Here is a 57,671-nt window from a genome sequence, read left to right as displayed (position 1 = left end):
GTTTGCTAAATTACTGAAGCACAAATGAAAACGGCCTGGACAGAGCCAGGCCGTGAATAATTGTAAAGCCTATTACTTGAGAACGGCCAACGCTGCTGCGTAGTTAGGCTCTTCGGCGATTTCTTTCACCAGCTCGCTGTGCAGCACGTTGTCGTTTTCGTCCAGCACCACCACGGCACGGGCAGTCAGGCCTTTGAGTGGGCCATCGGCAATCGCTACGCCGTAGTTTTCGATGAACTCGGCACCCCGCAGGGTGGACAGGTTCTGCACGTTTTCCAGGCCTTCGGCGCCGCAGAAGCGGGCCTGGGCGAACGGCAGGTCAGCCGAGATGCACAGCACCACGGTGTTGGCCACGTCATTGGCCTGGGCGTTGAAGGTACGCACCGAGGTCGCGCAGGTCGGGGTGTCGACGCTTGGGAAAATGTTCAGCACTTTACGTTTGCCGGCGAAGTCCGCCAGGGTCACGTCCGACAGATTGCCGGCAACCAGGGAAAAGGCTGGTGCCTTGGCACCGGCTTGTGGCAGTTGGCCGTTGACCTGGACTGGGTTGCCTTTGAGAGTGACTTGAGCCATGAACAGTATCCTTATTAATGCAGTGGTTATGAACAATCGTCTGGTGTTGCGAGGAGCCAAAGTTAACCACGAATGTGCCAGTGAGCCTACCCCAGCAAGCTGTCAGACAATTCATCGCAATGACCGCGAAACACACCCCTGGAACTGGCGCGAACTGCGGCCGCTTTGAACATTTCATCCCTGAAATGCCAGCTGCAGACCTCACGGATCGTCAACGCCCAAGACTCGACTTCAGCTGTTGAGGCTTCACCGCACATTCCCCGCTTAATCCAATGAATCCAATGAATTTTATTGAAAAACTTTAAGTGAACTGCGACACATATCGAAATATTTAATGACGACGAGCGGTCGTTACCGTGTTTAATGCTAACCAAGCCTGACTCGTCCTACGGCTCTCCAGAATAAATACTACAAAGCAATCGACCATCAATCGAGCCAACAGGGATATGAAGGAACGATGTCAAAGGGAATTTCAAGCAGCGTCCTGCTGCTGGCCGTCACACTGCTGCCTGCTGCTGGTGCGCTGGCCGACAACGCCGAGACCGCCAACAAGAGCAACAACCCGCTGAGCCTGGCGCCCGGCGCCAACCTTCAGGACTACTACACCCCGCAACTCTTCGACAGCAACGCCCACACCAACGATGCCTTGTTGCGCGGCACCTTGCCGATGGCCGCCAATGACTTCATCGCAGTCCCGCAGTTGCTGCGCGCGACCCTGCCCATCAGCACCCGCCCCGATCCACACAGTGGCTACAGCACCGGCATCGGTGATCTGAACCTGTTCGACATTTTCCTGCTCAAGACCGAAGGCGTGCAGTTGGGCATCGGCCCGCAGATCACCGCGCCGACCGCCGAACAGGATGAGTTGGGCACCGGCAAATGGCAGGCTGGCCTGGCCGCCGTGGCCATCGATGCGACGCCCCGTGGCCTGCTGGGCGCACTGGTGCAGTATCAAAGCTCGTTCGCTGGTGACCACGACCGGGCACACGTCGAAACCGCCACCTTGCAGCCTTTTCTCATGCACAACCTGGAAAAAGGCTGGTACCTGCGCTCCACGGGCACCTGGACCTTCGACCTGAAGAACAACACCCATTACATCCCCATCGGTTTTGGTGCGGGCAAGGCCTGGAAATCCGGCAGCAACATCATCAACGCCTTCGTTGAACCGCAATGGACGGTCGAGCGCAAGGGTGATGGCCTGCCGCAGTTCACGCTGTTTGCCGGCATCAACGTGACCTTCGGCAAATAACCGCGCGACCCACAGGACAGTGCCATGACTTTTGCAAAACCGACCCGTCTGTTGCTCGCTGGCGTCTCGCTGCTGCTCAGCGCCAGCGCCTGGGCCGATTTCACGGCCAGCCCCGAAGAGGCCCGCGGGATCGCCAAGGAGGCCTACCTCTACGGCTTCCCGGTGGTGGAGATGTACAAGACCCTGTACACCCAGGCCGTGGACAAGACAGGGGCGAATTTCAAGGCACCGTTCAACCGTATCGGCAACACCGCCAAGGTGTTCACGCCCAAGGACACTGCGTTTGTCACGCCCAACTCGGACACCCCCTACTCCTTCGTGTGGATGGACCTGCGCGCCGAACCGCTGGTCCTGACTTTGCCGCAGATAGCCGAGGAGCGTTATTACTCGGTGCAACTGATCGACCTCTTCACGCACAACTTCGCGTACCTGGGCACCCGCAGCACCGGTAACAAAGGCGGACACTTCATGGTGGTCGGGCCGGATTGGAAAGGCCAGCAACCGCTCAACATCGATCGCGTGGTGCGCAGCGAAAGCAACATCGCCTACGCCCTCTATCGCACCCAACTGTTCGATGACAAAGACCTGGAAAAGGTCCGGAAAATCCAGGGCAACTACAAGGTCCAGACCCTGAGCCAATACCTCAAGCAACCGGCACCGGCGACCCCGGCGAAGATCAGTTGGCCGAAACCGACCGCCAGCATGACCGACAGCCCGGAGCTGTTTCGCTACCTGAATTTCATGCTGGCCTTCGCCCCGGCCCAGGACTCCGAGAAAGACCTGCTCGCGCGTTTCGCCAGGATCGGCATCGTTGCCGGCCAGCCGTTTGACCTCAAGGCCCTCAGTGTCGAACAACGCAAGGCCCTGGACGATGGCATCAGTGACGCCAAGGCCGAGTTCGCCGCCTTCAAGAAAGACCAGGTGGACACCCATCAGGTCGTCAGCGGCGACTTTTTCGGCACCCGCGACCACCTGGACAACAACTACCTGTACCGCTACGCGGGCGCCAACATGGGCATCTTCGGCAACTCCGCCGATGAAGCGGCGTATATCGGTTACTTCGTCGACAGCGGCGGCAAACCGGCCAACGGCGCCAAGCACAGCTACACCCTGCACTTTGCCAAGGACCAATTGCCGCCGGCGGATGCCTTCTGGTCGCTGACCATGTACGACGGCAAGAGCAAGCTGCTGGTAGCCAACCACCAGCAACGCTACCTGATCAATTCACGCATGCTGCCCAACCTCAAGCGCGATGCCGATGGCGGCTTGACCCTCTACGTGCAGCACTCGGTGCCCCTCAAGGAGCAGCGCAGCAACTGGTTGCCAGCACCCCACGGCCCGTTCTATGCGGTATTGCGCTTGTACCTGCCCAAGCCCGAAGTCGCCAATGGCCAGTGGAAGCAGCCAGCACTGACACCGATCAACTGATCAAGCCGGCCCAGCCGAATTACCTTCTGCAAGGAGCACACCGATGGGTTTTACCTCCAAACTGGGTCGCTTGGGCGTCTTCACCCTGGCGTTGACACCTGTTCTCGCCGCTGCCGACAACGCCCGGGACTGGCAGAACCTGCCGACCGACCTGAACATGGTCTTCGGCTATTACAACCGAATCGACAGCAACACCCCGATCGACACCGCGTTGCCGCTAGACGGCCTGTCGGTCAATGCCGACCTGTACATCGCCCGATTTGCCCGCTCGTTCGCCATTGACGGGCGCAACAGCGCGATCCAGGTCCTGCAGCCTTACGCCGACATCTGCGCCTCGTTCGACAACGCCGAGTTCTTCAAGGGGACCAAGCGCAACGGCGGCATGGCCGACACCCAGGTAGTGCTGGTGCACAATATCTTCGGCGGCCCGGCGCTGACCCAGGAGGAGTTTGCCAACTGGACCCCGGAAACCTTCCTCACCGGCGCACTCTGGGTCACCGCCCCCACGGGCGACTATGACAAGAACCGGGTGATCAACATCGGCGCCAACCGCTGGGCCTTCAAGCCGGAAATTGCCTTTGGCACGCCAATCGGCCCGACCTGGCTGGAGCTCAACACCTACGTCTCGCTGTACGGCGACAACGATGACTACCACGGCGACGGCACGCTCGAACAAAAGGCCCTATACGCCATTGAAGGACACTACAGCTACACCTTCAACCGCGCGCTGTGGGCATCGCTGGATGCCACCTACAACCGCGGCGGCGAAACCCGGATCAACGGTGACTGGCAGGACAACAAGCAAGAGAACGGCATCCTCGGCGCCAGCCTGGGTTTCATGCTCTCGCCGCAGTTCGGCGGCCTGATCGCCTATTCCGACACCGTCGCCGAACGCAGCGGTTCGCCGGACGTCAACACCTGGACCTTGCGTCTTCAGTACGCCTGGTAAGAGAAAGCTGAGCGATGGGATCTTCAAGAATACGTCCGGGTCCAGTCGTTGGCCATTCACCCGGATGATCTTATTAATGGTAGTTGAAACTTGGGTCTATCGTTTATCCCGGTTATGCCAACGTTCATGTTTTAACCCGTCTACGCAAAGGACCGTCCCATGACAGCGCTTAATGACATCAACGCCCTGCAAGCCAGTATTGCCGAGGCGGTACTTGGCCAGGATCAGGTCATCCGCCAGATCATGCTCGGTCTCTTGGCCAACGGCCACCTGCTGCTCGAAAGCTTGCCTGGGCTGGCCAAGACCCGCACCGTCAAGGCGCTGGCCAAGCACCTGGATGCGAAGATGAGCCGGATCCAGTTCACCCCTGACCTGCTGCCCTCCGACATTACCGGCGCCGAGGTGCTGCACCAGGTCGACGGGCAGAACCAGATCCAGTTCCAGCCAGGCCCGTTGTTCGGCAACCTGATCCTGGCGGACGAAATCAACCGGGCCCCGGCCAAGGTCCAGGCGGCGCTGCTGGAAGCCATGGAGGAACGCCAGATCACCGTGGCCGGCAACAGCCACGTGCTGCCCGAGCTGTTTATCGTGGTCGCGACCCAGAATCCGATCGAACAGGAAGGCACCTACCCGCTGCCCGAAGCGCAGATGGACCGGTTCCTGATGAAAGTGCTGCTGGACTACCCGAGCGCGGACAACGAAAGCCAGGTCCTGCGCCTGCTGCGTGAAGAGGAGCAGGCCCTGGGCGCCAAGACCGCGGCGCCAGCAGGATTTTCCCTGAGCCAGGAGGTGATCTTCGCCGCGCGCCGTGAAGTCAGCGCGGTCAGTGTGGCGCCGGCCATCGATCGCTACCTGATCGATTTGATCAATGCCACCCGCCACCCGGCCGACTACGACGCCGACCTCGGCCGCTGGATCGCCATCGGCGCCAGCCCGCGTGGCGGCATTGGCCTGGATCGCTGCGCACGCGCGGATGCCTGGCTGCAAGGCCAGGACTTCGTCACCCCGGACAATGTGCGCGCCGTGGTCCATCCGGTGCTGCGCCATCGCCTGCAATTGAGCTACGACGCCGTGGCCGATGGCGTGACGGCCGATCAGGTGCTCGACCGCCTGCTCGACAAAGTCGCGGTCCCGGCTTGAGGTGATGCCCATGAACACTCAGGAACTGGATGGCCTGGTGTACGTGTCGCTGGCGCAATTGATGGCGCTGCAGTACCAGGCCGCCGACTTGAGTTTCCTCGCGCGCCAGCCCCAGGGCAGTATCCTGGCGGGCAACCACGCCTCGCGTCTGCGCGGGCGTGGCCTGAACTTCGACGAACTGCGCCGCTACCAGCCCGGCGATGACCTGCGGCACCTGGACTGGCGCGCCTCCCTGCGGACCGGCAAACCGGTAGTGCGCACCTTCACCGAAGAGCGTGATCGCCCGGCGCTGATCCTGGTCGACCAGCGCATGTCGATGTTCTTTGGCTCCCAGCGCAGCTTCAAGTCGGCCCTGGCCGCCGAGCTCGGCGCGCTGGCGGCCTGGATGGTCTTCAATGCCGGCGACCGGGTCGGCGGTCTGGTGTTCAACGATCAGCGGATCGACAGCATTGGCCCGTTGCGCAGCCGCAAACGGGTCGAGGCGCTGTGCAATCGCATCGCCCAGCAGAATCAGGAACTCAGCGCCCACAACCCCGATCGCGAAGGCGAGGACCAACTGGACAAGGTCTTGCAGCACTGCCTGGCCGTGGCCGGACACGATCACCTGATCTGCATCATCAGTGACTTTGCCGGCGCCGGTCCGCGCACCCTGCAACTGATGCGCCAGCTCAGCGCCCACAACGATGTGATCGCCATGCAGGTCTATGACCCACTGGCACTGAATCTGCCAAAAAACGGCCACCTGCTGGTGACCCAAGGTCAGTTGCAGGTGGAGCTGGCGGTGGCCCAGCGGCAGGTCCATCAGCCCCTGGGGGACTTCCTCAGCGGCCGGCTCAAGGATGTCGCCAGCCTGCTGCGCCGCAGCCAGGTGCCCTTGATGATGTTCAGCACCGCCCAGGCAGCCCATGAACAATTGCGCGCCGAGCTGGGCAAGCTCGGAGGCCGGCCATGACTGCGCACGTCCCCAGCATCGAGCAACTCACTGAATTGGGCCTGCCAGCGCCGGTCAGCTATCTGCCGCAAACCTGGGGTTGGTGGCTACTGCTCGGCCTGCTGCTGGTGGGATTGCTGGCGTGGGCCGGCCGGCGCTACTGGTTATGGCGCCGGGACCGCTATCGACGTGAAGCCCTCGCACGCCTGGCGGAACTGCAACGCAGCAGTGACCCACTGGCCGCCCTGCGCGAATTGCCGGAGCTGCTCAAGCGCGTAGCGCTGTCGATGCCTTCCCGGGGCTCCAACGACTGCAATGCAAATACTAATGTGGGAGCGAGCTTGCTCGCGAAAGCGGCCGCTCAGTCGACATCCAGGGTGAATAGTCGGGCGCCTTCGCGAGCAAGCTCGCTCCCACAGGTTGCGGCTCTGGGCGGTGAGGATTGGCAAGCATTTCTGGTGCGAAACAGCGCGCAGCCGTTACCCGCCGATTTCAGCCAGCAACTGGCAACGCTGGCCTACGCCCCGGATACAGTCCTGCTGGCGTTGCCGGCAGCGCAGCGAATTCAGCTGTTCAGCACCTGCAAACACTGGGTGGAGCATCATCATGTGGCAGCTTGATTACCCCTGGTTGTTGCTGCTGCTCCCGCTCTGCTGGCTGGGTTATCGCTACCTGCCCGACTACCGCGAAGCGCGCAGTGCCGTGCGGGTGCCGTTTTTCGCCGCCATGAGCCGCGCCGTCGGCCAGGCGCCGAGCCAGGCCGGCAGCCGCAGCAATCGCTGGCAACTGGCCCTGAACCTGCTGGTCTGGACCTTGCTGGTGGTGGCCGTGGCGCGCCCGGTGCTGGTGGAAAAACCTATCGAACGCCAGCAACCGGTGCGCGACCTGATGCTCGCCATCGACATTTCCCAGTCCATGGAAACCACCGACTACAGCGATACCAATGGCCAGAAAATCGATCGCCTGGCAGCCGTCAAGGAAGTGGTCCACGGCTTCATCGACCGCCGCAAGGACGACCGCCTGGGCCTCATCGTGTTCGGCAGCGGCGCCTACCCGCAAGCACCGCTGACCCTGGACCATGCCAGCCTGGCGCTGTTGCTCGATGACACCGGCATCGGCATGGCCGGGCCCAATACCGCGATCGGCGACGCCATTGGCCTGGCGTTGAAGATGCTCGACCAAGCCCACGAACAGGAAAAAGTCCTGATCCTGCTGACCGATGGCAATGACACCAGCAGTGCGATCACCCCGGACCACGCCGCCAGCATGGCCGCGGCCAAGGGCGTGGTGATTCACACCATCGGCATCGGCGACCCCAACGCCGACGGCGAAGCCAAGGTCAACCTGCAAGGCCTGCAGCAGATCGCCACGGCCACCGGCGGGCGGTTCTTCCGCGCCGAAGACCGCCAAGCCCTGGATCAGGTCTACAGCACCCTCGACCAGATCACTCCCCATCAGGTGCACCACTTCAGTCACCAGCCCAAGCGCGACCTGTTCTGGATTCCCCTGGGGGCTGCCATCGCCTTCGCCCGGTCCATCTGGTCTGCGCCACCTTGGTGCTGGGTGCCATCGCTGCAGCCGGCCCGACCTGGGAGCGCGATCGCCCGGACTTCCTGGAAAACCGCGCGCCGCTGATCATCGCCCTCGACCTGTCGCCCTCGATGGACGCCAGCGATGTCCAGCCGACTCGCCTGGAAGCGGCCAAACACAAGCTGCATGACCTGGTCCAGCGCCGCAGCGGCGCGCGCACCGGGCTGATTGCCTACGCCGGCAGCGCCCACCTGGTGCTCCCACCGACCGATGACCCGGCGTTGCTCGACAGCTTCATCCAGGCCCTGGGCAGCGAGTTGCTGAACAAACCGGGCAAGGATGTCGCCGGCGTGATCGAACAGGCCAAGCGCTTGCTGGTGGCGGAAAAAGCCCCAGGCACCCTACTGCTGATCACCGACGGCGCCGACACCAGCCAACTGGGCAATCTCGACAAGCTGCTGGACAACAGTCAGTTGCAGGTACTGGTGCTGGCAGTGGGCAGTACCGATGGCGGGATCATCACCGACGCCAACGGCCAGCCCCGCACCGACAGCAATGGCCGCCCGACCCTGGGCAGTTTCGATCAGGCCGCCCTCAAGCAACTGGCCGCTGCCACCGATGCCCCGTTGGGCAGCCTGACCCTCAACGACGACGACCTGGACTGGATCGAGTTGCATGCCCAGCAACATTTCCAGAATGCCAGCGCCGAACAGCGTGAACTGCACTGGAAAGACGCCGGCTACTGGTTGTGCTGGCCGCTGTTGCTGCTGGCCTTTTTCAGCGTGCGCCGGGGCTGGAGCCTGAACTGGGCGGCGGCACTTCTGCTGGGCCTGGGCTTGGGTTTGCAGGCGCCAGAGAGCCAGGCCAACGCCCTCACCGACGCGTTTTTCACCCGCGACCAGCAAGGCCGCTGGGCCTTCGAGCACCAGCACTTTCCCGCTGCCGCCCAGTTGTTCCAGGACCCGTACTGGAAGGGAATCGCCGCCTACAACGCCGCCGACTATGACCTGGCACTGGCCAGTTTCGCCCGTCTCGACACGCCCCAGGCGTACTTTTACCTGGGCAACATCTATGTGCGGCGCTTCAAGTTCGACCAGGCGATTGCCGCCTACACCCAGGCATTGAAGCTACAGCCACAGTTCCCCGAGGCCACGGCCAACCTGGCGCTGGCCATCGCCCTGGAAAAAGACACCGACAGCGCGCAGCAGAACACCCCGGAGGTCAAGCCCGACGAAGTCAAATACGACAAGCCCAAGGGCAAGGGCCAGAGCAAATCGCTAGAGACCCAGCAGGCGACTTCCGATGAGCTGTGGCTGCAGAACCTGACCACCTCGCCGGCCAAGTTCCTCAAGCAAAAGTTCAGCCTCCAGGATCAGGCGGGCAAGCCATGAGCAGCAGACTCGCGAAGTGTTTCACCGCCAGCGGCGCCCTGCTGCTGTGCCTGTTGACCGGCCGTGTGCTGGCGGCTGAACCCGAACTGCGGGTGCAGGCTCAACTGCAGCCTGACGCCGCGGTGATGGTGGGCGGCGTCGTGCAATTGCAGATCGATGTGCTGACCGACAGCTGGTTCACCAGCGCCCCGACCCTGCCGGAGCTGAAGCTGCCGGGCGCGTTGGTGAGGCCGCCCAACGGCGAAGCCCAGCACACCACGCAGACCCTGGAGGGTAAAACCTTCTTCGGCATGCGCTACCTGTACCTGATCACCCCGAACCAGGCCCAGGGCTTCGACATCCCGGCATTGACCGTACAGGCCACGCCCGGCCAGGCCAGCCAGCCACTGAGCGCGCAAAGCCAACCCCTGCACTTCATCGCCCAGCAGCCTCCCGGGTTCAAGCCCGGCGAAGCGGTGTTGGTGGCCCAGGGCGTGCGCTTGACCCAGGTACTCCAGCAGTCATCGCCGACACTCAAGGTCGGCGACACCCTCACCCGCCAACTGACCCTGCAGGCCGACGGTGCATTGGCGATGGCCCTGCCGGCACCGCCCCTGAGCGAGGTCGACGGCCTCAAGCGCTATCCCAAGACTGCGCAGGTCAGCAACCTCGACGATGGCCGCGGCCACATCAGCGGCGGCCAGCGCATCGACAGTGTCGCCTATCAGGTGCAACGCCCGGGACACTACAGCCTGCCGGCCATCCAGATGCACTGGTGGGACGCCAGCACCCAACAGGCACGTAGCGCCGAAGTACCGGCAGTGACCTTCGAGGCTGCGGCCAACGCCAGCTATCGGCCAGTGTTTTCGATTACCCAGGACCTCAAGCAACTGGGGCAACAGGGCCGCTTCCACCTCTCGCGGTACTGGCTGATGCTGGTAGCGCTGCTGGCGATACTGGCCACCGCCGGTTACCTGTTGCAGCCCTGGTGCTTGCGGGCCTGGCGCGGCCTTCAAGCACGTCGCAACGCACGCCATGCCGCCTGGCTGGCTTCTGCCGACTACGCCTGGAAGCAGATCCCCGAACAACTCGACGGCCAGCCGCCGCATTTGAGCGCGCTGTACCTCTGGGCCCGGCGCAGCCGCCTGGGCCTGGGGATCGGCGGCCTGGGCAACAACGTGCAGGCGCTGTTGCGTGGGCGGTATGGGCGCCAGCCGGCGGAAAACCAGGCATTGCCGCAACTCAAGCAATCCTTGGCTACGCTGCATGATCAGGCGGTAACTGCCAACGCGACGCACTCATCGGCCTTGCGCCCCTTGAACCCCGGTCACGATAAGGACTTTTCATGACGAATCACGCAGCCCCCCGCCAACGTCACGCCTTCAAGCTCCTGCTGAGCCTGGCCCTGAGCCTGCCGCTCCTGGCACTGGCGGCCGAGCCGCTGCCCTCCTGGAACGATGGCCCGTCGAAAAAAAGCATCATCGAATTTGTCCAGGCCGTGACCACTGAAGGCTCCAAGGACTACGTCAAGCCCGCGGAGCGCATCGCCGTGTTCGACAACGACGGTACGCTGTGGAGCGAACAGCCGATGTACTTCCAGGTGCTGTTCGCCCTGGAGGAAGTCAAGCGCATGGCGCCCCAGCATCCGCAATGGAAAACCGAGCAGCCGTTCAAGGCTGTCCTCGAGAACGACCACCAGGCCCTGGCCGCCAGCGGCATGGATGGCCTGATGAAGATCATCGGCGCGACCCATACCGGGATCACCACCGCCGCCTTCATGGATAACGCCAAGACCTGGCTGAGCCAGGCCCGCCATCCGAAGACCGGCAAGCCCTACACCGAGATGATTTTCCAGCCGATGCTGGAGATGCTCGACTACCTGCGCAGCCAGGACTTCAAGACTTACATCGTGTCCGGCGGTGAAGTCGAGTTCATGCGTGCCTTCGCCGAGCAGGTCTACGGCATTCCACCGGAGCAAGTGATCGGCACCACCTTTGCCACGCAGTTCCAGCTCAATGGCAACGACGCTTCGATCCTGCGCCTGCCCAAGCTGGCCCACAACGACGATGGCCCGGGTAAACCGGAAAGCATCCAGCAGGTCATCGGGCGCCAGCCGATTCTCGCCTTCGGCAACTCCGACGGTGACCTGCAAATGCTCCAGTGGACGGCTGCCGGCCCCGGTAAAAGGTTCATGGGCCTGGTCCACCATACCGATGCAAAGCGTGAATGGGCCTACGACCGGCAGTCGAACATCGGTCGCCTGGACAAGGCCCTGGATGAAGCCAACAAACGCGGCTGGAGTGTCGTCGACATGAGCACCGAATGGAACCGGATCTATCCGTTCGACACCGGCACAACTGAGCAAAAGAAGTAAAAGACGTAGGCAGGATCGCAGTAAACGTTCGTCGTACTCCAACACGACTCCAGTAAGCACAAGGAGCAAGTCAGATGACTCGCATACAAAAGTGGCTGCCGAAATTCGCCCTGGTGGCGACTTCGGTCATGGCCATCTCGGCGACCGCCGTGGCGGCAGAAAAACCCAACATTCTGGTGATTTTCGGCGATGACATCGGCCAGACCAACATCAGCGCCTATTCCATGGGCGTGGTGGGTTACAAGACGCCGAACATCGACCGGATTGCCAAAGAAGGCATGATGTTCACCGACTACTATGCGGAGAACAGCTGCACCGCCGGGCGCTCATCGTTCATCACCGGCCAGACGCCATTGCGTACCGGCCTGTCGAAAGTCGGTGCCCCGGGCGCCAGCGTTGGCCTGCAGGCCCGCGATATCACCATCGCCCAGGCGCTGAAATCCCAGGGTTATGCCACCGGCCAGTTCGGCAAGAACCACCTGGGCGACAAGGACGAGTACCTGCCGACCAACCACGGTTTCGACGAGTTCTTCGGCAACCTGTATCACCTCAACGCCGAAGAGGAGCCAGAGCGCCCTTACTGGCCGAAGGATGATGCCGAGTTCGTCAAGGCCAACTCCCCGCGTGGCGTGATCCACAGCTTCGCCGACGGCAAGATCGAGGACACCGGCGCGCTGACCACCAAGCGCATGGAAACCATCGACGACGAAACCACCGCCGCCGCCCAGGCGTTCATCGAGAAACAGGCCAAGGCGGACAAACCGTTCTTCGTCTGGATGAACACTACCCGCATGCACTTGTTCACCCACGTGCGTGAGTCGATGAAGGGCCAGAGCGGCATGCCCGGCAACGACTATGCCGATGGCATGATCGAGCACGACGGCGACGTCGGCAAACTGCTGAAAACCCTCGATGACCTGAAAATCACCGACAACACCATCGTCGTCTACACCACCGACAACGGCCCGAACCAGTTCTCCTGGCCGGACGCGGCGACCACGCCGTTCCGCAACGAGAAGAACTCCAACTGGGAAGGCGCCTATCGCGTACCGGCGATGATCCGCTGGCCGGGCAAGGTCAAGGCTGGCGAAGTGTCCAACGAGATGTTCTCGGGCCTGGACTGGTTCCCAACCCTGCTGGCTGCCGCTGGCGATACCGGGGTCAAGGACAAGCTGCTCAAGGGCTGGGCGCCAGTCGCCGGTGGCAACAGCTTCAAGGTGCACCTGGACGGTTTCAACCAACTGCCGTACGTAACCGGCCAGCAACCCAAGGGCGAGCGTAAGGAGTTCTACTACTTCAACGACGACGGCGTACTGGTGTCGATGCGTTTCGGCAACTGGAAAGCAGTGTTCTGTGAACAACGTGCACCCGGCGGCTTCAAGGTCTGGAGCGAGCCATTCGTGTGCCTGCGTGTACCAAAAATCTTCAACCTGCGCATGGACCCGTACGAGCGTGCTGACGTGGTATCGGATCAGTATTACGACTGGACCACCAAAAACGTCTACCTGGTAGCCCAGGCGGTGACCAAGTCTGCGCACTTCCTGCAGACGTTCATCGAGTACCCACCTAGCCAGAAACCGGCGAGCTTCAGCGTCGACCAGATCCGCGCTGCGGTAGATGCAAAAATTGCTGAAAAAATGAAAGCTGCACAGTAATACCTGCTGCACCGCCGTTCACCTTCACCGGTGAACGGCGTTTTTTCTTTTCCCCTGTGGGAGCGAGCGCCCGCTTGCGGCTTGCTCGCGATGGCCTTCACCATCCTTGGTGCCAGTGCTCTGGGTCCACCACATTTTTCAAGTTCTGTACAAGGCAACCAGCAATGTCCTCACGAGTCGCCAGCAAGTCGACGGCCATTCCCGCCCCACACGCCAGTGCCCCGGCGTTGTTGATCCCGGCCCTGCTGCTATTGGTCTCGGGCGCTGCCGCGCTGGTATACCAGGTGCTGTGGATCAAGCAGTTGTCGCTGGTGGTCGGGGTCGAGGTCTACGCCATCACCACCGGCATCAGCGCATTTTTCGCCGGACTGGCCCTGGGCGGCTGGCTGTTCGGGCGCCTGGCCGACCGCCTGCAACGGCCGGTGCTGCTGTACGCCGGGCTGGAGGTGCTGGTGGCGCTGCTGGGTGTCGGTGCCACGGTGGGCATGAGCCTGGCGGCCAGCCCATTCAGTTGGCTGGCCGAGCACATCGGACTGGCAGCCTGGGTGCTGCCGTTTGCCCTGGTGGGGATTCCCGCCGTGTTGATGGGCGGCACCCTGCCGGTGCTGGTGCGCGCGCTGGCCGCCGACCCACAGCAACTGGGCAAGGCCGGCGGCCAGTTGTATGCAGCGAATACCGCCGGGGCCATCGTCGGGACCCTGCTGACCGCCTTCGTCCTGATCGCGGCCCTCGGCGTGCGCGGCAGCGCCATTGCCGCGGCCATGCTCAACCTGCTGGCCGCCGCCGGCGCGCTGTTGTGGTTTCAACGCCAACCGCTGACGGCCATCGCGGCGCCCGTGGAACGCCCACCCCAGGCCGCACCCGCGCGCCTGGCACTGTGGCTGTACTCGATCGCCGGTGGCGTGGCGCTGGGCTACGAGGTGGTCTGGTCGCAAGCGATCGTGCAATTCATGAGCACCCGCACCTATGCCTTCGCCGTGGTCCTGGCGACCTACCTGTGCGGATTGTTCCTGGGCAGCGCGTGGATGGCCCGGCGCGTGGCGCGGGTACGCGATCCATGGGGCCTGTTCGGCTTGTTGATTGCCGGTGCGGGGCTGCTGGCACTGCTCGAAGTAGCCCTGCTGGGACGTTGGCTGGTGCTGGCGCAAACCCAGGCCGAATCAGCGGTGCTGGCCCTGGGCGCCAGTGAGTTGGTGGCCATGAGTAGCCGTTTTGCCGTGGCGGCCCTGAGTATCGTATTCCTCCCGACCTTGCTCCTGGGTGCCGCGTTCCCCCTGGCCTTGCGCCTGTGTGTGGGCCAGGACCGGGTGGGCCGGGATGTCGGTGCAGTGGTGGCGTTCAATACCCTGGGCGGCATCGTCGGGGTGATGCTCTGCGGTTTTGTGCTGATACCGCTGCTCGGTCTGGTGCGCACCCTGGGCCTGCTGGCACTGGTCGCTGCGGCCGTCGGTTACCTGGCTGTCAGCCGTGGCAGCGCAGTACACAAAGGCACCCGCCAGGGCGTGGTGACTGTCGGAGTGCTGGCGCTGGGGGTCGCGCTGCTGACCCCGGTGGACAAGCTTGCGAGCCTGCTGCCAGGAGCGCGCAACGGCGAATTGGTGTTCTATGAGGAAGGTCGTGGCGGTACCGTCGCCGTGGTCACCCAGGGCAAGGGCCAGCGCGCGTTCCAGCGCCTGTACATTCAAGGCGTATCGAACACCGGCGATGCCATGCCGTCGCTGCGCTACATGCGGATCCAGGCCCTGCTGCCGCTGCTGATCCACAAGGGCGAGCCACGTTCGGCCCTGGTCATCGGCTTTGGCACCGGCATCACCGCCGGCGCCTTGCTGCAGTACCCGGGCCTGGAACGGCGGGTGGTCGCCGAGCTGCTGCCATCGGTGGTCAAGGCCGCGCCGTTGTTCAAAGGCAACTTCAACGCCGCCGCCGACCCGGCGCTGCAGGTGCGCCTGCGCGACGGTCGCCAGGAACTGCTGCGCAGCGAACAGACCTATGACCTGATCACCCTGGAGCCGCCACCGCCCTCTGCGGCCGGCGTGGTCAACCTGTACTCGCGGGACTTCTATCAACTGGCTGCCAGCCGCCTGGAAAAGAACGGCCTGGTGGCCCAGTGGCTGCCATTGCCAACCCAGAACATCGACGACTCGCGGGCGTTGGTACAGAGCTTCCTCGACGTGTTTCCTTACGCCAACGTGTGGACCAGCGAGTTCCATGAAATGCTCCTGGTGGGCTCGCTCGACCCCATCGAGCTGGATGCGGCGCGGATCACTCAACGCTATGCCCAGGCAACCGTGCGCAGCACCTTGCAGGATGTCGGGGTGAGTTCGGCCGCGGCGCTGTTGGCCACCTGGGTCACCGATCGCCAGGGCCTGCAGCAGTTCGCCGGCCAGGCCCTGCCCGTCACCGACGACCAGCCGCGCATCGAGTACGCACCGTGGGTGCGCGCCAAGGAAATCAGCCGGGTACTCCCCGCCTTGCTCGACCTGCGGCGCCCGCCGGAACTGCGCAATGCCGACGCCACGTTCATCGAACGCATGAATGCCCACCAGCAGCGCCTGATGCAGTTCTACCGCGCCAGCCTGCACGCCTACGATGGCGATCGTGAAGCCTGGGCCAGGGATATTCGTGAGGTGATGCAAGGGGATGCCGCCAACCCGTATTTGCGCTGGTTTGTCGGCCAGTGATATGGAGGTATATCCGTTGCTTGGGTAATGGCGGCTAATGGTTCCGCCCTTACGGCGGGTCACTTGGAAAAGCCCCAAGTAACCAAGGGCTCTTACCCCTGACGTACGGCCCCTCGCTTAGGCTCGGGGTACCTTCGCTACGGTATCCATCCGGGGGCATCGCCTCCGGTTTGCTGCGCTGCACCTCCTCTCGATGTATGCGGCTTCGCCGCACGGCGCTACGCGCCTCCCCCCAGATGGACACCTTCGCTCAGCCTTCCAATGGGGCGGGTGGATCAAGATCAAAAGCAAGAGCACGGCGACCTGACAGTCGGCCTGAGTGGTAAGGGCGGGCGAGGCGGCCTAGCGGCCGGCCTGCTTTTCCTGACGGCGATATCTCTGTGGGATATCCCCTGTGGGATAGCCTGCTAGCGATGGGGCCAGAACATTCAATATCGATGGTGCCTGACCCACCGCTATCGCTGGCAGGCCGCAAGCGGGCGCCGGCTCCCACAAGTTGGCTGTGGCGCATGCAAAGTCCGCGAGCACCCCAGAACCACTGTGGGAGCGGGCTTGCCCGCGATGGGGCCGGCACAGCCAACATTTATGGCCTTGACACCCCACCATCCCGAGTCGGCCCGCTCCCATCCAGGCGCTTACTTGGCCTTGAGTTTGATGTACGACTGGCCCAGGTCGTGGGCCCAGCCATCGACCACGTTCTTCACGTCGTTGGCGGTCATCACTTGCGAGTCGTTTTCCAGCGGTCTGCCGGTGCCCTTGCGGACTACCTGGGCGATCACCTTGTTGGTGCTGCCGTCGAGGAACACCGCTTCGGTGGCCAGGTCGGTTTCCTGATCGCGAATACCGGTCGCGGTGCTGACCGCCGCTGCCACCAGGGCAATCGGGATCACCTCGTAGGCTTTCAGGCCTTCGGTCTGGCTGCTGACAGCGGTGATCGCCGCACGCACGACTACCACACCCGGGCCCGGGCCGTTGGCCAATGGCAGGTTTTTACCCAGCTCGCGCTTGAGCGCCTGGTCGTAGTAGCTGGTAATGCCTGACAGCGTGCTTTGCGGGATTTTCACCGTCGGCTTGGGCTGCGGATAGAACTGGGTGGGTTCGACATAGACACTGGTGTACTTATTGATATCGAGCTTGGGGTCGACCCAACGCAACACGTCTACGCCCGACGGCGACTTGGCCTCCTTGAGCTGGCTGTAGTCCTTGAGAAACCCGGAATAGTCTTCCGGCTTGGTGATCGTGCTGGAACAGCCCACTACCCCAAGGGAGGCAATGCACAGCGTACTCATCATGAGGGCAAGCTTCATTCGGTAACTCCTGTCAAAGGGACGACAACGGTACTGTCAAACGGACTTACAGGTATAGCCAAAAGTTAAGACGATTGCTGTGACAGGCTCTGAAAATTCACAAACAACTGTAGGATCGATCACAAGCGCTATTTGACAGACGCACCCCATGCAGCAAAGCTGCACGACAGCACTAAAAGCCTGCCTTTATGGCCAGCGCCTCTGGACTACGGAAGTCGTAATGCCCAAGCATAAGAAAAACCCGATTACACCTGACCCTGATTCGCCACCGACCCTGATTTCCCGCTACCTGTTTCCCGCCACTGCCGGCCTGTTGCTGCTGGTCATGGCGGGCCTCGGCTGGTTCCTGTTCGCCAGCAAACCGACGCCAGCGCCCTATGTAGCGCCGAGCGTGGCCGTGGCCCCGACGCCGCCAGTCGCTGCGCCCCTGCCGCCGGCCCGCATGGTCGACGAGCAGCAATGCCAGGCTTGCCACACCGAGCAGGTCAAGGACTGGCAAGGCTCCCATCACCAATTGGCGATGCAGGTCGCCGACGAGCAGACCGTGCTGGCCAACTTCAAGGACAGCACCTTCAAGGGCGAGAACGAGACGACCCGGTTCTTTCGCAAGGACGCTGGCTTCTGGGTCAATACCCCGGGCGCCGACGGCAAGAACGCCGACTTCAAGGTGGCCTACACCTTCGGTATCGCGCCGCTGCAGCAGTACCTGATCGAAGTCGGTGAAGGCCGCCTGCAAGCCTTGGGCGTGGCCTGGGATACCGAGAAGAACCGCTGGTTTCACCTGTATCCGGGCCAGGGCGTGAGCTTCAAGAATCCGCTGCACTGGAGTAAACCCAGCCAGAACGCCAACTTTATGTGTGTGGAGTGCCACACCACCGGGTACCAACGCAATTTCGACGCCGCGAGCAATTCCTTTGCCAGCCAGTGGAACAGCCTGGGTGTCGGATGCCAGGCGTGCCACGGCCCGGCCTCCAATCACCTTGAATGGGCAGGAAAAAAGGGCGATCTGATCCATGCCGGGTTTGCCGTCGACCTCAAGGACAAGAACGCCACCACCGAGATCGAGACCTGCGCCCGCTGTCACTCCCGGCGTGCGCCCCTGGGCGATGGCTTCACCGTCGGCAAACGGTTGATGGACGACTACCTGCCCAGCGTACTGACCCGCGAACTGTACGCGCTGGATGGCAAGATCAAGGATGAAGTGTTCGAACACGGCTCGTTCCTGCAGAGCAAGATGTTCGACAAGGGCGTGCGCTGCAGCAACTGCCACAACCCCCACAGCAACGAGCTCAAGGCGCCGGGCAATGGCGTCTGCCTGCAATGCCACAACACGGCCGGCAAGACCACGCTCCCAGGCGTCGACGGCAAGGGCCTGCAAGCCAAGAACTATGACTCCCCCGAACACCATCGCCATGCCGCAGGCCAGCCAGGCTCGCAGTGCGTGGATTGCCACATGCCGGGCAAGTTCTACATGGGCAACGACTTTCGCCATGACCACAGCTTCAGCATCCCTAATCCCGAGCGCGCGAAAAAGCTCGGCACCCCGGATGCCTGCCTGACCTGCCATCAGGGCAAGGCCGGGGACAAGGTCACAGAGCAGTTCAAACTGTGGAACGCCAACCCGGCGGCCCAGGCTGCGCGTTATGACGAAAGCCTGTGGCTGATCCGCAACGGCCAGCCGGGCGCCGCCCAAGCGCTGTACGAGCAATTGCAGCGCAGCAACCTGCCCGCCATCCAGCGCGCCACCCTGTTGGCCGAACTGGTGCTGTACCCAAGCGAACAGGCGCTGAAGCTGGCGACCAAAGACCTGGGCAACAGCGATCCACAGGTGCGTGAAAGCGCGATACGCGCGGTCAGCGGTTTCCTTCCGGCCCCTGAGCGCGTGCCGCTGTATACGCCACTGCTCAGTGACCCGGTCAAGGCCGTGCGCATCGCCGCCGCCCGTGACCTGCTGGCGGCCGGCAACCAATTGGGGGCCGCCCAGCCGCGCTGGAAGGCAGCCATCGACGAGTACGAAAAGGTCCAGTTGAGCCTGCTCGAACGCGCCGAAGCCAACCTCAATCTGGCCATGCTCTATCAGGCCAGTGGACGGACTGCCGAAGTCGAGCCGATGTTACGTACGGCGATCCAGCGCGACGGCGATTTCTTCCCGGCGCTGGTGACCCTGGTGCAATGGCTGGAATCGCGTGGTCGGGCGCAGGAAGCCCAGGCACTGTTGGCCCAAGGCCTGAAGGCGCATCCGGACTCGGCGCTGCTCCAGCACACCCAGGGCCTGGCCCTGATCCGAGCCGGCAACACCGCGCAAGCCATGTCAGCCTTGCGCAACGCCGCCCGCCTGGAGCCGCTGAACGCACAGTACGGCTATGTGCTGGCCGTGGCCTTGTACGACGGTGGCAAGATCGACGAAGCCTGCGCGCAACTGGAGCAACTGATCAAACAACAACCGGCCAACCGCAACGCCCGGTTGTCACTGATCCAGTACTACCTGGACAACGGCCAGGAGCCCAAGGCCCAGGTCTTGTTGCAAGGCTGGAAGAAGCTCAACCCGGGAGACCCGGCGCTGAAATGACCTGCAGAATCTGCGTGTATCCATAGCACGCTGTGGGAGCCTGCTAGTGATGGGGCCGGTTCATTCGACATCTATAGTGCCTGACCCATCGCTATCGCGGGCAAGCCGCAAGCGGGCGCCCGCTCCCACAGTGATTTTGGCTGTTCACAGATTCTGTATACACCACATCAAACCTGTGGGAGCGGGCTTGCCCGCGATGAGGCCGGCACATTCAATATCCATGGCGCCTGACATACCGCCATCGCGAGCAAGCTCGCTCCTACAGGTGTCAACCCTGGATCATTGAGGTGAGCTCAGGCCTCACCCGCCAGGCGTCGGCGAAACAAGGGCCGCGGCTCGATTGCCGAGCGGCCATACGTCACGCTCATGCCCGCCAGTCCCTTGAGGGCGTCCTCGGCGCATTTGTCTTCGCGCACGGCAAACGCATCAAATCCGCACTGGCGCATGTGGCTTAACTGGTCACGCAGCACATCGCCAATCGCCCGCAGCTCCCCGGCCCAGCCCAGGCGTGTGCGCAGCAGGTAGGCCTGGCTGTAGGCGCGACCGTCGCGAAAGTTGGGGAACTCCAGGGCAATCATCGGCAACCGGTTGAGCCAGGGCGCGAGGCTTTCGACTTCGTCGTCCGGGCCCAGCCACACCGCGTCGAACACCGGGTGATGCTCGATGCGGCGTTTGAGCCACAGCGCCAGGGGCAATATCAGTGGGCCACAGGGCAAATCGCCGCTCGGGTCCTTGATCAAGGTCCAGCGATCGTCCGGCTCGTGCGTTGCCAACCCGTCCCGCAGCCGCAGCAGGTTGTTCATGCCGCCCCCTCCTGCTGCGCATACACCTGTTCCTTGAACGGCTCCAGGCCGATGCGCTGCACAGTGTCGACAAACAGCTCCTCTGGTTCGCGATAACGGACGAAGGTGGCAACGATCTGCTCGATCACCCCGGGCACCTCGGCAGCGCTGAACGAAGGCCCCATGACTTTGCCCAGTGCACTGTGCTTGCCCTGGGAGCCACCGAGGGTGACCTGGTACCACTCGCTGCCGCTCTTATCGACCCCCAGGATGCCAATGTTGCCGATATGGTGATGGCCGCAGGCATTCATGCACCCGGAAATGTTCAGACTGATGTTCCCCAGGTCATGCAGGTAATCCAGATCCTCGAAGCGCGCTTGAATCCCTTGGGCGATGGGGATCGACTTGGCATTGGCCAGCGCACAGAAGTCGCCGCCCGGGCAGGCGATGATGTCGCTCAGCAGCCCGACATTGGCAGTGCCCAGCCCGGCCTCGCTGGCCAGGCACCACAAGGCGTAGAGATCACGCTTGGGCACATCCGGCAGGACGATGTTCTGTTCGTGGGCAATGCGGATCTCGGCGAAGCCAAACCGCTCGGACCACTCCGCGACAGCGTCCATCTGCTGGTCGCTGACATCACCCGGCGGCGCGCTGATCCCGGGTTTGGTCGACAGCACCACGCTGGCGTAGCCGGCGATTTTATGCGGCTGCACGTTGCGCGAGACCCAGCGGGCGAAGGCCGAATTTTCGGCCAGGCGCGTGCCGAAATCCAGATCGGTGTCGGCCAGTTGAACGTAGTTCGGTGCGACGAACGCGCTGGCGACACGCTGGTACTCCGCCTCGGTGAGTTGTGCCGGACCGTCCTTGAGGTACTGCCACTCCTCTTCCACTTCCCGGGCAAAGGCCTCGATCCCCAGGGCCTTGACCAGGATTTTGATTCGCGCCTTGTACTTGTTGTCGCGCCGCCCGTGACGGTTGTAGACCCGCAACACCGCTTCGACATAGGACAACAGGTGTTGCCAGGGCAAGCCCTCGCGAATCTGCAGGCCGAGGATCGGCGTACGCCCCAGGCCGCCGCCGACGATCACCCGCAGCAGCATCTGCCCCGACTCGTCAGGGTAAAGATAGAGGCCGATGTCGTGCATCATGATCGCTGCGCGATCCTCCTCCGCGGAGCAGATGGCGATCTTGAACTTGCGTGGCAGGAACAGGAATTCCGGGTTGATGGTCGACCACTGCCGCAGGATTTCGGCCAGCGGTCGAGGGTCGATCAACTCGTCGGCCGCCACGCCGGCAAAGGCTTCGGTGGTGATGTTGCGCACACAGTTGCCCGAGGTCTGGATCGCGTGCATCTCGACCTCGGCCAGACGCTGGAGGATGTCCGGCACCTGGGCCAGTTCGATCCAGTTGAACTGCAGGTTCTGCCGGGTAGTGAAGTGCCCGTAGCCGCGGTCGTAATCCCGGGCAATGCTGGCCAACGTGCGCATCTGCCGGGCACTCAAGGTGCCGTAGGGAATGGCGACCCGCAGCATGTAGGCATGCTTTTGCAGGTACAGGCCGTTTTGCAGGCGCAATGGCAAGAACTCTTCCTCGCTCAAGGCACCGGCCATGAACCGCTGCACCTGATCGCGAAACTGCGCGACCCGCTCTAACACCAAGGCCCGGTCGTAGTCATCGTATTGATACATGTCGCTACCTCATCAGGATTGACCCTCGCCCCGGGGGTTTGGCGGGGTTCTTGTGTGAGGAGGACTATGGGACAACAGCTCAGCGCGTTACAGATTCAGCTAAAAACTAAAAAACCATATCAGCTCGCGGCAGATCACCGCAGACACGGGGAAAATCTGCTCCGCATTAATGCAGTTTTTCTGAGCCTGTTTTGTTTCTTCACGGTTTCCTACAGTTCGCACCATGCCAGACCGGGTGGCCTGGCAAGACTTTGCAACCGTGGAAGCAATGACCATGAGCACAGCAACAATCGGACAGGCCTATAACTACAAGGTCGTCCGCCAATTCGTCGTGGCAACCGTCGTATGGGGCGTTATCGGGATGGCGATGGGCGTGTGGATCGCCTCGCAACTGGTGTGGCCGGAGGCGAACCTCGATTTGCCCTGGACCACCTTCGGGCGCTTGCGTCCGCTGCACACCAGCCTGGTGATTTTCGGCTTTGCCGGCAGCGCGCAATTCGCCGCCAGCTACTACGCGGTGCAGCGCACCTGCCAGGTGCGACTGTACAGCGACAAGCTCGCAGCCTTCACCTTCTGGGGCTGGCAATCGGTGATCGTCAGCATGCTGGTGACCCTGCCGCTGGGCTATACCACCACCAAGGAATACGCCGAGATCGAGTTTACCGGCGCGGTATGGATGACCGTGGTCTGGGTGGCCTACGCCATCGTGTTCTTCACCACCGTGGTGCAGCGCAAGACCAAGCACATCTACGTCGGCAACTGGTTCTTCGGCGCCTTTATCGTGGTGATCGCCATGCTGCATGTGGTCAATCACCTGTCGATCCCGGTGGACTGGTTCAAGTCCTACCCGGTGTATTCCGGTGCGACCGATGCCATGGTCCAGTGGTGGTACGGGCACAACGCGGTGGGCTTCTTCCTGACCACCGGCTTCCTGGGCATGATGTATTACTTCGTGCCGAAACAGGTCGGTCGCCCGGTGTATTCCTATCGGCTGTCGATCGTGCACTTCTGGGCCTTGATCACCCTGTATATCTGGGCCGGCCCGCACCACCTGCACTACACCGCGCTGCCCGACTGGGCGCAATCGCTGGGGATGGCCATGTCGCTGATCCTGCTGGCACCGAGCTGGGGCGGCATGATCAACGGCATGATGACCCTCTCCGGCGCCTGGCATAAGCTACGCACCGACCCGATCCTGCGCTTCCTGGTGTTGTCGCTGGCGTTCTACGGGATGTCGACCTTCGAAGGCCCGATGATGGCGATCAAGACGGTCAATGCCCTGTCCCACTACACCGACTGGACCATCGGCCACGTGCATGCCGGCGCTCTGGGCTGGGTAGCGATGATCACCTTCGGCGCCACCTATCACATGGTCCCGAAAATCTTCGGCCGTGAGCAGATGCACAGCATTGGCCTGATCAACGCGCACTTCTGGCTGGCGACCATCGGCACCGTGCTGTACATCGCCTCGATGTGGGTCAACGGCATCACCCAGGGCCTGATGTGGCGCGCGATCAACGACGACGGCACCCTCACCTACTCTTTCGTCGAGGCGCTGCAGGCCAGCCATCCGGGCTTCATCGTGCGGTTTGTCGGCGGGGTGTTCTTCTTGAGCGGCATGTTGCTGATGGCCTACAACACCTGGCGTACCGTGCGGGTGGCCGACGTGCGGATGGCCGAACGCGAAGCGCAGATTGCCTAGGAGGTCACCATGACCGAACTACTGCTCAACAGCCTGGGCGTGGCGTTCCTGTGGTTCGCCATCGAATACTGCCTGCGCCACCAGACCGCCAGGAGCCTGGACGAAGCCAGCCTGATCCCCTTTGCCGACGACCCTGAAGTGGCACGGCGGGTCGAACTGGCCACCGGCAAGAAAGTCAACGCCGTGGCGCCTGAGATGGCGAAACCGGGCTGGGGCAACATCGACCTCTAAGCCCTGGGCCATGTGGGAGCGGGCTTGCCCGCGAAAGCAGTGTGTCAGTCGATGATGATAGTGGCTGTACCGACGCCTTCGCGGGCAAGCCCGCTCCCACAGGAACAGCTCGTTAGCCGCGTTCGCGGGGGATCAGGCTCTGCAACTGCTGGGCCAGGAAGTTTGCGTCAAAGGTGAAGGTGTCGGGGTCTTTCAGGCCATTGGTCTTGCGCCACTGCCAGCCGCTCGAGGGCGGCTGGCACACCAGTGACACGCTGCCGTAGCGGGCCGCGGTCAAGCCCATCACCGCCAGGGAGATCAGGCCTGCCGCGCCCATCACCTCGGGCACGAACTCCACTGGCTTGCCGGCAATCAGGATGCTCAGCTTCTCGGTGTTGAAGGTCGAGCTTTCCACCGGCACGCTCGCGCCAAACGCCACATAGGCCTCACGACTGACCTCCAACAGGTCCGGTGCCTTGACCGGCGCCAGCCACTGCTCGATCTGGTCGAACAACTCAGCAATGCGCGTGGTCCACACGGCCGACTGGTTTTCAAACAGCTGCTTCTTGTGCGCTTCGCTTTCTGCGTAGTGGCGAAGCATCTCACCCAGTTGCTGTACGTCGTCCATTGCGCTGTTCCTTGGATAAACCGGTGTTACGGACATTGAGCATGGCAGATGTGCGCGGCGGGCGTACGACTAACCGCCGGACGAGCGATTGCAGCGCCAGCCAATCGCGGGCACTGTAGGCGCCAGCACATCAACCATCCAGGGGAGCACCGCATGCGTACCATAGGCCTGATCGGCGGCATGAGCTGGGAGTCCAGCGCCGAATATTATCGTCTGATCAACCAGCAGGTGCGTGACCGCCTCGGCCCACTGCGCTCCGCCCGCCTGCTGATGTACAGCGTCGACTTCGGGCCGGTCGAACAGGCCCAGCATGCTGGACGCTGGGACGACGCGGCGCAGATCCTGGTGGACGCCGCCCGCCGCTTGCAAGCCGGCGGTGCCGAGTGTGTGGTGCTCTGTACCAACACCATGCACAAGGTGGCCGGGCAGATCCAGGACGCAATCAGCGTGCCCTTCCTGCACATTGCCGACCCGGCCGGGCAAGCGGCAGAGGCTGCCGGTCACCTGAGCGTCGGCCTGCTGGGTACCGCCTTCACCATGGAACAGGACTTTCTCAAGGAGCGGCTCACGGCCCGCGGGCTGCAGGTGCTGGTGCCGGACGCGGCGGACCGCCAGGCGGTGCACCGGATCATCTACGACGAACTGTGCGTGGGGGTCATTAGCGAGGAGTCCCGCGCCACCTACCAGCGGGTGATCCAGACCCTGGCCGAGCGCGGCGCCCAGGCGATCATCCTCGGTTGCACGGAAATCAGCCTGCTGATCAAACCCGAGCACAGCGCCCTGCCCTTGCTCGACACCACCGAGTTGCACGCCCGTGCAGCGGTGGCCTTCGCCCTCGGCGACTGACTCACGCCGACTCGGGGCCATGGCGCAAGCGCGCCATGGCCAGGGCGTCCACCAGCACGCCATCGCGCACCGCATACTGGCGCAGCAGCCCTTCGGTCTCAAAGCCGAACTTGCGGTACAAGCCGATCGCCGCCTGGTTATCGGCATACACCGTCAATTCCACGCGCTGCACATTCATCCAGTTATCCGCCAGGTCCAGCACCGTCGCCAGCAAGCGGCTGCCCAGGCCCTGGCCTTGCCAGGCTTGCGCGACGCCCACGCCAATGTTGGCGCAGTGGCTGCGGCGGATTCGGGAAAACTGCTCCAGGCCGATATTGCCGATCACCTGTCCCTGATGCAGGGCCACCAGTTGCACCACCCGCTCGTTGTCGGGAGCCAGGCGCTTGCGCCAGACCTCGGTCGATTGAAACGGCATCTGCAGGACCTGACGGGCAACCGCCGGGTCGTTGTACAGCGCGGTGATACCTTGAATGTGGGCTTCGCAAAAACGCTCGATGGTGACGCTGGAATCGCTGCTGGACACGGTTATCTTCCTTGAAAGTGGCAGGCCGTCGAGTCTAAACCGGCCAGCGCCTTGCTGACGACCGGCATTTCACCTGGGGTCTAAGAGGCCTGGGTTTTTACAGCCAATTGGTCGTTGGCCGGTGCCGGCGAGCGGCCTATCCTGCATGGGTGTCCATGGGACTGGAACGAGGGTCTGTGACATGTCCAAGCCAATGCTCGAAAAGTTTGCGCCGGGCTGCAGCGATGAACGGGGTCGACAGTTGCAGCAGATCGTCGACACCCTGCGCCAGGCCCCCGGCAACGACCGCTACCTGGCAGACCGCTGCCCCGATGACGACAGTCGCTGGAGCCAGAGTGCCCACTGGCAATCCGAGGCGGCCATGCAGGCGCACTTCGACGGGCCTCAGGTGCAGGGAATCATCGGGCAGTTGGATAGCCGCCTGGCCAATTCCCTGGACTTTAGTGGGTTTGCTCTGGTTTGAGTTTTGCGGCTGCTGCGCAGCCGAACGCCGCCTCGCGGGCTCGGTAGCTGCTACAAAGACAAGGCATAAAAAAAAGCCCCGGCTCTTGCGAGACGGGGCTTTCTTATTTGGCGCTCAATCAGGCAGTGGCAGGCACTGCCGCTTGACCGCTCAACGCCAGGTCCAGCAGTTCACGGTTGGCTACCGCGTACATGGCGTAGTCGGTGCCGCTGGCGGCACGGATTTCCACCAGCATGGCACGCCAACGGTCGATCATCCCTTCGTGTTGCTCCATCCACAGGGCCAGGCGTGTTTCCACGTCCAGGCTACCGTCGCCCTGCTGCAGGACGGAGATGGTGATCGCCCGCTGTTGCCAGTCGACATCATCACGGAAAGCTTCACGGGCCAGTGCCTGCCAGTTGTTTTCCACCGGCAGGGCGCTGATCTGTTGCAGGTACCAGGTGATGTCCAGTGCACTGCCCACGGCGAAGTAGGCCTTGGCCACGTCCGCTGCGTTCTGCCCTGTGACATCCGAGGCCTCGATGATCGGCAGCAAGGTGTACAGGTGGGTGGTGCCTGCAACCATGCGCGCCAGCAACTCCGGCACGCCAGCATCGACGTACGCGGTGTAGCGGGTCTGCCAGCCTTCGCGAGTCGGGCCTTCCAGCAGTTCGTCGAGCTTGAGGCCCAGGGCTGCCAGGTGCGGACCGAAATGCGCGACGTCACGCGCCGCGTTCTGCTCGTTGCGACGGGTACGCAGGAACCAGCGTGTGGCACGACGGCCCAGGCGCATCAGTTCATCCATCAGTTCCAGTTGCACGTCGGCGCTGACTTGGTAGTCCAGCGCTTCAATCTGGCGGAACCAGTGCGGGAGGTGGAAAATGTCGCGCACGATCACATAGGCGCCGGCCACGTTCGCCGGGCTCATGCCGGTCGACTCTTTGAGTCGCTGCACGAAGGTGATGCCCATGTGGTTGACCAGGTCGTTGGCGATCTGGGTGCTGACAATCTCGCGCTTCAGACGGTGACGACGCATGGCTTCGGAGAACTTGCTCACCAGGGTCGGCGGGAAAGCGGTTTCCATGTCGCGGGTCAGGTAGTCGTCATCCGGCACCAGGGAGCCCAACAGCTGCTCCTTGAGGTCGATCTTGCTGTAGGAGATCAGCACCGACAACTCGGCACGGGTCAGGCCATGGCCTGCCGCAACGCGCTCGTTGATGGCGTCTTCCGACGGCAGGAACTCGATGGCGCGATCCAGCTTGCCACGGCCTTCCAGATCGTTCATCAGGCGCTTGTATTCGGCAATCCGCGGCAAGGCGCGACGGGCTGCCAGGGACAGGGCCTGGGTCTGCTTGTAGTTGTTGCCCAACACCAGGCCACCGACTTCGTCGGTCATGCTCGCCAGCAACTGGTTGCGTTGCTTGTCGGTCATGTCGCCGGCCTGCACCACTTCGTTGAGCAGGATCTTGATGTTCACTTCGTGGTCGGAGCAGTCCACGCCACCGGCGTTGTCGATGAAGTCGGTGTTGGAGCCGCCGCCATTGAGGCCGAACTCGACACGACCCAGTTGGGTCATGCCCAGGTTACCGCCCTCGCCCACGACCTTGCAGCGCAGTTCGTTGCCGTTGACCCGCAGTGCATCGTTGGCCTTGTCGCCGACATCGGCGTGGCTTTCGCTGCTGGCCTTGACGTAAGTCCCGATGCCGCCGTTCCACAACAGATCCACCGGTGCCTTGAGCAAGGCATTGAGCAGTTCGGTCGGGGTCAGCTTGTCGGCTTGAATGTCGAAGCGCTCTTTCATCTGCGGGGAAATCGCGATGCTTTTTGCGCTACGGGAGAAGATCCCGCCGCCTTCGGACATGATGCTGGTGTCGTAGTCCGACCAGGCCGAACGCGGCAGGTCGAACAGGCGCTGACGTTCAGCGAAGCTGTTGGCAGGCGTAGGGTTCGGGTCGATGAAGATGTGCAGGTGGTTGAACGCCGCCACCAGTTGCAGGGTCTCGGACATCAACAGGCCGTTACCGAACACGTCGCCGGCCATGTCGCCGACACCGACCACGGTGATGCTGTCTTTCTGTACATTGATGCCGCGCTCGCGGAAGTGACGCTGCACGCCAACCCACGCGCCCTTGGCGGTAATCCCCATTTTCTTGTGGTCGTAACCGGCGGAGCCGCCGGAAGCAAACGCATCACCCAGCCAGAAGCCGTAGTCGATGGCGATACCGTTGGCGATGTCGGAGAAGGTCGCAGTGCCCTTGTCCGCAGCCACCACCAGGTACGGGTCATCGTCGTCATGACGCACGACGTTGGCCGGCGGCACCAGGGCGCCGTCCTTCAGGTTGTCGGTGATGTCCAACAGGCCCGAAATGAAGATGCGGTAGCAGGCGATGCCCTCGGCCGCAATTTCGTCACGGCTGCCACCCAGTGGCAGGCGACGCGGCAGAAAGCCGCCCTTGGCCCCGACGGGCACGATGACCGAGTTCTTCACTTGCTGGGCTTTTACCAGGCCCAGGACCTCGGTGCGGAAGTCTTCTTCACGGTCCGACCAGCGCAGGCCGCCACGCGCCACAGTACCGAAGCGCAGGTGCACGCCTTCGACGCGCGGCGAGTACACGAAGATTTCGAACTTCGGTACCGGCTTTGGCAGCTCTGGAATCTGGTGCGGGTTGAACTTGAAGCTGAAGTACGACTTGTTATGGCCGTTGGCGTCAGTCTGGTAGAAGTTGGTACGCAGGGTGGCCTTGATCAGGTCCAGGTAGCGCCGCAGGATACGGTCTTCGTTGAGCACCTGGACGTCGTCCAGGGCGCTGAGGATCGCGTGTTCCAGGCGTTGCTGCTTGTCTTCCAGATCGTCGCCCGAGAGCTTGCGCGCCAGGTAGAAACGGGTCTTGAACAACCGGGTCAGCTCACGAGCGATGTCGGTGTGGTTGTTCAGGGTGCTGGCGATGTAACCCAGGTCGAAGCCCAGGCGGATCTGCTTCATGTAACGCGCATAGGCACGCAGCAGCGCCACGTCGCGCCACGGCAGGCCGGCCGTCAGCACCAGGCGGTTGAAGGCATCGTTCTCGGCATCGCCACGCACGATGTGCACGAACGCGTCCTGCAACGTGTCGTTGAGCTGCTGGATGTCCAGTTCCAGGCCTTCGGCAGCGGTGAAGGCGAAGTCGTGGATCCAGAACTCGCGACCACCGTTGTGGCGCAGGCGGTACGGGAACTCACCCAGCACGCGCAGGCCGAGGTTTTCCAGGATCGGCAGGACGTCGGACAGGGCCAGCGGGGTGTCGGCGTGATACAGCTTGCAGTGCAGCTCGCGCTGGCCGGAGACCTGGCCCAGCGGCTGGTAGAAGCTCATCACCAGCGGATTTTTTTCGTTCAGGCTGAGCAGGTGCTGCATGTCGACCACGGCCGAGTGCGCGGCAAAACGCTCGCGGTAGCCGGCCGGGAAGCCTTTCGGGAAGTCGGCCAGCACGTTGGTGCCGTGAGCTTCGCCGAAGCTTTCCACGACCAGGCTGGCGTAGTCGTCCTGCCAGCTGCGGCAGGCCTGCACCACTTCTTTTTCCAGCAGCAGCGGGTCGATGTCCAGGCGGTTCTTCGGGTCAACCCGCAGAATCAGTTGCACACGGGCCAGCACGGACTCGGAGAAGAAGGTCCAGAACTCGCAATCGCTGGCTTTCAGGCGATCCATCAGCACTTGCTGGATCTTCTGCCGCACTTCAGTGGAGTAGATGTCGCGCGGCACGTAGGCCAGGCAGTAGCAGAAGCGACCGTAAGGGTCTTTGCGCAGGAATACGCGGATCTTGTTGCGTTCCTGGATCTGCACGATCGACATCACGGTGCTGAACAGCTCGTCCACCGGGGTCTGGAACAGGTCGTCGCGAGGCAGTACTTCCAGCACCTGGGCCAGTTCCTTGCCCAGGTGGGCCTTGGCCTGGAAGCCAGAGCGCTGCTCGATGATCTCGACCTTGCGGCGGATGTAAGGGATCACCCGTACGCTTTCGCCATACACCGAGGAGGTGTACAGGCCCATGAAGCGGCATTCCTTGATGACGTTGCCATCGGCATCGATCTGGCGGATCGACACGTAGTCAGGGTACGCAGGACGGTGCACCCGGCTTGGGTGGGCGGCCTTGGCGAACGACAGCGGGGTCGCTTCGCGCAGGTAGTTCACGGCGTAGTCTTCGATGCGCAGGTCTTCGGCGGTGAGGCCGGCGCGCAGCAGCTTGGTCAGGCCGAGGAAGGAGTCCTGGTCATATTCGATGTGACCGCCGTCCTGGTCTTCGCGAACCACGAACTCTTCGTAGCCGAGGAAGGTGAAGTGGTTGCCCACCAGCCATTCGAGGAAGCTCTTGATCTCGCCCTTCTCGTCAGCGGCGATGGCGAACTGGCTGGTGTCGACGCCGTCGATCAGCTCCTGGACCTTGGCTTTCATCGGCTCGAAATCGGCGACCGCCACGCGGACCTCGCCGAGCACCTGCTCCAATTCCTTGCTCAGGACATTGAGCTCGGCGGCGTTGGCGCAACGGTCGATTTCCAGGTACATCAGCGATTCTTGCTGGATGCCTTCGCCCTGGGTGCCTTTTGGCAGGATTTCCAGCAACTCGCCCTTGGCCCCGCGACGCACGCTCAGCACGGTGGTCTGTAGGGTATGGATGCTGTAGCCGCGACGGTTCAGCTCGGTACGCACCGAGTCCACCAGGAATGGCAGGTCGTGGTGCAGCACTTCGACCGCGGTGTGGGTCGACTGCCAGCCATGGCGTTCGTAATCTGGGTTGTAGACGCGCACTTGCGGCTGCGCGTGATCAAAGCGCTCAAGCAGGCGCCAGGCGGAAAGTGTGCAGCCGGCGAGGTCGGACAACCGGCGCTGGGTCAGTTCATCAAGAGAAATAATGCCGAAGAATTGTTCAGCGAACAGCGCCACTTGTGGCAGTGCCTGTTCACTGATGTGCTGCGCCAGTGCCGCTTGCAGTTGGTGCTGGAAGTCGGCTTTGCTGGCTGCGGTGAAGAACGCCATCTGTGGTACTCCGCTTGGGCTTGTTATTGATGGAAGCGTCGCGTGCAAAACCCCTGTTCGGGGCAACCTGTCACCCGGTTCCTGATTCTCGGGCAGAGGAAACAGGGCGACAGGTGGGTGAAGCTGGACGAGACACTCAGGTCACATTCACCTTCCAAGGATGGGCATCTGCAAAAACGACTGCCGGGCAACCCGGCAATGTCTTTACAGGTGTCCATCCGTTGCGCAGCTTAACGAGTGCGGCAAGGCCCGTGCTTGCGATGCTGCGACATATTCGGTCATCGGTACGCAGCCCCGCGGCGGGGCCTCGAACAACACTAGCAGGCGTGGCGGAAAATGGCGGTTTTATCCCAGGAATTACGGGGTTTGCGTATTGGAAATGACTGGATCCTGAGATTTGTTCACGGCAGGTTTCCTGACATTTGAGTCAGGGCGGCGATCAATCTTGCACCTCATAAACCGCCTGAAACCGGCTGACCGTCGCGCAGTCATAGCAGGTGGTCTGCAGAATCACCTTGTCCATCCAGACATCGATGTTGCAGGAGTCGCACTCGCGGCAGAACAGTTGTGCGGATGGTTGCCCTGCTTCGTAGCCGGTTTGGCTGGCAAAAAATCGCGGGAGCAATTGTTCGCGCCAGTACACACCGGGGGACGTGGCAAAACCGGCGCCGCTGTCCTTGAGGACCACGTCGTAAAACAAGCGATGCAGTGCCGATTTGGCTACGCGCGAATCACGATAGGAGGGTCGCCGCCAGCCTTCGGCCAGGGCATGTTGGGCGGTGCCCAGCATATAGCCGGGAATGGTATTGGCGGCGTGGGTGCGGCCTTTGGAGTTGCCCGTGGCAAAAAAGTGCGCGGCATTTTTGACTGCCAGTTTGGCGAAGTAGTAAATCTCGCTCACGGAGAAGTCCTGCAAGAGCTGACCTATTACCGCTTCACCACGACTGGCGGCGGAAAACACCAGGTCAACTTCCTCGGCCAACACCCGGATATAACTTAACGACTCTTCTCGGGCCAGACTGAACATCAGGCTATACAACTCACTCTTCCACGCGATTGGAATAAAACCGGACAACTCCTGGTACAGCGCTCCATACAGTTCGTCACACGGGCAACGCACACCGGTTTCAAGGGCGACATTGGGCAACCAGCGCACTGCACAGAACCGCCGGATCTGGTAGCCGGCCATAGGATCGAATGCCTGGATGTCCGAGTCGGCGTCTACTCGCAGCACGCCTGCCTGATAAAGGTTTTTCAACAACTCTTCAGCGGTCGCTGCACTAGGGGCCAGGCTCTCGTTGCGGTTCGCCCCTTCCAGCGGAGCGATGCTGTCGTTGCCTGGCTTGAGTCCTTCGAGCAACGCCAGCAGAGTGAGTTTCTGCATGAAGCCCAGGCTGGCATAGGCCAGCGGTGCAACGCCCGGCGTATAACGGCTGAGCAGTTCCTCGCGGTTGCGCGCAGCCTCGGTGGCGATCTCCTGCTGCCGGACTTCGTAGCAAGCAGTACAGGTGCAATGGCTATGACGCCGGTACTGGCCGGCCGGGACTAGACGGTGTTCACAACTGACACACTTGAACGCTGGCCTGAGAGACGCCGGGGTGCCCTTGGCGTATCTCTTCGCCCACATCGGCAGGTCGCAGTAGGGGCACTTCAGTTGTTTATCGAGCAGCGGCGGCAATACCGTCAGTAAACTTCTGACCGCCACCGGGATTCTGTACTCGGCAATCAGCTCGCTGGTTTTCTCTCCGGCCAGATATCGCTGGTAAAGCTGCTCTATTTCCTCTTCGGACAGATGCTTTACCTCGCCCAACAACTCGAAATACGGTTTCATTCAAAGCTTTCCCCTTCAATAAATTTACCCTGCACTCCCTTGCTCTGAAGGCACAAACGTAAGGGACATAGCGTGCTGCAAACAAGCAATAACTGCGCAACTTGTTATTATTCCTACGCCCTCCTTTACCCCTACAACAACAGCGGAAAGTTCAATCACACAATAGATATTTAACTTAAGGAAAACGCCTACAGGCTGCACTTGGGCGACCCAGCCAGCGTCCGACTTCAAGCATCACCAACACAAAACTAGCGAAGCAAAAAATGCCCGGGGCTGGCAAAATCCCCCTTTGCCTGCCAACACCGCGCCCCGCGCCAGGACTGCTCACATGCAACTGACCACCGCCCACCTGATCGCCAACCCGTGCGATGACGAAGAAGACAACCTGGCCATGCTGTGCTGCCACAGCGATCAGGGCGACATGTTCCTGATGACCCGCTACCCGGACGAAGACGAGCTGGAAATCACCCTCGATGGCGAGCCCTCGACCCTGGACGGCGTCAAGGTCACTCTCAGCCCTACCCGCCTGCTGATCGAAATCGCCGCGGCCGACGCCGATGCCCTGAACGGTGACGATCACCTGGAAATCCTCCACAGCACCGCCGCATCTGACCTGGCCGAAGTTGAAGAAACCCTGCAGAACATCCTCAAGGGCACCGGCACCTACTTGAGCGAGCTGTAACGGCCAGCTGATTTCTTGACAAGAAATCAGCGCACGGGCATTGTCTGACAACCTGACCTACGAGCCACACTCCTCATGCTTCAGCTACAGCGCCCCGACTCTCTGGTTGAACGAGTGGTCAATGCGATCCGCGAAGAAATCGAATCCGGTCGCCTGACCGCCGAATCGCGCCTGCCTACCGAACAGCAACTGACCGAACAACTGAATGTCAGTCGCTCGGTGGTGCGTGAGGCCGTGGCTCAGCTCAAGGCCGATGGCATCCTGATCAGTCGCCGCGGGCTGGGCTCGTACATTTCCCAGAACCCCAACGGCACAGTGTTCCGTTTTCCTAGCCAGAAAGGCCGCAAGCCCGACCTGGTGCAACTGTTCGAAATGCGCCTGTGGACCGAAACCCAGGCCGCCTCCATCGCCGCCCAGCGCCGCGACGACGCGGACCTGTTGCGCATGCGCAGCGCCTTGGAGGAAATGCACGACAAGCGCAGCGACTTTGCTGCAGCGGCCCTGGCCGACGTCGAGTTCCACCGGGCTATCGCCGATGCCAGCAAGAACGACTACTTCGTGGCCTTCCACGATTTCCTGCGTGGCCAACTGGCCGAAGCCCGACGCAGGGCGTGGGAAAACTCTGCAGCACACTCAGTAGGCGGCTCGGCCGATGCCGGACGCGAACACCAAGCCCTATACGAAGCCATCGCCGCTGGCGACCGCACCCAGGCGGCCGCCTGTGCCGAAGCGCACCTGCGCGCAGCGGCCAAGCGCCTGAAGATCGACCTGCCCAGCATCGACTGAATACCGGCAACACCGAGGACGCCACGACTGGCGTCTTTTTTACCGAATACTTTGTCTGACAACCTGATAAGCAGACTCTCTGCCAGCAATCCAAGGTGACACCTGCATGATTTATGACTATTGCATCATCGGCGGCGGCATCGTCGGCCTCGCCACCGCCATGGCGCTGCTCGAACGCCAGCCCGGCGCCTCGTTGCTGATCCTGGAAAAGGAAGCGGTGCTGGCGCAACACCAGACCGGGCACAACAGTGGCGTGATCCACGCCGGCATCTACTACGCCCCCGGCAGCCTCAAGGCCGACCTGTGCAAGCGTGGCGCCGAGGCGACCAAGGCGTTCTGCATCGAGCACCAGATCAAGTTCGACGTCTGCGGCAAGTTGTTGGTGGCCTCGACGCCGCTGGAAGTCAGCCGCATGCATGCCCTGTATGAGCGCTCGAAACAGAACGGCCTGAAAGTCGAGCAACTGGATGCGGCCGAACTGCGCCGCCGCGAGCCAAACATCGTCGGCCTGGGCGGACTGTTTCTCGATGCCACCGGGATTGTCGACTACCGCCAGGTGTGCCAGGCCATGGCTCGGGTGATTGAGGCCGCGGGCGGTGAAATCCGTCTGCAGACCAGCGTTACCGCGATTAGCGAAAGCGCCGACAGCGTCACCGTCAGCAGCCTCGACCAGGTCTGGCAGGCCCGGCAACTGGTGGCGTGCGCCGGCTTGCAATCCGACCGCCTGGCAAAGCTGGCCGGGGTCAAGATTGACCATCAGATCATTCCGTTCCGTGGTGAGTACTACCGCCTGCCAGCGTCCAGAAATGAGATCGTCAACCACCTGATCTACCCGATTCCCGACCCGGAGCTGCCGTTCCTCGGCGTGCACCTGACGCGGATGATCGATGGCAGTGTCACGGTCGGCCCCAACGCCGTACTGGGCCTGGGCCGGGAGAACTATCGCAAGTTCTCGATCAACTGGCGCGACGTCGCCGAGTACGCGAGCTTTCCGGGCTTCTGGAAAACCATCTGGAACAACCTCGGCTCCGGCACCACGGAAATGAAGAACTCGTTGTTCAAGCGCGGCTACCTGGAACAGTGCCGCAAATACTGCCCGTCGCTGGAAGTCGACGACTTGCTGCCCTATGAGGCCGGGATCCGCGCCCAGGCGGTCATGCGCGACGGCACCCTGGTGCATGACTTCCTGTTCGCCGAGACGCCGCGCATGGTCCACGTGTGCAACGCCCCTTCGCCGGCCGCGACCTCGGCCATTCCCATCGGCCAGATGATCGCAGAGAAAATCCTCAAGAATCGCTGAACCCCGCTGCACGGGTGGCTTCACCCACTAAAAAATAACTACAAAGACCCACAAGGAAATCACCGATGTCGGTACATCAAGCGGCCCCGACCGCCCCGGAAACTCCGCTGCAAAAGCAAAAACGCCTGCGCAAGGTGGCTGCCGCGACAATCTTCGGCTCGATGCTGGAGTGGTACGACTTCTACCTGTACGCCACCATGGCGGCGATCGTCTTCTCGAAAATCTTCTTTGACCCGAGCAACCCCGCAGTCGCCTCGCTGCTGGCCTTCTCGACCTTTGCCATTGGCTTTATCGCCCGTCCGTTCGGCGGCATTCTGTTTGGCTACCTGGGCGACCGTTTCGGCCGCAAGCAAGTACTGGTCATCACCTTCTGCATGATGGGCGTGTGCACCACCCTGATCGGGCTGATTCCCAGCTATGCCGCGATTGGCATCTGGGCGCCGATCATCCTGGTGCTGGTGCGGATCATCCAGGGCCTGGGCGCGGGTGCCGAACTGTCTGGCGCCGCGGTCACTTCCTACGAACACGCCAGCGAAGGCAAGCGCGGCAGCCAGGGCGCCTGGCCGGCCTTGGGCCTGAACCTGGGCTTGCTCCTGTCGTCGCTGACCGTCTACGTGCTGACCATGAATGGCAACGAATTCCTGCTGTCCGGCGGCTGGCGGATTCCGTTCATCTGCAGCATCGTCCTGGTGGGTGTAGGCCTGTGGGTGCGTCGCAGCATTCCGGAAACCCCGCAGTTCAAGGAACTCGACGCCACCGTTGCCAAGGAACAGGTTTCGCCGCTCAAGTTGCTGTTCAGAAATGACATGAAGGGCCTGGTGGTGGTGTTGTTCGTAGCGATTGGCTACAACGCCCTGAGCTACATCTTCAAGACCTTTTCCCTGGCTTACCTGACCCAGTTCAAAGGTGTCGAAGCCCACGTCACCTCGTTGTCGGTGACCATTGCCAGCCTGGTGGCGATCGTTGCCGTGCCGTGCTTCGGCTGGCTCTGCGACAAGTGGAGCAGCAAAAAAGTGCTAATGCTCGGCGGTGTGCTCTCGGCGCTGTTCGCCTATCCGTTCCTGACCCTGCTCAACACTGGCGAGCCGCTGATGATCTACCTGGCCATTGCTATCGGCACCGGGATCCTCGCGCCCATGATGTTCGCGCCCCAGGGCTCGTTCCTCAGCCGGCAGTTCCCGACCCAGACTCGTTCTTCGGGGTTTGGCACCGGCCGTGAAATCGGTACCGCGATCGCCGGTGGCCTGGCGCCTTTGGGTGGGCTGGCGTTGGTGGCTAACTCGGCGACCCACTCTACCGATGGCGTGGCGGTGATTTTGCTGATTTCCGGGGTACTGGTGGTGGTGTTTGCGCTGTTTGACCAGGGGCGTAAGCATTCCAGCTTCAAGAACTGATTACGGGTTGGGGTCGCGCGCATGGGGGTATATCCGCTTCTGCGGTGAGGGCTGATCAGGCCCGCTCCCACAGGCTTGGTGGGTGTATGCAACATCCTCAGCCCCCAACACCATTGTAGGAGCGAGCGCCCGCTTGCGGCTTGCTCGCGATGATCTCGAGAGCGCCGGGTTCATCCTGGATGCCTGCGTTCTCGTTGACGACCATCGCGAGCAAGCCGCAAGCGGGCGCCCGCTCCTACAATGGATGTGCCCACTGGAAAAACCTGGCCGCCGTGCTTTTGATCTTGATGCACAGCCCGAACGTCAGTGGCAAGAACGCTAGGTTACTTGCGCCCACCTACTTATTTGCAGATTTTTCCCCGGTGCCGTTAGTCGCCAGGGGCCCGGATAGATTAAAGTAGCAGCCCCCGCCCGGGCGCTCTTGATGCTGTGTACCCCGGGCCTCTTCCAGGAACACTCGACGATGGAACACCGTGAAGCGCTGCTGGCGCTGCGAACCTTTCTTTCCACGCAGATTCTCGGCCAGGAAAAACTCATCGAGCGTTTGCTCATCGCCTTGCTCGCCGACGGCCATATGCTGGTCGAGGGCGCACCGGGCCTGGCCAAGACCAAGGCCATCAAAGAGCTAGCCGAAGGGATCGAAGCCCAGTTCCATCGCATCCAGTTCACCCCCGACCTGTTGCCCGCCGACATCACTGGCACCGAAATCTATCGCCCGGAAACCGGCAGCTTCGTGTTCCAGCAAGGGCCGATCTTCCACAACCTGGTGCTGGCCGACGAGATCAATCGGGCTCCAGCCAAGGTGCAGTCGGCGCTGTTGGAGGCCATGGCTGAGCGCCAGGTCAGTGTCGGGCGCAGCACTTACGAACTGTCACCGCTGTTCCTGGTGATGGCCACGCAGAACCCGATCGAGCAGGAAGGCACCTACCCGCTGCCCGAAGCCCAGCTCGACCGCTTCCTGATGCACGTAAAAATCGGCTTCCCGGACGCCGCCGTCGAGCGGCGGATCCTGCAACAGGCACGCGGTGAAGCGCTCAATGGCGAAACCAAACCCGAACGCCGAGTCAGCCAGCAAGCGATTTTTGCCGCGCGCAAGGAAATCCTCGGCTTGTACATGGCCGACGCCGTGGAGGAGTACCTGGTCCAACTGGTGATGGCCACCCGCACACCGGGCAAGTTCGACCCGGAAATGGCCGAATGGATTGCCTACGGCGCCAGCCCGCGGGGCTCGATTGCCCTCGACCGCTGCGCCCGGGCCCACGCCTGGCTGGCCGGTCGTGACTTCGTCAGCCCCGAGGACATCCAGGCGGTACTGTTCGACGTGTTGCGCCACCGCATCATTTTGTCCTTCGAAGCCGAAGCCGCCGGTATCGACCAGGACCGCGTGGTCCAGCGGATTCTCGACGTCGTAGCCGTCGCTTGACCCCGATGAGCACCCCCGCAGCGCCCGAGCCGGGCATCCGTGTCAGCCTCTCGGAGCTGATCGAGATGCGCCATCGCGTGCGCGAAGTCCAGCTGTTTTCCACGCCAAGCCAGCGCAGCCCGCTGATCGGCCTGCACCACTCCAAGCTACGCGGGCGTGGCGTCGACTTCGACCAGGTGCGGGTCTACCAGGCTGGCGACGACGTGCGCACCATCGACTGGCGCGTCACCGCACGCACCCAGGAACCCCACACCAAGCTGTTTCACGAAGAACGCGAACGCCCGATCTTCATCATGGTCGAGCAAAGCCGGCGCTTGTTTTTCGGTTCCGGGCTGATGTTCAAGTCAGTCCTCGCCGCCCAGGCCGCGAGCCTGATCGGCTGGGCCGCGCTCGGCCACAACGACCGGGTGGGCGGACTGGTCTATGGCGACAACGAACACTACGAGATCAAGCCACGACGCAGCAAACAGAGCCTGCTGCAATTGCTCAACCGCCTGGTGCGAGTCAATCAGAGCCTGAGCACCGAAGGTGAACCGCCCAGCGACGACCTCGGCATGGCCCTGCGTCGCGCCCGGGAAGTGTTGCGCCCCGGCAGCCTGGTGATCGTGATCTGCGACGAGCGCGCCCTGACCGAGGGCGCCGAACAACAGCTGAGCCTGCTGTCACGCCACTGCGACCTGTTGCTGCTGCCGCTGTCCGACCCCTTGGACCACGCCCTCCCCGCCGCCGGCCTGTTGCGCTTTGCCGAGCGCGGCGCGCAACTGGAGCTCGACACCCTGAACGTCGAACTGCGCCAGAGCTATCGCGCCCAGGCCGAAGCGCGGATCGCCCGCTGGGAGTTGCTGGCGCAAAAACTGCGGGTGCTGCTGATGCCCCTGAGCACCCAGAGCGAAATGGTCGAGCAACTGCGCGAATACCTCAACCCGCAACGCCCGGGGAAAAGCCAATGAGCAGCCTCGAGCAACTGCAGCCGCTGATGACTCCGCCGCCGATCCCGTTCTGGCCACCTGCCCCGGGCTGGTGGCTGCTGCTCCTGCTGTTGCCAGCGCTCGGCTTTGGCCTGTGGCAGTTGCGCCGGTTGCTGCCGGTCAAGCGCAACCTGGTGCGCGCCGACCAACCTCTGGACCCACTGCGGGTCGCGGCGCTGGCCGAGCTGGCGCAGATGCCCAAGCCCTACGACGGCGCACCGGCCGGGGCCTGGCTGCAACAACTCAACGGGTTGCTCAAGCGCCTGTGCCGCAACGACTATCCCTACAGCCAGAGCCACACCCTCAACGGCCGCAAATGGCTGGCGTTCCTCGATAACCGTTGCCCCGCTGCCGGCCTCACCCGCTGGATGATCCTGGTCGAAGGCGCCTACAAGCCGGAATGCAAACTCGATGACAAGGCCATCGCCGGCCTGACCCAGGCCATCGACACCTGGATCCGCAAACATGTTTGAGTTCGCCTGGCCGTGGATTTTCGCCTTGCTGCCGCTGCCGTGGCTGATGCGCGTGCTGCTGCCGGTGGCCGACAGTGGCGAGCCGGCGCTCAAGGTCAGCTTCCTCAGTGACCTTGAAGGCCTGGCGCGCCGTCGCGCCCGAGCCAACCTGCCGGCCTGGCGCCAGCAGGCACCGTTCATACTCCTGTGGTTGCTGCTGCTGGTAGCCGCTGCCCGCCCGCAATGGCTGGGTGAGCCGTTGCCAATCGCCGCCAGTGGCCGCGATTTGCTGGTGGCCGTCGATGTGTCCGGCTCGATGGACTTTCCCGACATGCAGTGGCAAGGCGAAGACGTCAGCCGCCTGGAATTGGTCCAACACCTGCTGGGCGACTTTCTCGAGCAGCGCGATGGTGACCGGGTCGGCCTGATCCTGTTCGGCAGCCAGGCCTACCTGCAGGCCCCGCTGACGTTCGACCGCCGCACCGTGCGGGTCTGGCTCGACGAGGCGCGGATCGGCATCGCCGGCAAGAACACCGCCATTGGCGACGCCATCGGCCTGGCCCTCAAGCGCCTGCGCCAGCGTCCGGCGCAAAGCCGGGTGCTGATCCTGGTCACCGACGGCGCCAACAATGGCGGCGAAATCGATCCCTTGACAGCCGCGCGCCTGGCAGCCGAAGAAGGCGTGAAGATCTACCCTATCGGCATCGGCGCCGACCCGGAACAAACCGGGACCCTGGGCCTGCTCGGCCTCAACCCGAGCCTGGACCTTGACGAGCCGGCGCTCAAGGCAATGGCCGAGGCCACCGGCGGGCGCTACTTCCGCGCCCGCGACGGTGCCGAGCTGGAGGCGATCAAGCAGACCCTCGACGAACTGGAACCGGTGATCCAGCAACCCACCCAGGCCCGCCCCGCCCAGGCGTTGTACAGCTGGCCATTGGCGGCGGCGTTGCTGATGAGCATGCTGCTGGCGATTCGCGAACGCTGGCCGCACAACCCACTGCAACGCCTGTTGAATTCATCGCACTTTCTGCAACAGCACCCGGACTGGCGCCAACGGCTCAAACGCCTGCGTCTGCGGAGGCGTCGATGATCGACCTCTGGCCCCATTGGTTCCGTCCCTGGTGGTTACTGCTGCTGCCGCTGCTGGGCTGGTTGCTGTGGCAACTCTGGCACCGGCAAAAACGTGCCGGGCGCTGGCAGATGATCCTGCCGCCGGCCTTTCACGCCGCGCTGCTCAAGGGTGGCAGTGGCCGTGAGAGCAAGACCCCGTGGATCGTCCTCGGCCTGGCGTGGCTGCTGGCCGTGCTGGCGCTGCTCGGTCCGAGCTGGGACCGGGTCGAACAGTCCGCGCAAAAACCTGCCGACCCGCTGGTGGTATTGCTCGAACTGACCCCGCAAATGCTCGCCACCGACGTCACGCCGACGCGCCTCGAGCAAGCGCGGCGCAAACTACTCGACCTGCTGCAGAGCCGCAGCGATGCGCAAACCGCAATCGTCGTGTATTCCGGCAGCGCCCACACCCTGGTGCCGCTGTCGGATGACCTGGCCACCAGCCGTAACCTGCTCGAAGCCCTCAAGCCCTCGATCATGCCGCAAGTCGGCCAGCGCGCCGACCTCGCCGTGGCCAAGGCACTGACCTTGCTGGAGCGTGGCGCCCTGGGCCAGGGACGAATCCTGTTGATCGGCTCGTCTCTAAGCGAACAGGAGCGCCAGGGTATTCGCCAGGCCCTGCGCGGGCAGGCCCCGCAGTGGTTGATGCTGGGCATCGGCACGCCCCAGGGTGCACCTGTCACCGCCGAGGATGGCAGCTTCCTCAAGGACGCCCAGGGCGCGATCCTGGTGCCACGCCTGGACAGCCCGAGTTTAAAAGCCTTTGCCAATGAGCTGGGCGGCCGCTATCGCCAGGCGCGGGTGGATGACAGTGACCTGCGCGGCCTGGGCCTGTTTGACGCACCCCACAGCCTGCGTGAAGACGGCCAGACCTTGCGCCTCGACACTTGGGCCGACCAGGGCTATTGGCTGTTACTGCCGCTGTTGCTGCTCGCCGCCTGCGCCGGGCGCAGGGGCTGGCTGTTGTGCCTGCCGCTGTTGTTCATGCTGCCGCAGCCAAGCCAGGCCTTCGAGTTCAACGACCTGTGGTTGCGCCCTGATCAACAGGGCCTGCACCTGCTCCGGCAGAAGCAGCCGCTGGCCGCCGCCGAGCATTTCCAGGACCCGCAATGGCAAGGGGTGGCGCTGTACGAGGCCGGCCAGTATGCCGCGGCCGCCGAACGGTTCGCCCAGGGCAGCGACGCCCGGGCCCACTACAATCGCGGCAACGCCCTGGCCAAGAGCGGTGAACTGGAAGCTGCGCTGGATGCCTACGAGCAAGCCCTGGAGCAACAACCGGAACTGCGCCCGGCACAAACCAACAAAGCCCTGGTCGAGGCGCTGATCAAGCAGAACGCCACGCCGCCTGCCACCGCGCCAGAACCGACCAGTGAGGAAACCCCGCCAGCCGGTGCACAAACACCGCCGCCGGGGACTGCGACACCGCCTTCCAGCAGCGCAGAACAGCCCGCCGAGACCCCGAGCGAGCCAGCCGAACCCGTGGTGGAGAATCCACCCGAGCCGCAACCCGACCCCGACCACCCACCCCAGCCAGGTGATAATGAAGTGCCGGGCAGTGAACTGGGCGACGAGCGAACCACCACCCCACCGCTGAGCAGCGCCGATAACGACTTCAATGGCGAACACCGCGAAGCGCTGGAACAATGGCTGCGTAAAATCCCCGATGAACCGGGAGAACTGCTCAGACGCAAGTTCTGGTACGAACAGCAACAACATCAAGATCAGGGAACAACTCGATGAACCGCTGCACCGCACTCTTACTCGGCCTGCTGTTCTGCACCCTGCAAACCCAGGCGGCGGGCCTGGTCGCCAGCGTCGACCGCAACCAACTGAGTTCCGGGGAAACGGTAGAGCTGACCCTGGAATCCAACGATGTCACGCTTTTCGGCAAACCCGACCTGAGTGCCCTGGAGGCGCAGTTCGAAGTACGCGGCACCCGTCAGGTCAACCAGTTGACCAGCCTCAACGGCGAAAATCACGCCACCACCCGCTGGATCATCACCCTGCTGCCCAAGCTCACCGGCAGCGTGGTAATTGCGCCGTTGCAACTGGGGGAATTCACCAGCGAGCCGACTGAGCTGACCGTAGTGCAAAGCCAGACCCAGGACACCCCGAGCAAACTGGCTCCGGTGTTCGTCGAGGCCAGCCTGGATCAAGACAGCGTCTACGTGCAGGCCCAAGCCATCCTGACCCTGCGCATCTACCACTCGGTGTCGCTGTACGACGACAGCAATATCACGCCGCTGCAAATTCCCGATGCGCGCGTCGAACCGCTGGGCGAGTCGCGCACCTACGAAAAAGTCATCAATGACCTGCGCCATGGGGTGATTGAACAGCGCTATGCCATTTACCCGCAGCACAGCGGTGTCCTGAGCATCCCGCCGCAGATATTCAGCGCCACCCTGGTGGACGCCCAGCCGAGCCAGGACTCCGCGGCCCAGGGGCCGAAATCCGGCAAGTTGCTGCGCGTCAGCTCCGCCGAGACCACCCTGACCGTCAAGGTCAAGCCCGCCGAATATCCGCCGGACACCCCATGGCTACCGGCTCGAAGCCTGAGCCTGGGGGAACACTGGAACCCGGAACCGGACCGCAGCCAGGTCGGCGACTCGCTGACCCGCAGCCTGACGCTCAAGGCCGAAGGCTTGGCCAGTTCGCAACTGCCGCCCTTGCCGGCGACTGACGTCAGCGGCCTGCGCCGCTACCCCGACCAACCGCAACTGAGCAATCAGCAGAGCGACCGTGGCCTGATCGGTAGCCGCGAGGACCGCGAAGCCCTGGTTCCCACCCGCAGTGGCAACATCGAGTTGCCGGGCGTCGAGGTGGTGTGGTGGAACACCGACGAAGACCGCCTGGAACGCAGCAGCCTGCCGGCGCGAACCCTGCACATCCAGAACAACCCGAACTTGATGGTCGACACCCCGGCCGGCAACGCGCCGGCCCAGCCCACCGCCGACAGCGAAGCGCTGTGGTACTGGAAGCTCGCCACGCTGATCCTGTCCTGCACCACCCTGCTCGGCTTCGGCCTGTGGTGGCGCGCGCGCTGGCAACCGGCGATCCTGCGCGCCGCCCAGACCGGGCCGAGCCCACGCACCCTGCTCGATGACCTCAAGCGCGCCAGCCAGGCCAACGACCCCCAGGCCACCCGCCAGGCGCTGGACGCCTGGGCGCGCCAGCAACCGGAAACCCTGGCTGACATGGCGGCGCGCTTCGTACCGCTGTCCGACGCCCTCGACGGCCTCAACGGAGCGCTCTACAGCGAAACCGGACAACACTGGCAAGGCGAAGACCTGTGGCGCGCGATCCGCGCCATCCCCACCGCCGAACGGGTCCAGGACCCGGTGGGCGACAGTGGCTTGCCGCCGCTTTATCCTAAGTAATTTTCGATACCTGCAGGGGCAAGGCTTGAAGGTGATCACGTCCCAAAGAACGTTATCGCCAGCAAGCGTTGCCCCTACACAGTCCACCTCTTTCAGAATGAGCGGAGTTTGCCTTGCGTCTGTTTCACACCTCCGACTGGCACCTTGGGCAAAACCTGCATGGACAGGAACGCGACTACGAACACGGTTGTTTCCTCGACTGGCTGCTGCGTCAACTGGGGCAGGAAAAGCCCGACGTGCTGCTGATCGCTGGCGATATCTTCGACACGGTCAACCCACCGGTCAAAGCCCAGGAACGCCTGTACGACTTCATCGTCAGTGCCCACGAACAACAGCCCGCGCTGAGCATCGTGATGATCGCCGGCAACCACGATTCCGGCTCCCGGATCGAACTGCCCGCACCGCTGATGCGCCGCCTGCGCACCCACGCCCTGGGCCGAGTGCTGTGGCTCGATGATGGGCAACTGGATGCCGAACGGTTGCTGATCCCGCTGCCCGACGCCTCGGGCGAGATCGCCGGCTGGTGCCTGGCACTGCCATTTCTGCGCCCGGCCGAAGTCACCGGCGCCCACCTGGGCGACAACTACCTGCGCGGCATCGGCCAGGTGCATGAGTGGCTGATCGCAGCCGCCAACGCCAAGCGCCAGCCGGGCCAGGCACTGATCGCCATCAGTCATGCGCACATGGCCGGCGGCTCGGTGTCCGAGGACTCCGAACGCAGCCTGATCATCGGCAACGCCGAAGCCCTGCCCGCCAGCCTGTTTGGCCCGAGCATCAGCTACGTTGCCCTCGGCCACCTGCACAAGCCGCAGAAGGTCAACGGCGAGGAGCGCATTCGCTACTGCGGTTCGCCCATCCCCTTGTCGTTTTCCGAAATTGGCTACCAGCACCAGATCCTCGACGTGCGTCTTGACGGCTCGACCCTGGTCAGCGTCGAGCCGCGCCTGATTCCGCGGGCAGTCAATCTGCAACGCATGGGCCCGGCACCGTTGGCCGAGATCCTCGGCCAACTGGCAGCACTGCCCGACATCGACCTGCTGGCCGATGTCCAGCGCCAGCCCTGGCTGGAGGTACGGGTACGCCTTGACGAGCCGCAACCGGACCTGCGCCAACAGGTGGAAAGCGCCCTGCAAGGCAAAGCCGTGCGCCTGGTGCGGATCGCCGCCGAATACGCCGGCAGCGGCGCTGGGGGCGGCAGCGATGAGGGCGACACCTTGATCGAACTGGACCAACTGACGCCCCAGGAGCTGTTCAGTCGCGCCTGGCTGGATAATTACGGCAGCGCCGTCGACGAACAGACCCTCAGCGATTTTGCGCAACTGCTGCAAGACGTTCAGCAGGAGAGCGAACAGCCATGAAGATCCTCGCCATCCGCCTGAAGAACCTGGCCTCGCTGGCCGGGCCGTTCGAGATCGACTTCAGCGCCGAACCGCTGGCCAGTGCCGGCCTGTTTGCGATCACCGGCCCCACCGGCGCCGGCAAAAGTACCCTGCTCGACGCCTTGTGCCTGGCCCTGTTTGGCGCCGTACCGCGACTCAACAACACTGGGCGTGACGCCAAGGTCCCGGACGCCGACGGCGAAATCGCCACCGGCGATCCACGCACCCTGCTGCGCCGCGGCACTGGCGACGGCTACGCCGAGGTCGACTTCCTCGGCATTGATGGCCGGCGCTACCGCGCGCGCTGGGAAGCCAACCGCGCCCGGGAAAAAGCCAACGGCAAACTGCAGGCCAGCCGCCAGAGCCTGCGCGACCTGGACACCGATCAACTGCTGGCCAGCCAGAAAGGTGAATACAAGACCCAGCTCGAAGCGGTACTGGGCCTGAACTTCGAACAGTTCACCCGGGCGGTGATGCTCGCCCAGAGCGAATTCAGCGCCTTCCTCAAGGCCGACGACAACGACCGTAGCGAACTGCTGGAAAAACTCACCGACACCGCGCTCTACACCCGTCTGGGCAAACGCGCCTTCGACAAGAGCAAGGAAACCCGCGAGCTGCACAAACAGCTGCAGGACCAGGCCAGCGGCGTCACCCCCCTGGAGCCCGAGGCCCGCGCCGAACTCGACCAGCGTTTCAGTCAGGCCCAGCAGCAGCTCAAGACCCAGCAGGCGCAGCTCAAGCAGCTGGAACTGCAGCACACCTGGCTCAAGGAACTGCAACAGATCCAGGACCAGCAACTGGCGGGCGCCGAACAACTGCAACAAGCCCAGCACGCCTGGGATGCCCTGGCGGACGCACGGCTGGACCTCAAGCGCCTGGAGCACCTGGCCCCGCAACGTCACCAGTTTGCCCGCCAGGCCGAGCTTGATGCGCAGTTGAGCCCCTTGGCCGCATCGATCCAGCACCACAGCGCCCAACAGGCCGAACAACTGGCCCGTCAGGCACAGTTGGAACTGAGCCTGGAGTCGGCCAAGGCGGCACTGATTCAGGCGCAACAGCAGCACACCAGTAATGCTCCGCTGCTGCGTCAGGCGTTCGAAGAGCAAGGCAACCTGGCGCGACTGACCCAGGCCATCAGCGCCTCGGCGGAGCTCAAGCATTCCGCCGAACAGGCAAGCCTGCAAGGCCAGCAAGCCATCACCCAGATGCTCGAACAACAACAGCGCGTGGCCGAGCGCCTGGTCAGCATCGCCAGCCAGTTGGAGCAAAGCCTGCAGTGGGCGCCGGTCAGCGATGCCTGGAACCTGCACCGCGAGCGCTTGCAGCAACTGATGCTGGTGGGCAATCGCCTGAAACAAGGCGAGGCGGAACTGCAGGGCCTGCAACATCAGGCGAGCACCAGCGCCAGCCGCCTGGAGGAGCAGCGTCAGCTGCTACAGGTGCTGTACAGCGAAGCCGATGTCGAACCTCAGGCAGTCGCCGAGCAGATCCAGATTCTCGGCAGCCTGCTGCAAGACAACCGCAAGCAACTGCGGGCGGTGGAAGAGCTGACGCGGCTGTGGGCCAACCAACAGGAGCTGGACAATCGCGGGCAAGCCCTGCAACAGCGCCTGCACAGTGCCCAGGGCGAACGCGAACGCCTGACCCGCGAAGGCGTTCAAGCCAAGGCCGAGCTGACCGTGGCCGAGCAGACACTGACCGTCACCCAAGCGCTGCTTGAGCGCCAACGCCTGGCCCGCAGCGCCAGTGTCGAGGAGTTGCGCGGGCAGTTGCAGGACGATCAGCCATGCCCGGTCTGCGGCAGTGTCGAGCACCCGTATCACCAGCCCGAGGCCTTGTTGCAAAGCCTGGGCCGACACGATGAAAACGAACAGGCCAGCGCCCAGAAAGCCGTCGACCTGCTCAAGGAAACCCTCGCCGAACTGCGCGCCGAAGTCGGCGGCGTGATCGCCCAGCAAAAAGAGCTTCTGCAACAGCAGGAAAACCTGCTCACCCAGCAGCAGAGCCTGGCCCCGAGCCTGGAAGCCCATCCGCTGGCAGCCCAGTTGCTGGCGCAGGATCCTGGTCGCCGCGAAGCCTGGCTGACCCAGCAAAACACTCAGTTGAACCAGAACCTCAGCCAGGACGAACAGCGCCAGGGCGCCCTGCTCACCCTGCAACAGGACGCCGCGCGCCTGGCGCAGCAACTGCAGGCCGCCGAACAGGCCAGCCAGCAGGCGGCGCAACAGCTGACCCTGCAGCAGCGCGAGCTGGGCAACGACCGCCTACGCCTGGACGAAGAGCTTGCCGCTTTCGCCAACCTGCTCCCGAGCGCCATCCTTGAAGGCCTGCGCCATGAACCTGCGGCGACCTTCCTCCAGCTCGACCAACAGGTGGCCCAGCGCCTGGAGCAACTGGCGCGCCAGCGTGAAGAACTGGACGAGCAGCAGCAACGCCAGCCAAGCCTGGAAATGGAACAAGACCGCCAACTGACCCGGCTGCAACAGACCGAGGCCGCGCAACAGCAGCACGCCCTGCTCAGCGCACAGCTGCACGGCGCCCAACAGCAACTCAGTGCGCTGCTGGGTGACCAGCCGAGTGCCGAAGCCTGGCAAACACAACTGGAGCAAGCGCTCGAACTGTCGCGCCAGGCACAAGCCACGGCCAGCCAGCAACTGCAGGAAGTGCATAGCCAGCTCATCCAACTGGCAGCCGAACTCAAGGCCCAGCAACAGCGCCAGCAGGCGCTGGACAGCGAACGCCAAGCACTGCAGAGCAACGTCGCCGAATGGCGTGCCCTGCACCCCGAACTCGACGACGCAGGCCTTGCGCAGTTGCTGGGCTACAGCGACGAACAGGTCAGCCAGTTGCGCCAACAGTTGCAACGCAGCGAAACCGCGATCGAGCAAGCCAAGGTCTTGCTGCAGGAACGCGAGCAGCGCCTGCACGAACATCAGGCCCAGCACAACGCTTACCTGGACGGCGAACAACTGGCCGCGGCCCTGGGCGATCTGCAAGCACAGGCCGCCATCAGCGAACAACAATGCGCCGAGTTGCGCGCACAACAGGCCGAGGATCAACGACGCCAGGATGCCAACCAGGCGCTGGCCCAACGCATCAGCCAGGCGTATCAGGAGTGGCAGCGCTGGGCCCGGCTCAATGCCTTGATCGGCTCGGCCACCGGCGACACTTTCCGCAAGATCGCCCAGGCCTACAACCTCGACCTGCTGGTGCATCACGCCAACGTGCAATTGCGCCAACTGGTGCGGCGCTACCGGCTCAAGCGCGGCGGCAGCATGCTCGGCCTGCTGGTGATGGACACCGAGATGGGCGACGAACTGCGTTCGGTGCATTCATTGTCCGGCGGGGAAACCTTCCTGGTCTCGCTGGCGCTAGCCCTGGGCCTGGCCTCGATGGCTTCGAGCACCTTGAAAATCGAGTCGCTGTTCATCGACGAAGGTTTTGGCAGTCTCGATCCGGAGTCGCTGCAACTGGCGATGGACGCCCTCGACGGCCTGCAGGCCCAGGGACGCAAGGTGGGGGTGATTTCCCACGTGCAGGAAATGCACGAGCGGATTCCGGTGCAGATTCAGGTGCGTCGCCAAGGCAACGGACTGAGCACTCTGGAGGTGAAATGAACCGGCTGTATTCCTTCCGCCGCTGCCCCTACGCCATGCGGGCACGCATGGCGCTGCGTTATAGCGCGGTGCCATTGGCCATCGTCGAAGTCAGCCTCAAGGCCAAGCCGCCGGAAATGCTCGCGCTCTCCAGCAAAGGCACGGTGCCGGTACTGAGTACCGATGGCCGAGTGATCGACGAAAGCCTGCAGATCATGGCCTGGGCGCTGGCGCAGAACGATCCCGAGGACTGGTTGCTCAAGGACAACCCTGTCGCTCAATCACTGACGGCGGCGCTGATCGAAGAAAACGACCAGGTGTTCAAGGTCAGCCTCAATCGCTACAAGTACGCCGAGCGCTACCCGCAGCATTCCAGGGAGCACTACCGCAGCGAGGGCGAAGTGTTCCTGCGCAAGCTCGATGGCTTGCTGCAACAGCAGCGCTATCTAGTGGCCGATCACCCAAGCCTGGCCGACATTGCCCTGATGCCCTTTATCCGCCAGTTCGCCCACGTCGACCGCGACGGCTTCGCGCAGCTGCCGTATACGCAGTTGCAGGTGTGGCTTGAAGGGTTGATCGAGTCAGCGTTGTTCACGGCGATCATGGCCAAACAACCCGAGCATCACTGATACCACTGAATCAAGCACCATTGATGTTGGCTATGCCGGCCCCATCGCGGGCAAGCCCGCTCCCACAGTGATTTTGGGGTGTTCGCAGATTTTGGGTACACCCACTCAACATGTGGGAGCGGGCTTGCCCGCGATGGGGCCGGCACATCCAACATCGGCGGTGCTTGGCAGATCAATGCTGGACTTTATGATCCAGCGCCGCATAGAAATTGGCGCTCTGTTGCAGGTATTTCTGGGTGTAGGTCTGGGTGCCGGTTCTTTTGTCGTTGATCTCGACGCTGGCATTGGCTGGCAGCACGACGCTGGCTGAGATGGCGGACGCGGCGATGACGGAGAAGAGATTGAAGTTCATGGCGGTAACCCTCGTGTGCAGTTGGCTTGCTTGCCTGTGTAGGCCGTGAAGCAAACTTACGCCCGAGGGTTGGCGCGCTTGAAATCTTTTGTATCAGTAGCCGATATCACTGCGATTAATACAACGGTGCAAGCCCCGCCAGGCGGGGCCTCACGCTTACGGGCGGGACAGGAACTTGAGATCGCTGGGCGCATCAAACGCCAGCTTCTGCACGGTTTTACCCAGCAGGCCGCTGTGTCCATCACGCTCGATGACGACGATCTGGTTACTTTTCTGGTTGGCCACCAACACAAACCGGCCACTCGGATCGAGGCTGAACTCGCGGGGATGATCGCCTTCCACCGAACGCCGTTGCAGCTCTTTGAGCTCACCCGTGCTCGGGTCGATGGCAAACACCAGCAGCTCGTTGGCCGTACCGCGGTTGCTGACGTAGAGGAACTTGCCATCGGCAGAGGCATGCAACGCGGCTGCGGCTTTTTTCGCCGCTGGCTGCCCGGCTGCCAGGTCCACCAGTTGGCGCTGGGTCAGCGTGCCATCCTGGTAGTCGAACACCGCGACTTGCGCGCTCATCTCCATGCTCAGGTAGGCATGCTTGCCATCGGCGGCGAACAGCAGGTGCCGTGGCCCGCTGCCTGGTGGCAACTGCACCGAGGCTGGCGTGGCGGCCGTCAGCGGGTGCTCCGGATTAGCCTTGGGGTCGTAGCGATAGACAAACACCTGGTCGGCCCCCAGGTCATTGGAAAACACGAACCGACCGTCCGGTGACGACACCGTCGAATGCACGTGGGCCGACAGCTGGCGCTCAGGATTGACCCGGCTCGCCGGATGGCTGCTCAGTTGCACGGGTGGCGACAACCGGCCCTCGCGGCTGACCGGCAAGACCGCCAGGCTGCCACCCGGGTCGGCCGCTACCGAGTAGTTGCTGACGAACAGGTACTGGCCATCGGCGCTGAGGCTCGAATGAGTCGGCTCGTTGCCCAGGCTCTGTACCTGGTTGATCAAGCTCAGTTGGCGGGTCTTCGAGTCGATCGCCAGGCTGCTGACGCGTCCGACCACGTCAGCTTGTCCGGGGCCATTCTCGTTGACCACGAACAGTTGCCGCTGATCGCGGGACAAGGTCAGCCACGAAGGGTTGGCGCTCTGGAACACTTGCAACGGCGTGGCGTCGAGCTGGCCGCTGCGGCTGTCGAACTGCAGGCGATAGATGCCCTGGCTCTGGCCTTGGGTGTAGCTGCCGATCAACAGCTCGTGGGGCTCGGCGGGAGCGGCTTGCACCCCCATCGCGACGAAGCTGCTGGCCACCAGGAGCGGCCAGAGGTTACGCATCGCCATGGTCTTCGCCTTCATCATTGCTGCCACTGAACGCGCTCATGCACACCAGGCGGTGCTCACCGGCATCGCCGCTCAGGGTCCAGCTCTGCAGGTCGGCGTCGAACACGGCCGCCTGCACCTGGGCCAGGCTGAACACCCAATGCTTGATCGCGCGGCCATCCATGCACTCGATGTGCAACTGATCCTCCTCGTCCAACGAGAAGTCGAAGGCGTGCAGGCCATCGATTTCCAGCATGTCGCAGGTTTCGAGGGCGTTGAGCAGAGTCTTTGAAGCAGCAGTCATCACAATCCATCTTCAGTGGCAAAGACGCTGATGATAGGCCAATCCCCCGCGTCTTTCCCCTCTTGCATGCGTCAGTGATAACGGACTACCGCACATGCCCCGGACAGCCTTGCGATCCTTGCCGCGAAATCACACCTCCCACACCACAGAAAGGAATCTGCTATGCCGATCATTGCATCGACACCCGAGCCGGGCACCCGCCAGGCACTCACCCTGTTGCCCAACCGCGGCAACTTCCTTGCCGACGCCGTTGCCCGCCAGTTTGCCAGCCGACCGACCTTGCGCCAGGTGGTCGCGCAGGTCTTGCACGAGCGCATCGTGAAGCAGTACCCGCCGCTGTCCCTGGATCTGAGCAAGACCAAACTCGCCACGCCCAATCAAAACGGTGGCTGGGATCTCAAGCTGTTGATGGATGTAACCCTCGAGTACCTGGCCAATGACACACCGCTGAACTTTACCGTCAACGTCGATGAACGCCGCTGCTTCCTGACCCAGCAGGTGCCCACGCACCTGACCTATGAGGCCAATGGCAGCAAAGAGCCTGACATGGGCCTTATCGAGCGCGTGGTGGCAGACCTGGCCGACACCCTGAGCGTCGAGTACCAGGACGCGCTGACGGCCTACTGGAATCTACCGGGCGACACAGGCGTCAGCCGCTGGCAATGGCTGGGCGATCTGCTGGCCAGCAACCTGAGCAACGCTGCGAGTCTACTGTCGCCACAGCACCAGCCATTGCGAATGGTCCTTGATACGTTGACTCGCCACCCGGATCGTCGCGACCGCGAAGCACTGCCTCATCCTGACGGCTTCGTGCATGCGTATTGCCTTGAAACCTGTGTTATCCGAGACGGTGCGACCACGCGCCTGCTGGCTCCCGATCTGCTCGTGGTACAGGCCAGCCATATTCTGCTGTGCAAGGTATCTGGCAGCATCGAGTCTTATCCATCCATGGAGGCGTTCACCCAGGACTGGGGCGCGCACCTCACACGCCAGGTGCTGGCGGACCGGATCATCGTCAAGCGCTACGAACCCGACGGCAATATTTTCGATACCCAGGCCGCATTACTGCTCAATCACCAACTGGACGAACTCGACGCCATCCGCTTGCCGGCCAACCATGGCGAGCCGGTGTTGCAAAGGCTGTTCGCTGCCACCACCCATCCTGCACCCTACTTTATCGACGCACCGGTGCCCGATCAGCAACACCGCGCCAAAATCGAATCGACACTGCCGCAATGGCTGCTCGATGCCAGCCCCCGCGACCGTTTTGCCTATCGCCTGGAGACCATGGAGTTGGCGCGTCTGCAGCGAGAAACGGCAGGCGCCTCGTTTCTCGACGGCATCGAGAACCTGCACGCCTTCACCACCCGCACCTTGCGCGAGCTCATACGTCAGGACCACCCCGACGCCACCTGCGAGCCTGACGATCTGGAATTGACCTTCCATGTGCCAGTGGGTGACCTGGGTAGCGGCTACCTCGTCCCGGAGTCCATGAGCCTGACCGAGCTGGCCATCAAGAACCTCGCCAGCGCGCCGCACGGTCGCCTGAGCGTTCGCGACAAGACTGGAAAACCCGTGCCCGGGTGGCTGACCGCTGACTACCTGCTGGGTGAAAAGGGCCTGTTCAGCAGCACCGAAGGCCTGATCAGCCGAGCCAACATCGGCGAACGCTACCCGCAGAAAATCAACGAGCTGTTGCTCGCCAATACCGCCGAGTCGCAACGGCGCGAAGCCTTGTTCGGTGAGGAACTGAAGGTGCGCCTGCCCCTGCAGGCCCTGGAACACAGTATCCGTGCGCAACAGGGCTTTACGTTCCAGGGTTACCGTCACCTCAAGGCCTTGATGCACACCCGTGCCGCCGACCGCGTGGTTGACGATCAGGACATCGTGATTCGCCCCCTGGCGTTCATCCGCCAGCCCGGCGCGGCGGCAGATCCCGTCAATAACATGTTCATCGTTGAACCGCGCGATACCGGCAATGGCCCGCATATTCTCTATCGACCGCTGTATCAGGATTGCTTGCGCCAGTTTCCGACACGTGCCGCGCTATTACAGGCGATCACCCAGCCTGGAGCGCTACAGGACAGCGTCCTCAGCTGGTTGTCAGACAAAGCCCGGCCAATCTACAGCCACAATGGCTTTGCCAGCCCACATATTCTGCGCTTCGGCCCAGGCGACGACACCGTTGTGTGGACGGCTCCCGCCCCCGCACAATTGGCGGGGGACAACAATGCCAGCGAGGTTGCGGATTCCTTGGCGCAGTGCCTGGCCACCGGCCGGTTGACCCAGTACCTGTATGGCAGCAATGCCCGGACCCTGGTGGATCTGGCTGACCGGGAGTCGGTGTCCAATGCCGAAAGCCGCTGGGCGATCCTGATGGAGGGTGGCTGGCTGTTGTTCAATGCCGTGCTCATGCCCCTGTTGCGCGGGCCTGCCATGGTGGTCGGCTGGATGCTGCAGTTGACCCTGAGCCTCAAACAGGACATTACCGGGCTGGACAGTGATGACTCATCCACCCGAGAGCTGGCCTGGGTCGATCTGCTGCTCAACATCGGACTGATTGTGTTGCACAGTGCGTCACGGGAACATCCGGCCATTGAACCCGCAACACTTGAGCCCGTTGCTGAACTGCCGCTGGTCCTGGCCTCGTTGCGTCGACCGGCAACCGAAACCGCGGTTCAACCAACGGCAGCCATCGAACAGGGATCGGTCGGCCTACCTTCAGAGCCTCCCGCCGGCGACCACACCCTGGTCGACTTCATTCAGTCAAACGCACGAGACACGTCCAGCCGTCGACTGCTCGACGCCCTGCGAGAGCTCAGTGTCGTTTGGCCGGCGCCACCACCCTCCCCCGTGGAAATCGGTCTCTTCAAAGGCCTGTATCGCATTGACAACCGCTGGCACGCCTCGGTGGCCGGATTACTGTTTCGTGTCAGTATCGTCCCCGGATTTGCCGAGGTGTTCATCATCCATCCAGAAAAACCCTTGCACCCGGGATTCAAGCTCAGGACCGATGGACAAGGCCATTGGACCCTGGACCAGGGATTGAAACTGCAAGGAGGTGGACGGGACCAGCGCAAATCAGCCAAAGAGCTGGCGATAGCGAACAAACGTACGCTGGCATTGGCTGAACTCAATCGGATCGAAGACGCGCTGAGCGCCCAAATCGATCAGGCCAACCCGTTGCTCAGGGAGGTGGCGGTCGCCAGTCTGGTGAGCACACGCGTACGCAATCAGCTGAAAGACCTGCTACGCAGCCTGGGCAATGCACCTGACGACGAGGCCCTGATCGCCGAGCACGCGGCCAAAATGGTCCAGGGTGCCCGTGCCAGGCTGAATCTCCAGGTGGTCCTGGAAAAAAACCGGGTCGTTGTCGATCGGGTGATCGAAATACGTCGCGACCTGATAAAGGCCTACCCACAGATGAAGGAAGCCGATGGCAAGTTTGATGCCGAGACCAAGTCCATTACGCAATACCTGCAGATCCTGGCCGCCTACGAGGTTCGAACCCTTGAGCAGGCAAGCGTCTACGTGGCCTCCTTTACTTCCGAACGGGGTCAATCGCTGGCAGACATGTATGAAGCGATCCACGACGAAGCGTCGGCCAGGGTTGTCCATGACTTCGTGGAGACCAACTTCGCCGCCGCCGAACACTATGCACAGGCCGTCATGGCCTTCGAAGCCGCGCTGGAAGAAATGACCCAGCATTGCAAGACCGGCCCGGCACAGCGCGTCAAATTCCTCGATGCAAACCCCAAGCGTAAAAACTACACGCGACTCAGCGCGACCCTGGAGACACTCGATGCTCTCGTCGAGCTGAGCCTCGAACCCATCCCCCAGGCGACCACACCGCAGGAGGACTACTTCCTGACACTCCACATAAACCGCAAGACCTCGTTGTATGCCATGAAGGACTCCCACCTGGAGTTGCTCAGCAGCGAAGGGTTCAGCGTCTCGGAGCGCAAGGAAGTGCTGGCTAACCTGATCGAGCATTACAACCAGTACATTCAGACCAGCCGCGCACTGGTAGAGCTGGATTCCAACAGCGTCCACCCACGCTACATGCCTTTGTTGATCGAACACCTGGATTGGGTGCGCAACAGCGCCGAGGCCGAATTGGCGGCGGTGTTGCGCGAAGACGAGCACCTGACCCCGCCCGCAACTGTCGTCACTTCCCCGCCAACCACACCCCGCTCCAGACGCGTCTTCAAATCCCGGGACAAGGGCACCCTGGTGGGCGACCTGGTGCCTGCGGAGGCTGGGAGCACGTTCCCGACTATCGTCACCCGAAACCCCATCACCGAAGAGATCAGCGCGCGCTTCATGGAGAATCCCGACGAAGGCTGGGTGGAAATCGTCGAAGCAAAACCAACGCCACCGGCACCAAAGCCTCAAGCACGCGCCCTGGCGACCCTGCGCGCGGAAGGCAACCGGCTGATCGATGAAGTCCCCGCCATCGAGAAATCCATCGAGTTCCAGAAAAGGAAACTCATCGATCCACAACGACGCGATGAGCTCAATCCCCGTGACTGGAACGACATGCTCAGCCAACAGGCACAGCGGATCGAAGCGGTGGCCAGCGAAATCGAAAGCAACCACGGGGACAAACAGGACGCGATGCAGAGCGTTCAGCGCTTGCGCCAGGAAGCCCTCGACATCAGGAGCAAAGCCCAACGACATTGCAGCGAAGGCTACAAGGCCCAACGCCCCCGCGCTGAAAATATCGACTACCTGCGAGCCCACGGCGCGGTGGATATCGGCCTGGTCCACGGCCCGCAACCCACAGCCGCACAGGACTACGTCACGGAGTTCGCCGTACGCGAGAAGAACTCGCTCACGGTGTTGTGGTACGCCCACTTTCACTACAGCAGCACCACCAGCGCACCCGCAGCCTACACAGCCGCACACCTCAAACGTCCAGAGCATCGGTTTATAACGTTCAAGGACCTGCTGGCCCAGGCTGGAACGGACAACCGAAAAATCGTCAGGGACCTCTACAGCCCGATCTCCCCACCCCTGGATCGGCGACTGTTCCTCGACCTGCTGCCAGTCTGAGACCCAACAACCTGGAGGAGCGCGGATCCGCGCGGTGGGTACCCTGGACCACAAAGCAGAAGACCGCAGCCTTGGCTGCGGTCTTCTGTGTCCTTGGGGCGCTGGATCAGTGGGCAAACAGCGAGTTGCCCTTC

Annotated in this window: 42 protein-coding genes; 31 read left to right on the top strand and 11 right to left on the bottom strand. The window is 62.7% G+C overall.

Translation table 11 applies throughout. The annotated features are described in order from the left end of the window. Nucleotides 1–72: 72 nt before the first annotated feature. Complete coding sequence (gene tpx / locus QMK50_RS00240; protein WP_095168772.1) at nucleotides 73–573, bottom strand: thiol peroxidase; 501 nt, start codon at nucleotides 571–573, stop codon at nucleotides 73–75. Nucleotides 574–1,030: 457 nt separating this feature from the next. On the opposite strand from tpx, the gene QMK50_RS00235 reads away from it, so the two are divergent. From QMK50_RS00235 to QMK50_RS00180, 12 genes are all read left to right on the top strand, one after another. Continuing rightward, complete coding sequence (locus tag QMK50_RS00235; RefSeq protein ID WP_095168773.1) at nucleotides 1,031–1,822, top strand: hypothetical protein; 792 nt, start codon at nucleotides 1,031–1,033, stop codon at nucleotides 1,820–1,822. Between the two features lie 24 nt (nucleotides 1,823–1,846). Next, nucleotides 1,847–3,250: a DUF1254 domain-containing protein gene (locus tag QMK50_RS00230; protein WP_320332150.1), complete on the top strand. Its 1,404-nt coding sequence runs from the start codon at nucleotides 1,847–1,849 to the stop codon at nucleotides 3,248–3,250. A gap of 43 nt (nucleotides 3,251–3,293) precedes the next feature. Next, on the top strand, nucleotides 3,294–4,199 hold the full coding sequence (locus QMK50_RS00225; protein WP_159995855.1) for a transporter: 906 nt from the start codon (nucleotides 3,294–3,296) through the stop codon (nucleotides 4,197–4,199). Nucleotides 4,200–4,358: 159 nt separating this feature from the next. Further along, nucleotides 4,359–5,339: a MoxR family ATPase gene (locus tag QMK50_RS00220; RefSeq protein WP_320332149.1), complete on the top strand. Its 981-nt coding sequence runs from the start codon at nucleotides 4,359–4,361 to the stop codon at nucleotides 5,337–5,339. A gap of 10 nt (nucleotides 5,340–5,349) precedes the next feature. After that, entirely contained in the window at nucleotides 5,350–6,291 is a 942-nt protein-coding gene (locus QMK50_RS00215) for a DUF58 domain-containing protein (protein ID WP_095168777.1), read from the top strand. Continuing rightward, nucleotides 6,288–6,890: a DUF4381 domain-containing protein gene (locus QMK50_RS00210; RefSeq protein ID WP_320332148.1), complete on the top strand. Its 603-nt coding sequence runs from the start codon at nucleotides 6,288–6,290 to the stop codon at nucleotides 6,888–6,890. Before QMK50_RS00215 ends, QMK50_RS00210 begins: the two co-directional genes overlap by 4 nt. Continuing rightward, entirely contained in the window at nucleotides 6,877–7,905 is a 1,029-nt protein-coding gene (locus QMK50_RS00205; protein ID WP_320332147.1) for a VWA domain-containing protein, read from the top strand. Before QMK50_RS00210 ends, QMK50_RS00205 begins: the two co-directional genes overlap by 14 nt. Beyond that, nucleotides 7,827–9,191 carry a VWA domain-containing protein gene (locus QMK50_RS00200; protein WP_413787314.1) on the top strand — a complete coding sequence of 455 codons (1,365 nt, stop codon included), beginning with the start codon at nucleotides 7,827–7,829 and terminating at the stop codon, nucleotides 9,189–9,191. The genes QMK50_RS00205 and QMK50_RS00200 overlap by 79 nt, the downstream gene beginning before the upstream one ends. Next, entirely contained in the window at nucleotides 9,188–10,519 is a 1,332-nt protein-coding gene (locus QMK50_RS00195) for a hypothetical protein (RefSeq protein ID WP_320332146.1), read from the top strand. The genes QMK50_RS00200 and QMK50_RS00195 overlap by 4 nt, the downstream gene beginning before the upstream one ends. Beyond that, nucleotides 10,516–11,544, top strand: coding sequence for an HAD family hydrolase (locus QMK50_RS00190; protein WP_159995841.1), 1,029 nt, complete (start codon nucleotides 10,516–10,518; stop codon nucleotides 11,542–11,544). The genes QMK50_RS00195 and QMK50_RS00190 overlap by 4 nt, the downstream gene beginning before the upstream one ends. Nucleotides 11,545–11,618: 74 nt before the next feature. Next, entirely contained in the window at nucleotides 11,619–13,199 is a 1,581-nt protein-coding gene (locus QMK50_RS00185) for an arylsulfatase (RefSeq protein WP_095168783.1), read from the top strand. A 164-nt stretch (nucleotides 13,200–13,363) separates the two neighbouring features. Next, nucleotides 13,364–15,880 carry a fused MFS/spermidine synthase gene (locus QMK50_RS00180; protein ID WP_320332145.1) on the top strand — a complete coding sequence of 839 codons (2,517 nt, stop codon included), beginning with the start codon at nucleotides 13,364–13,366 and terminating at the stop codon, nucleotides 15,878–15,880. Nucleotides 15,881–16,515: 635 nt separating this feature from the next. Here QMK50_RS00180 and QMK50_RS00175 read toward each other — a convergent pair. Further along, entirely contained in the window at nucleotides 16,516–17,187 is a 672-nt protein-coding gene (locus QMK50_RS00175) for a DUF3313 domain-containing protein (RefSeq protein WP_095168785.1), read from the bottom strand. A gap of 220 nt (nucleotides 17,188–17,407) precedes the next feature. Here QMK50_RS00175 and QMK50_RS00170 point away from each other — a divergent pair, with 220 nt between their 5' ends. After that, nucleotides 17,408–19,756: a tetratricopeptide repeat protein gene (locus QMK50_RS00170; protein WP_320332144.1), complete on the top strand. Its 2,349-nt coding sequence runs from the start codon at nucleotides 17,408–17,410 to the stop codon at nucleotides 19,754–19,756. Between the two features lie 293 nt (nucleotides 19,757–20,049). Here the strand turns inward: QMK50_RS00170 and QMK50_RS00165 are convergent, their stop codons facing one another. Together QMK50_RS00165 and QMK50_RS00160 are read right to left on the bottom strand one after the other, a co-directional pair. Next, nucleotides 20,050–20,559, bottom strand: coding sequence for a DUF934 domain-containing protein (locus tag QMK50_RS00165; RefSeq protein WP_320332143.1), 510 nt, complete (start codon nucleotides 20,557–20,559; stop codon nucleotides 20,050–20,052). Continuing rightward, nucleotides 20,556–22,226 (bottom strand): nitrite/sulfite reductase, encoded by a 1,671-nt coding sequence (locus QMK50_RS00160; RefSeq protein ID WP_320332142.1) that lies wholly within the window; start codon nucleotides 22,224–22,226, stop codon nucleotides 20,556–20,558. Before QMK50_RS00160 ends, QMK50_RS00165 begins: the two co-directional genes overlap by 4 nt. A 274-nt stretch (nucleotides 22,227–22,500) precedes the next feature. On the opposite strand from QMK50_RS00160, the gene ccoN reads away from it, so the two are divergent. Continuing rightward, a complete protein-coding gene (ccoN, locus tag QMK50_RS00155) occupies nucleotides 22,501–23,928 on the top strand; it encodes a cytochrome-c oxidase, cbb3-type subunit I (protein ID WP_320332141.1) in 1,428 nt (475 codons plus the stop codon). A 9-nt stretch (nucleotides 23,929–23,937) separates the two neighbouring features. Next, entirely contained in the window at nucleotides 23,938–24,159 is a 222-nt protein-coding gene (locus tag QMK50_RS00150; RefSeq protein ID WP_095168791.1) for a CcoQ/FixQ family Cbb3-type cytochrome c oxidase assembly chaperone, read from the top strand. A gap of 112 nt (nucleotides 24,160–24,271) precedes the next feature. Here the strand turns inward: QMK50_RS00150 and QMK50_RS00145 are convergent, their stop codons facing one another. After that, a complete protein-coding gene (locus QMK50_RS00145; RefSeq protein WP_159995829.1) occupies nucleotides 24,272–24,766 on the bottom strand; it encodes a hypothetical protein in 495 nt (164 codons plus the stop codon). 153 nt (nucleotides 24,767–24,919) lie between these two features. On the opposite strand from QMK50_RS00145, the gene QMK50_RS00140 reads away from it, so the two are divergent. Beyond that, entirely contained in the window at nucleotides 24,920–25,612 is a 693-nt protein-coding gene (locus tag QMK50_RS00140) for an aspartate/glutamate racemase family protein (protein ID WP_159995827.1), read from the top strand. 1 nt (nucleotide 25,613) lies between these two features. On the opposite strand, the gene QMK50_RS00135 is transcribed toward QMK50_RS00140, so the two are convergent. Then, nucleotides 25,614–26,135, bottom strand: a complete 522-nt coding sequence (locus QMK50_RS00135; RefSeq protein ID WP_320332140.1) for a GNAT family N-acetyltransferase — start codon at nucleotides 26,133–26,135, stop codon at nucleotides 25,614–25,616. A gap of 181 nt (nucleotides 26,136–26,316) precedes the next feature. Between QMK50_RS00135 and QMK50_RS00130 the strand changes: the two genes are divergently transcribed. Then, nucleotides 26,317–26,598, top strand: a complete 282-nt coding sequence (locus QMK50_RS00130) for an antibiotic biosynthesis monooxygenase family protein (RefSeq protein WP_320332139.1) — start codon at nucleotides 26,317–26,319, stop codon at nucleotides 26,596–26,598. A gap of 118 nt (nucleotides 26,599–26,716) precedes the next feature. Here the strand turns inward: QMK50_RS00130 and QMK50_RS00125 are convergent, their stop codons facing one another. Together QMK50_RS00125 and QMK50_RS00120 are read right to left on the bottom strand one after the other, a co-directional pair. Beyond that, nucleotides 26,717–31,588 carry an NAD-glutamate dehydrogenase gene (locus QMK50_RS00125; RefSeq protein WP_320332138.1) on the bottom strand — a complete coding sequence of 1,624 codons (4,872 nt, stop codon included), beginning with the start codon at nucleotides 31,586–31,588 and terminating at the stop codon, nucleotides 26,717–26,719. Nucleotides 31,589–32,027: 439 nt separating this feature from the next. Next, the gene (locus QMK50_RS00120) at nucleotides 32,028–33,419 is read right to left on the bottom strand and encodes a hypothetical protein (protein ID WP_320332137.1); all 1,392 of its coding nucleotides are present in this window, start codon (nucleotides 33,417–33,419) and stop codon (nucleotides 32,028–32,030) included. Between the two features lie 328 nt (nucleotides 33,420–33,747). On the opposite strand from QMK50_RS00120, the gene QMK50_RS00115 reads away from it, so the two are divergent. The 13 genes from QMK50_RS00115 (at nucleotide 33,748) to QMK50_RS00055 (ending at nucleotide 50,515) form a co-directional block, all read left to right on the top strand. Beyond that, entirely contained in the window at nucleotides 33,748–34,101 is a 354-nt protein-coding gene (locus QMK50_RS00115; protein ID WP_095168797.1) for a hypothetical protein, read from the top strand. Between the two features lie 75 nt (nucleotides 34,102–34,176). Then, on the top strand, nucleotides 34,177–34,887 hold the full coding sequence (locus QMK50_RS00110) for a FadR/GntR family transcriptional regulator (protein WP_095168798.1): 711 nt from the start codon (nucleotides 34,177–34,179) through the stop codon (nucleotides 34,885–34,887). A 106-nt stretch (nucleotides 34,888–34,993) separates the two neighbouring features. After that, a complete protein-coding gene (lhgO, locus tag QMK50_RS00105; RefSeq protein ID WP_095168799.1) occupies nucleotides 34,994–36,187 on the top strand; it encodes an L-2-hydroxyglutarate oxidase in 1,194 nt (397 codons plus the stop codon). A 65-nt stretch (nucleotides 36,188–36,252) separates the two neighbouring features. After that, the gene (locus tag QMK50_RS00100) at nucleotides 36,253–37,581 is read left to right on the top strand and encodes an MFS transporter (protein ID WP_159995817.1); all 1,329 of its coding nucleotides are present in this window, start codon (nucleotides 36,253–36,255) and stop codon (nucleotides 37,579–37,581) included. Between the two features lie 463 nt (nucleotides 37,582–38,044). After that, the gene (locus tag QMK50_RS00095) at nucleotides 38,045–39,004 is read left to right on the top strand and encodes an AAA family ATPase (RefSeq protein ID WP_020800601.1); all 960 of its coding nucleotides are present in this window, start codon (nucleotides 38,045–38,047) and stop codon (nucleotides 39,002–39,004) included. Nucleotides 39,005–39,009: 5 nt separating this feature from the next. Further along, nucleotides 39,010–39,954, top strand: coding sequence for a DUF58 domain-containing protein (locus QMK50_RS00090; protein WP_095168801.1), 945 nt, complete (start codon nucleotides 39,010–39,012; stop codon nucleotides 39,952–39,954). Next, nucleotides 39,951–40,445, top strand: a complete 495-nt coding sequence (locus QMK50_RS00085; protein ID WP_095168802.1) for a DUF4381 domain-containing protein — start codon at nucleotides 39,951–39,953, stop codon at nucleotides 40,443–40,445. Before QMK50_RS00090 ends, QMK50_RS00085 begins: the two co-directional genes overlap by 4 nt. Beyond that, nucleotides 40,438–41,514, top strand: a complete 1,077-nt coding sequence (locus QMK50_RS00080; RefSeq protein ID WP_320332136.1) for a VWA domain-containing protein — start codon at nucleotides 40,438–40,440, stop codon at nucleotides 41,512–41,514. The genes QMK50_RS00085 and QMK50_RS00080 overlap by 8 nt, the downstream gene beginning before the upstream one ends. After that, nucleotides 41,511–43,274, top strand: coding sequence for a vWA domain-containing protein (locus QMK50_RS00075; protein WP_320332135.1), 1,764 nt, complete (start codon nucleotides 41,511–41,513; stop codon nucleotides 43,272–43,274). The genes QMK50_RS00080 and QMK50_RS00075 overlap by 4 nt, the downstream gene beginning before the upstream one ends. After that, a complete protein-coding gene (locus tag QMK50_RS00070; protein WP_320332134.1) occupies nucleotides 43,271–44,911 on the top strand; it encodes a BatD family protein in 1,641 nt (546 codons plus the stop codon). Before QMK50_RS00075 ends, QMK50_RS00070 begins: the two co-directional genes overlap by 4 nt. Nucleotides 44,912–45,024: 113 nt before the next feature. Further along, on the top strand, nucleotides 45,025–46,269 hold the full coding sequence (locus tag QMK50_RS00065) for an exonuclease SbcCD subunit D C-terminal domain-containing protein (RefSeq protein WP_320332133.1): 1,245 nt from the start codon (nucleotides 45,025–45,027) through the stop codon (nucleotides 46,267–46,269). After that, the gene (locus tag QMK50_RS00060) at nucleotides 46,266–49,907 is read left to right on the top strand and encodes an AAA family ATPase (RefSeq protein ID WP_320332132.1); all 3,642 of its coding nucleotides are present in this window, start codon (nucleotides 46,266–46,268) and stop codon (nucleotides 49,905–49,907) included. The genes QMK50_RS00065 and QMK50_RS00060 overlap by 4 nt, the downstream gene beginning before the upstream one ends. After that, the gene (locus tag QMK50_RS00055; protein WP_320332131.1) at nucleotides 49,904–50,515 is read left to right on the top strand and encodes a glutathione S-transferase; all 612 of its coding nucleotides are present in this window, start codon (nucleotides 49,904–49,906) and stop codon (nucleotides 50,513–50,515) included. The genes QMK50_RS00060 and QMK50_RS00055 overlap by 4 nt, the downstream gene beginning before the upstream one ends. Nucleotides 50,516–50,687: 172 nt before the next feature. Here the strand turns inward: QMK50_RS00055 and QMK50_RS00050 are convergent, their stop codons facing one another. From QMK50_RS00050 to QMK50_RS00040, 3 genes are all read right to left on the bottom strand, one after another. Next, nucleotides 50,688–50,867 (bottom strand): hypothetical protein, encoded by a 180-nt coding sequence (locus QMK50_RS00050; RefSeq protein ID WP_095168809.1) that lies wholly within the window; start codon nucleotides 50,865–50,867, stop codon nucleotides 50,688–50,690. A 156-nt stretch (nucleotides 50,868–51,023) separates the two neighbouring features. Then, on the bottom strand, nucleotides 51,024–52,193 hold the full coding sequence (locus tag QMK50_RS00045) for a lactonase family protein (RefSeq protein WP_320334478.1): 1,170 nt from the start codon (nucleotides 52,191–52,193) through the stop codon (nucleotides 51,024–51,026). Next, nucleotides 52,186–52,482, bottom strand: coding sequence for a DUF5629 family protein (locus QMK50_RS00040; protein ID WP_320332130.1), 297 nt, complete (start codon nucleotides 52,480–52,482; stop codon nucleotides 52,186–52,188). The genes QMK50_RS00045 and QMK50_RS00040 overlap by 8 nt, the downstream gene beginning before the upstream one ends. A gap of 162 nt (nucleotides 52,483–52,644) precedes the next feature. Here QMK50_RS00040 and QMK50_RS00035 point away from each other — a divergent pair, with 162 nt between their 5' ends. Continuing rightward, nucleotides 52,645–57,537: a dermonecrotic toxin domain-containing protein gene (locus QMK50_RS00035; RefSeq protein WP_320332129.1), complete on the top strand. Its 4,893-nt coding sequence runs from the start codon at nucleotides 52,645–52,647 to the stop codon at nucleotides 57,535–57,537. Nucleotides 57,538–57,671: the final 134 nt, after the last annotated feature.

This window comes from Pseudomonas sp. P5_152 (assembly GCF_033989915.1).
Taxonomy (GTDB): Bacteria; Pseudomonadota; Gammaproteobacteria; order Pseudomonadales; family Pseudomonadaceae; genus Aquipseudomonas.
This window is presented reverse-complemented; position numbering and strand designations above follow the sequence as displayed.

What these genes read in the sequence shown, in the direction of transcription:
- tpx (WP_095168772.1), bottom strand. Translation starts at nt 573, where the DNA reads ATGGCTCAAGTCACTCTCAAAGGCAACCCAGTCCAGGTCAACGGCCAA.
- QMK50_RS00235 (WP_095168773.1), top strand. Translation starts at nt 1,031, where the DNA reads ATGTCAAAGGGAATTTCAAGCAGCGTCCTGCTGCTGGCCGTCACACTG.
- QMK50_RS00230 (WP_320332150.1), top strand. Translation starts at nt 1,847, where the DNA reads ATGACTTTTGCAAAACCGACCCGTCTGTTGCTCGCTGGCGTCTCGCTG.
- QMK50_RS00225 (WP_159995855.1), top strand. Translation starts at nt 3,294, where the DNA reads ATGGGTTTTACCTCCAAACTGGGTCGCTTGGGCGTCTTCACCCTGGCG.
- QMK50_RS00220 (WP_320332149.1), top strand. Translation starts at nt 4,359, where the DNA reads ATGACAGCGCTTAATGACATCAACGCCCTGCAAGCCAGTATTGCCGAG.
- QMK50_RS00215 (WP_095168777.1), top strand. Translation starts at nt 5,350, where the DNA reads ATGAACACTCAGGAACTGGATGGCCTGGTGTACGTGTCGCTGGCGCAA.
- QMK50_RS00210 (WP_320332148.1), top strand. Translation starts at nt 6,288, where the DNA reads ATGACTGCGCACGTCCCCAGCATCGAGCAACTCACTGAATTGGGCCTG.
- QMK50_RS00205 (WP_320332147.1), top strand. Translation starts at nt 6,877, where the DNA reads ATGTGGCAGCTTGATTACCCCTGGTTGTTGCTGCTGCTCCCGCTCTGC.
- QMK50_RS00195 (WP_320332146.1), top strand. Translation starts at nt 9,188, where the DNA reads ATGAGCAGCAGACTCGCGAAGTGTTTCACCGCCAGCGGCGCCCTGCTG.
- QMK50_RS00190 (WP_159995841.1), top strand. Translation starts at nt 10,516, where the DNA reads ATGACGAATCACGCAGCCCCCCGCCAACGTCACGCCTTCAAGCTCCTG.
- QMK50_RS00185 (WP_095168783.1), top strand. Translation starts at nt 11,619, where the DNA reads ATGACTCGCATACAAAAGTGGCTGCCGAAATTCGCCCTGGTGGCGACT.
- QMK50_RS00180 (WP_320332145.1), top strand. Translation starts at nt 13,364, where the DNA reads ATGTCCTCACGAGTCGCCAGCAAGTCGACGGCCATTCCCGCCCCACAC.
- QMK50_RS00175 (WP_095168785.1), bottom strand. Translation starts at nt 17,187, where the DNA reads ATGAAGCTTGCCCTCATGATGAGTACGCTGTGCATTGCCTCCCTTGGG.
- QMK50_RS00170 (WP_320332144.1), top strand. Translation starts at nt 17,408, where the DNA reads ATGCCCAAGCATAAGAAAAACCCGATTACACCTGACCCTGATTCGCCA.
- QMK50_RS00165 (WP_320332143.1), bottom strand. Translation starts at nt 20,559, where the DNA reads ATGAACAACCTGCTGCGGCTGCGGGACGGGTTGGCAACGCACGAGCCG.
- QMK50_RS00160 (WP_320332142.1), bottom strand. Translation starts at nt 22,226, where the DNA reads ATGTATCAATACGATGACTACGACCGGGCCTTGGTGTTAGAGCGGGTC.
- ccoN (WP_320332141.1), top strand. Translation starts at nt 22,501, where the DNA reads ATGAGCACAGCAACAATCGGACAGGCCTATAACTACAAGGTCGTCCGC.
- QMK50_RS00150 (WP_095168791.1), top strand. Translation starts at nt 23,938, where the DNA reads ATGACCGAACTACTGCTCAACAGCCTGGGCGTGGCGTTCCTGTGGTTC.
- QMK50_RS00145 (WP_159995829.1), bottom strand. Translation starts at nt 24,766, where the DNA reads ATGGACGACGTACAGCAACTGGGTGAGATGCTTCGCCACTACGCAGAA.
- QMK50_RS00140 (WP_159995827.1), top strand. Translation starts at nt 24,920, where the DNA reads ATGCGTACCATAGGCCTGATCGGCGGCATGAGCTGGGAGTCCAGCGCC.
- QMK50_RS00130 (WP_320332139.1), top strand. Translation starts at nt 26,317, where the DNA reads ATGTCCAAGCCAATGCTCGAAAAGTTTGCGCCGGGCTGCAGCGATGAA.
- QMK50_RS00125 (WP_320332138.1), bottom strand. Translation starts at nt 31,588, where the DNA reads ATGGCGTTCTTCACCGCAGCCAGCAAAGCCGACTTCCAGCACCAACTG.
- QMK50_RS00120 (WP_320332137.1), bottom strand. Translation starts at nt 33,419, where the DNA reads ATGAAACCGTATTTCGAGTTGTTGGGCGAGGTAAAGCATCTGTCCGAA.
- QMK50_RS00115 (WP_095168797.1), top strand. Translation starts at nt 33,748, where the DNA reads ATGCAACTGACCACCGCCCACCTGATCGCCAACCCGTGCGATGACGAA.
- QMK50_RS00110 (WP_095168798.1), top strand. Translation starts at nt 34,177, where the DNA reads ATGCTTCAGCTACAGCGCCCCGACTCTCTGGTTGAACGAGTGGTCAAT.
- lhgO (WP_095168799.1), top strand. Translation starts at nt 34,994, where the DNA reads ATGATTTATGACTATTGCATCATCGGCGGCGGCATCGTCGGCCTCGCC.
- QMK50_RS00100 (WP_159995817.1), top strand. Translation starts at nt 36,253, where the DNA reads ATGTCGGTACATCAAGCGGCCCCGACCGCCCCGGAAACTCCGCTGCAA.
- QMK50_RS00095 (WP_020800601.1), top strand. Translation starts at nt 38,045, where the DNA reads ATGGAACACCGTGAAGCGCTGCTGGCGCTGCGAACCTTTCTTTCCACG.
- QMK50_RS00090 (WP_095168801.1), top strand. Translation starts at nt 39,010, where the DNA reads ATGAGCACCCCCGCAGCGCCCGAGCCGGGCATCCGTGTCAGCCTCTCG.
- QMK50_RS00085 (WP_095168802.1), top strand. Translation starts at nt 39,951, where the DNA reads ATGAGCAGCCTCGAGCAACTGCAGCCGCTGATGACTCCGCCGCCGATC.
- QMK50_RS00080 (WP_320332136.1), top strand. Translation starts at nt 40,438, where the DNA reads ATGTTTGAGTTCGCCTGGCCGTGGATTTTCGCCTTGCTGCCGCTGCCG.
- QMK50_RS00075 (WP_320332135.1), top strand. Translation starts at nt 41,511, where the DNA reads ATGATCGACCTCTGGCCCCATTGGTTCCGTCCCTGGTGGTTACTGCTG.
- QMK50_RS00070 (WP_320332134.1), top strand. Translation starts at nt 43,271, where the DNA reads ATGAACCGCTGCACCGCACTCTTACTCGGCCTGCTGTTCTGCACCCTG.
- QMK50_RS00060 (WP_320332132.1), top strand. Translation starts at nt 46,266, where the DNA reads ATGAAGATCCTCGCCATCCGCCTGAAGAACCTGGCCTCGCTGGCCGGG.
- QMK50_RS00055 (WP_320332131.1), top strand. Translation starts at nt 49,904, where the DNA reads ATGAACCGGCTGTATTCCTTCCGCCGCTGCCCCTACGCCATGCGGGCA.
- QMK50_RS00050 (WP_095168809.1), bottom strand. Translation starts at nt 50,867, where the DNA reads ATGAACTTCAATCTCTTCTCCGTCATCGCCGCGTCCGCCATCTCAGCC.
- QMK50_RS00045 (WP_320334478.1), bottom strand. Translation starts at nt 52,193, where the DNA reads ATGCGTAACCTCTGGCCGCTCCTGGTGGCCAGCAGCTTCGTCGCGATG.
- QMK50_RS00040 (WP_320332130.1), bottom strand. Translation starts at nt 52,482, where the DNA reads ATGACTGCTGCTTCAAAGACTCTGCTCAACGCCCTCGAAACCTGCGAC.
- QMK50_RS00035 (WP_320332129.1), top strand. Translation starts at nt 52,645, where the DNA reads ATGCCGATCATTGCATCGACACCCGAGCCGGGCACCCGCCAGGCACTC.